This window comes from Streptomyces sp. NPDC093097 (genome assembly GCF_044754325.1).
GTDB lineage: Bacteria > Actinomycetota > Actinomycetes > Streptomycetales > Streptomycetaceae > Streptomyces.
This window is the reverse complement of the sequence record NZ_JBIVOW010000023.1, coordinates 113,759-165,693: the sequence shown is the minus strand read 5'-3', so window position 1 is coordinate 165,693 and position 51,935 is coordinate 113,759. Positions and strand designations below refer to the sequence as shown.

43 protein-coding genes and 1 pseudogene (1 of these 44 cut by a window edge) are annotated in these 51,935 nt (G+C 71.0%); 22 read left to right on the top strand and 22 right to left on the bottom strand.

Annotated elements, in window-relative coordinates:
* Window positions 1-308: 308 nt before the first annotated feature.
* A complete protein-coding gene (locus ACIQE0_RS31560; RefSeq protein WP_366331995.1) occupies window positions 309-905 on the bottom strand; it encodes a hypothetical protein in 597 nt (198 codons plus the stop codon).
* A 410-nt stretch (window positions 906-1,315) separates the two neighbouring features.
* Here ACIQE0_RS31560 and ACIQE0_RS31555 point away from each other — a divergent pair, with 410 nt between their 5' ends.
* Window positions 1,316-1,645, top strand: coding sequence for a DUF6191 domain-containing protein (locus ACIQE0_RS31555; RefSeq protein WP_402338676.1), 330 nt, complete (start codon window positions 1,316-1,318; stop codon window positions 1,643-1,645).
* A gap of 1,671 nt (window positions 1,646-3,316) precedes the next feature.
* Here the strand turns inward: ACIQE0_RS31555 and ACIQE0_RS31550 are convergent.
* Together ACIQE0_RS31550 and ACIQE0_RS31545 are read right to left on the bottom strand one after the other, a co-directional pair.
* Complete coding sequence (locus tag ACIQE0_RS31550) at window positions 3,317-4,087, bottom strand: DUF4232 domain-containing protein (protein WP_402338675.1); 771 nt, start codon at window positions 4,085-4,087, stop codon at window positions 3,317-3,319.
* Window positions 4,088-5,144: 1,057 nt separating this feature from the next.
* A complete protein-coding gene (locus ACIQE0_RS31545) occupies window positions 5,145-5,351 on the bottom strand; it encodes a hypothetical protein (protein WP_402338674.1) in 207 nt (68 codons plus the stop codon).
* Window positions 5,352-6,561: 1,210 nt separating this feature from the next.
* Here ACIQE0_RS31545 and ACIQE0_RS31540 point away from each other — a divergent pair.
* From ACIQE0_RS31540 to ACIQE0_RS31530, 3 genes are all read left to right on the top strand, one after another.
* Window positions 6,562-7,899 carry a cytochrome P450 gene (locus ACIQE0_RS31540; RefSeq protein WP_402338673.1) on the top strand — a complete coding sequence of 446 codons (1,338 nt, stop codon included), beginning with the start codon at window positions 6,562-6,564 and terminating at the stop codon, window positions 7,897-7,899.
* 287 nt (window positions 7,900-8,186) lie between these two features.
* Window positions 8,187-8,405 carry an EF-hand domain-containing protein gene (locus tag ACIQE0_RS31535; RefSeq protein ID WP_366331999.1) on the top strand — a complete coding sequence of 73 codons (219 nt, stop codon included), beginning with the start codon at window positions 8,187-8,189 and terminating at the stop codon, window positions 8,403-8,405.
* A gap of 268 nt (window positions 8,406-8,673) precedes the next feature.
* Window positions 8,674-9,642 (top strand): alpha/beta fold hydrolase, encoded by a 969-nt coding sequence (locus tag ACIQE0_RS31530; protein WP_402338672.1) that lies wholly within the window; start codon window positions 8,674-8,676, stop codon window positions 9,640-9,642.
* Between the two features lie 291 nt (window positions 9,643-9,933).
* Here the strand turns inward: ACIQE0_RS31530 and ACIQE0_RS31525 are convergent, their stop codons facing one another.
* On the bottom strand, window positions 9,934-10,971 hold the full coding sequence (locus tag ACIQE0_RS31525; RefSeq protein WP_402338671.1) for a chitinase: 1,038 nt from the start codon (window positions 10,969-10,971) through the stop codon (window positions 9,934-9,936).
* A 397-nt stretch (window positions 10,972-11,368) separates the two neighbouring features.
* On the opposite strand from ACIQE0_RS31525, the gene ACIQE0_RS31520 reads away from it, so the two are divergent.
* Both ACIQE0_RS31520 and ACIQE0_RS31515 read left to right on the top strand, forming a co-directional pair.
* Window positions 11,369-12,025 (top strand): TOPRIM nucleotidyl transferase/hydrolase domain-containing protein, encoded by a 657-nt coding sequence (locus tag ACIQE0_RS31520; protein WP_402338670.1) that lies wholly within the window; start codon window positions 11,369-11,371, stop codon window positions 12,023-12,025.
* A gap of 188 nt (window positions 12,026-12,213) precedes the next feature.
* Entirely contained in the window at window positions 12,214-12,411 is a 198-nt protein-coding gene (locus tag ACIQE0_RS31515) for a hypothetical protein (RefSeq protein WP_366332003.1), read from the top strand.
* 146 nt (window positions 12,412-12,557) lie between these two features.
* On the opposite strand, the gene ACIQE0_RS31510 is transcribed toward ACIQE0_RS31515, so the two are convergent.
* Window positions 12,558-13,067, bottom strand: a complete 510-nt coding sequence (locus tag ACIQE0_RS31510) for an acyl-CoA thioesterase (RefSeq protein ID WP_402338669.1) — start codon at window positions 13,065-13,067, stop codon at window positions 12,558-12,560.
* Between the two features lie 492 nt (window positions 13,068-13,559).
* Here ACIQE0_RS31510 and ACIQE0_RS31505 point away from each other — a divergent pair, with 492 nt between their 5' ends.
* The 5 genes from ACIQE0_RS31505 (at window position 13,560) to ACIQE0_RS31485 (ending at window position 20,260) form a co-directional block, all read left to right on the top strand.
* Window positions 13,560-14,888 carry an amino acid permease gene (locus ACIQE0_RS31505; protein ID WP_402338668.1) on the top strand — a complete coding sequence of 443 codons (1,329 nt, stop codon included), beginning with the start codon at window positions 13,560-13,562 and terminating at the stop codon, window positions 14,886-14,888.
* A 323-nt stretch (window positions 14,889-15,211) separates the two neighbouring features.
* Window positions 15,212-15,913, top strand: coding sequence for a TetR/AcrR family transcriptional regulator (locus tag ACIQE0_RS31500; protein WP_402338667.1), 702 nt, complete (start codon window positions 15,212-15,214; stop codon window positions 15,911-15,913).
* A 206-nt stretch (window positions 15,914-16,119) separates the two neighbouring features.
* Window positions 16,120-16,962 carry an enoyl-CoA hydratase/isomerase family protein gene (locus ACIQE0_RS31495; RefSeq protein WP_402338666.1) on the top strand — a complete coding sequence of 281 codons (843 nt, stop codon included), beginning with the start codon at window positions 16,120-16,122 and terminating at the stop codon, window positions 16,960-16,962.
* Window positions 16,959-18,578 (top strand): AMP-binding protein, encoded by a 1,620-nt coding sequence (locus ACIQE0_RS31490; protein WP_402338665.1) that lies wholly within the window; start codon window positions 16,959-16,961, stop codon window positions 18,576-18,578. Before ACIQE0_RS31495 ends, ACIQE0_RS31490 begins: the two co-directional genes overlap by 4 nt.
* 14 nt (window positions 18,579-18,592) lie before the next feature.
* Entirely contained in the window at window positions 18,593-20,260 is a 1,668-nt protein-coding gene (locus tag ACIQE0_RS31485; RefSeq protein ID WP_402338664.1) for an amidohydrolase, read from the top strand.
* A 93-nt stretch (window positions 20,261-20,353) separates the two neighbouring features.
* On the opposite strand, the gene ACIQE0_RS31480 is transcribed toward ACIQE0_RS31485, so the two are convergent.
* Together ACIQE0_RS31480 and ACIQE0_RS31475 are read right to left on the bottom strand one after the other, a co-directional pair.
* Window positions 20,354-21,142: a LuxR C-terminal-related transcriptional regulator gene (locus tag ACIQE0_RS31480; protein ID WP_402338663.1), complete on the bottom strand. Its 789-nt coding sequence runs from the start codon at window positions 21,140-21,142 to the stop codon at window positions 20,354-20,356.
* Window positions 21,143-21,192: 50 nt separating this feature from the next.
* On the bottom strand, window positions 21,193-22,905 hold the full coding sequence (locus tag ACIQE0_RS31475) for an amidohydrolase (protein WP_402338662.1): 1,713 nt from the start codon (window positions 22,903-22,905) through the stop codon (window positions 21,193-21,195).
* A 479-nt stretch (window positions 22,906-23,384) separates the two neighbouring features.
* Here ACIQE0_RS31475 and ACIQE0_RS31470 point away from each other — a divergent pair, with 479 nt between their 5' ends.
* Entirely contained in the window at window positions 23,385-23,984 is a 600-nt protein-coding gene (locus tag ACIQE0_RS31470; RefSeq protein WP_402338661.1) for a hypothetical protein, read from the top strand.
* 201 nt (window positions 23,985-24,185) lie between these two features.
* On the opposite strand, the gene ACIQE0_RS31465 is transcribed toward ACIQE0_RS31470, so the two are convergent.
* The gene (locus tag ACIQE0_RS31465) at window positions 24,186-24,599 is read right to left on the bottom strand and encodes a cupin (RefSeq protein WP_402338660.1); all 414 of its coding nucleotides are present in this window, start codon (window positions 24,597-24,599) and stop codon (window positions 24,186-24,188) included.
* A 231-nt stretch (window positions 24,600-24,830) separates the two neighbouring features.
* Here ACIQE0_RS31465 and ACIQE0_RS31460 point away from each other — a divergent pair, with 231 nt between their 5' ends.
* Window positions 24,831-25,499: a TetR/AcrR family transcriptional regulator gene (locus ACIQE0_RS31460; RefSeq protein ID WP_402338659.1), complete on the top strand. Its 669-nt coding sequence runs from the start codon at window positions 24,831-24,833 to the stop codon at window positions 25,497-25,499.
* A 100-nt stretch (window positions 25,500-25,599) separates the two neighbouring features.
* Here ACIQE0_RS31460 and ACIQE0_RS31455 read toward each other — a convergent pair whose 3' ends face one another.
* The gene (locus tag ACIQE0_RS31455; protein ID WP_402338658.1) at window positions 25,600-26,445 is read right to left on the bottom strand and encodes a hypothetical protein; all 846 of its coding nucleotides are present in this window, start codon (window positions 26,443-26,445) and stop codon (window positions 25,600-25,602) included.
* A 198-nt stretch (window positions 26,446-26,643) separates the two neighbouring features.
* Between ACIQE0_RS31455 and ACIQE0_RS31450 the strand changes: the two genes are divergently transcribed.
* Both ACIQE0_RS31450 and ACIQE0_RS31445 read left to right on the top strand, forming a co-directional pair.
* A complete protein-coding gene (locus tag ACIQE0_RS31450; RefSeq protein WP_402338657.1) occupies window positions 26,644-27,462 on the top strand; it encodes an SAM-dependent methyltransferase in 819 nt (272 codons plus the stop codon).
* 559 nt (window positions 27,463-28,021) lie between these two features.
* A complete protein-coding gene (locus ACIQE0_RS31445) occupies window positions 28,022-28,666 on the top strand; it encodes a dihydrofolate reductase family protein (protein WP_402338656.1) in 645 nt (214 codons plus the stop codon).
* A gap of 200 nt (window positions 28,667-28,866) precedes the next feature.
* Here ACIQE0_RS31445 and ACIQE0_RS31440 read toward each other — a convergent pair whose 3' ends face one another.
* Entirely contained in the window at window positions 28,867-29,499 is a 633-nt protein-coding gene (locus tag ACIQE0_RS31440; protein ID WP_366332020.1) for a helix-turn-helix domain-containing protein, read from the bottom strand.
* A gap of 90 nt (window positions 29,500-29,589) precedes the next feature.
* On the opposite strand from ACIQE0_RS31440, the gene ACIQE0_RS31435 reads away from it, so the two are divergent.
* A complete protein-coding gene (locus ACIQE0_RS31435) occupies window positions 29,590-30,765 on the top strand; it encodes a saccharopine dehydrogenase NADP-binding domain-containing protein (protein ID WP_402338655.1) in 1,176 nt (391 codons plus the stop codon).
* 45 nt (window positions 30,766-30,810) lie between these two features.
* Here ACIQE0_RS31435 and ACIQE0_RS31430 read toward each other — a convergent pair whose 3' ends face one another.
* The 3 genes and pseudogenes from ACIQE0_RS31430 to ACIQE0_RS31420 form a co-directional block, all read right to left on the bottom strand.
* The gene (locus ACIQE0_RS31430) at window positions 30,811-32,400 is read right to left on the bottom strand and encodes an MFS transporter (RefSeq protein ID WP_402338654.1); all 1,590 of its coding nucleotides are present in this window, start codon (window positions 32,398-32,400) and stop codon (window positions 30,811-30,813) included.
* A gap of 40 nt (window positions 32,401-32,440) precedes the next feature.
* On the bottom strand, window positions 32,441-32,851 hold the full coding sequence (locus ACIQE0_RS31425) for a hypothetical protein (protein ID WP_366332120.1): 411 nt from the start codon (window positions 32,849-32,851) through the stop codon (window positions 32,441-32,443).
* A pseudogene (locus tag ACIQE0_RS31420) lies at window positions 32,781-33,182 on the bottom strand (Ada metal-binding domain-containing protein); the annotation flags it as partial. The pseudogene ACIQE0_RS31420 and the gene ACIQE0_RS31425, both read right to left, overlap by 71 nt.
* A 151-nt stretch (window positions 33,183-33,333) precedes the next feature.
* Here ACIQE0_RS31420 and ACIQE0_RS31415 point away from each other — a divergent pair.
* The 3 genes from ACIQE0_RS31415 to ACIQE0_RS31405 all read left to right on the top strand — a co-directional run bounded on the left by ACIQE0_RS31415 (window position 33,334) and on the right by ACIQE0_RS31405 (window position 37,281).
* A complete protein-coding gene (locus ACIQE0_RS31415; protein ID WP_402338653.1) occupies window positions 33,334-33,894 on the top strand; it encodes a GNAT family N-acetyltransferase in 561 nt (186 codons plus the stop codon).
* Window positions 33,895-34,247: 353 nt separating this feature from the next.
* Entirely contained in the window at window positions 34,248-35,885 is a 1,638-nt protein-coding gene (locus ACIQE0_RS31410; RefSeq protein WP_402338652.1) for an IPT/TIG domain-containing protein, read from the top strand.
* A 226-nt stretch (window positions 35,886-36,111) separates the two neighbouring features.
* Window positions 36,112-37,281, top strand: a complete 1,170-nt coding sequence (locus ACIQE0_RS31405; protein WP_402338679.1) for an anhydro-N-acetylmuramic acid kinase — start codon at window positions 36,112-36,114, stop codon at window positions 37,279-37,281.
* A 90-nt stretch (window positions 37,282-37,371) separates the two neighbouring features.
* Here ACIQE0_RS31405 and ACIQE0_RS31400 read toward each other — a convergent pair whose 3' ends face one another.
* From ACIQE0_RS31400 to ACIQE0_RS31365, 8 genes are all read right to left on the bottom strand, one after another.
* Window positions 37,372-38,667 (bottom strand): acyltransferase family protein, encoded by a 1,296-nt coding sequence (locus tag ACIQE0_RS31400; RefSeq protein WP_402338651.1) that lies wholly within the window; start codon window positions 38,665-38,667, stop codon window positions 37,372-37,374.
* Window positions 38,668-38,944: 277 nt separating this feature from the next.
* Window positions 38,945-39,421: a YbaK/EbsC family protein gene (locus tag ACIQE0_RS31395; RefSeq protein WP_366332026.1), complete on the bottom strand. Its 477-nt coding sequence runs from the start codon at window positions 39,419-39,421 to the stop codon at window positions 38,945-38,947.
* A 138-nt stretch (window positions 39,422-39,559) separates the two neighbouring features.
* Complete coding sequence (locus ACIQE0_RS31390; RefSeq protein ID WP_402338650.1) at window positions 39,560-40,783, bottom strand: trans-sulfuration enzyme family protein; 1,224 nt, start codon at window positions 40,781-40,783, stop codon at window positions 39,560-39,562.
* Window positions 40,780-41,352, bottom strand: coding sequence for an isochorismatase family protein (locus ACIQE0_RS31385; protein ID WP_402338649.1), 573 nt, complete (start codon window positions 41,350-41,352; stop codon window positions 40,780-40,782). Before ACIQE0_RS31385 ends, ACIQE0_RS31390 begins: the two co-directional genes overlap by 4 nt.
* A gap of 13 nt (window positions 41,353-41,365) precedes the next feature.
* On the bottom strand, window positions 41,366-42,679 hold the full coding sequence (locus ACIQE0_RS31380) for an acetyl-CoA carboxylase biotin carboxylase subunit family protein (protein WP_402338648.1): 1,314 nt from the start codon (window positions 42,677-42,679) through the stop codon (window positions 41,366-41,368).
* Complete coding sequence (locus tag ACIQE0_RS31375) at window positions 42,676-43,989, bottom strand: MFS transporter (protein ID WP_402338647.1); 1,314 nt, start codon at window positions 43,987-43,989, stop codon at window positions 42,676-42,678. Before ACIQE0_RS31375 ends, ACIQE0_RS31380 begins: the two co-directional genes overlap by 4 nt.
* Entirely contained in the window at window positions 43,962-45,173 is a 1,212-nt protein-coding gene (locus ACIQE0_RS31370) for a GNAT family N-acetyltransferase (RefSeq protein ID WP_366332031.1), read from the bottom strand. The genes ACIQE0_RS31375 and ACIQE0_RS31370 overlap by 28 nt, the downstream gene beginning before the upstream one ends.
* Entirely contained in the window at window positions 45,170-46,162 is a 993-nt protein-coding gene (locus ACIQE0_RS31365) for an aspartyl/asparaginyl beta-hydroxylase domain-containing protein (RefSeq protein ID WP_402338646.1), read from the bottom strand. Before ACIQE0_RS31365 ends, ACIQE0_RS31370 begins: the two co-directional genes overlap by 4 nt.
* Before the next feature lie 519 nt (window positions 46,163-46,681).
* Here ACIQE0_RS31365 and ACIQE0_RS31360 point away from each other — a divergent pair.
* From ACIQE0_RS31360 to ACIQE0_RS31350, 3 genes are read left to right on the top strand one after another with little or no spacing between them, the layout of a single operon-like run.
* On the top strand, window positions 46,682-47,671 hold the full coding sequence (locus ACIQE0_RS31360; protein WP_384100115.1) for a TauD/TfdA family dioxygenase: 990 nt from the start codon (window positions 46,682-46,684) through the stop codon (window positions 47,669-47,671).
* A gap of 50 nt (window positions 47,672-47,721) precedes the next feature.
* Window positions 47,722-48,489, top strand: a complete 768-nt coding sequence (locus tag ACIQE0_RS31355) for a TSUP family transporter (RefSeq protein WP_366332034.1) — start codon at window positions 47,722-47,724, stop codon at window positions 48,487-48,489.
* Between the two features lie 4 nt (window positions 48,490-48,493).
* Entirely contained in the window at window positions 48,494-49,459 is a 966-nt protein-coding gene (locus ACIQE0_RS31350; RefSeq protein ID WP_402338645.1) for an aspartyl/asparaginyl beta-hydroxylase domain-containing protein, read from the top strand.
* Here ACIQE0_RS31350 and ACIQE0_RS31345 read toward each other — a convergent pair.
* Window positions 49,379-51,935, bottom strand: the 3' portion of a protein-coding gene (locus ACIQE0_RS31345; protein WP_402338644.1) for an ATP-binding protein. 206 nt of this gene lie beyond the right edge of the window; the window shows 2,557 of its 2,763 coding nt (coding positions 207-2,763); its start codon lies beyond the right edge, outside the window; its stop codon occupies window positions 49,379-49,381. The two genes, ACIQE0_RS31350 and ACIQE0_RS31345, sit on opposite strands and share 81 nt — an antisense overlap.

Sequence of the window (51,935 nt, the reverse complement as noted above, 5' to 3'; positions counted from 1 at the left end):
GCGCATTCGGCGGAGCCTAACCACAACCAACACCACAACCCCAACACCCATAACACAACCGACATTAGAGAAAACCACAGACATTCAGACCCAAGGGGTCAGGTCCTGGCGTTCGGGGCGCCGCGGGCGCACCGGATGGATGGCGTGTGTCAGTGGGACGTGTGCGGGCGCAATGTGTTTCGGTGGGACGTGTGTTGGCGGCATGGCGACGGTCCCTTGCGGTGCAGGTCCGGGGCGCGGGGGGGCCGGGTGCTGGTGGGAGGCCGGCGCCCGGGTTGACGGGGCGGGCCCCCGACCGGGCAGCGGTGTCAGCGCCTCCTGTAGCGGCGAAGGAGGTTCTCAGCCTCGCCGGCGGTGATGCCCAGGGCCGTACCGAGTTCTTCGAACTCCAGCGTCCTGTAGGCGCTGTTGGCCGCGTGGTATCCGATGGTCTTCGCCAGGATCTCCAGGCGGCGGGCGGCTTTGAGTGCGACTGCGGGGGCGCTGCTGGTGATCGCGTCGAGCGCCTCATCGGTCTTGTGCAGCAGCTCGTTGAGGTCCGCGGGGTAGGGGATGGTCGATGCCTCGACGTCATCGAGGTGCTTGTACCAGTCGTCCAAGCACTGGTCGGCGTCCGTGCAGGCCGTCTCGTCTTCGTACAGTGCCGCCTCGCCGATCCGCTCCCAGTCGACCGGGTACTGCGTGCCGGTCCAGCCGCACGCGCACACCCCCCGCAGCACGTGTGCACGCGGGCCTGAGAAGCGGTGCCCGTTGTACACGGCCCAGTAGGTGCTCGTGTGCCCGTGTCCGCCCGAGGAGGAGTCGAAGTAGACCGGCTTGGGGACGCTCCCGTCCTCCAGCAGCACGCCGACCCAGCCCTCGTGGGACTTCCCGAACTCGTCGGTCTCCCACGTCTCGTTCGACACTACGCGCTCCTTCGTTCGACTGCTCGTAGCCCGCGCATATCCGGATGCGGGCACGCCACGACCCTCCCGCAATCAGCGCCGGTCCGAAGGGCGTTTGGCGAAGAAGTCTTGTTTGCGCGCGCACTGCGAACTCGGCACGTTCCACAAACCGTTCACGAGGGTGGGGCCCGGCCGGGTTGCGTCCCGTTCACGGGGCCGGGCCTGGCGCGCGTGTTCCCTTCCGGCATGGGCTGGGAGAGAGCCCAAAGCGCCCGGGTGGGCGGGATGCTCGCCTTCGGTGAGGCCCGTGGCCCCGGTGAAGCAGCCCAGGACCGGGACCGGGGACCGGGAACGGGGACGGAGACGTAGGTGCCGTCCGCGCCCTGCGCGGTGTCGGGGAACCGGCGGGACGCGGCAGGCGTTGTTCCGGCATGGTCCTGGTGCTGGCTGTCTCCCTGCTGATGACGTCTGTGATCGTCGTGCCGCTGGTTCTGTCCACGACGCGGCGCCTGGTGCTGCGCACCGGCCGTCCCAGGTGGTTGCGGCGGCTTGTGTGCAAACTGACCACGGGCGAGGCTGGCAGCGGTGCCGGGGCGGCCGTCGCCGACGAACTGGCTGCCGCCTTGAATCCCAACAAGCGGGTGGAGATCGAGCAGCGCCGCACCGAGCAGTTGGTGCGTCATGACAGCCAGGCCGGTGCACCGCCGCACCCGATCGGGGTGGACCTGACCGCTGGGCGGGCGGTCATCAAGCGCCGCTAAACCTCCGGCGGCCAGGAGCGAGCGACCATCCCCGCCAACGAGCCTGTCCGGTGACGGGAGTTGGAGTTGCTGGTTGTCTGCTGGTCGAACTGCGTTGGCGTGCATCTGCGTGGGAGGGAAGCCGACGAGGGGCGGGGTGAGCGGAGGGACGCCGGTGCGGCGGGGTGGAGTGAGCAGGGACGCTGGTGTAGTGGGGCGGGAACGGGCCGGATCGGACCGGTCGGTCGTTTCTCGGCGCCTGGCAGCGGTCCAGCAATGGTCCGGCCGGGGGTCCTTGACTGTCTGTGTGCCAGCGATTGCCTGGAGGAGGTCGGCGACGACCGTGTGGGCCGGTGCCGCGTCTCAGGTCCAGTCGTCGAGGCCGGCCGTGAGGTTGCCGCCCCGCAGGGTGGCGACCTTGCTCGGGCGAGGGAGTTGAACTCCAGCGTGGTACTGGTACCCGGACGGAGATTTCCTGGGCCAAGAGGGCGGGAACCGAGGGGCTGACCTTCTCACCGCCGCTACCGTCCTCGCGCGGGATTCAAGTGCCGCTCCCTACAGGCAGGTTGGTGACCGTTGCCCTCCGAGGCTTCGGGCTTCGCCCTCGCCGAGGACTTAGCTCCTCGTACGCGGCACCTCTCCCCACACTCGTGCGGTGAAGGAGACGACGTATGAAACTTCGCGGATCACTCGCCCTGCAGTGGCCCGACGCGGTACCCGGCTGGGCCTGACGCCTTCACTCTGGTCGGCGCCCTGACGTGCGCGGCAGCCATGCCGGCGACGGCAGCGCCCAAGCGCATCCAGGTTGCGGCTGGAACGCAAACAGGAACCATAACGGGCCTACTACGCGCATTACGCCACCAACACCACAGGGTGGATCCAGGTCAAGCGGTGACCCCGCGGCGACTACCACTGCTGCGACGGCCCCAGGCACACAACCTGGACCTCGATGCCACTGGCACCTGGCATGACAGCAACTACTGACGGGCTCCGCTCCCACCCGAGGGGCACCAGCCCTGACCAGTGCGCGGCCATCGCAGTCGATCGCGGTCACTCGCCCCTTGTGGATCACGCGGCGGAGTACGGCGAGGCGGTGCCTGCCAGCGAGGAAACGGAGTGACGGCCGCGTGGACACGTGACCTCGTGACCGCATGACCACGTGACCGCTTGACCACGTGACCACGTGGCTGCCGGGGGCTTCGGGCTTCCCGCGGCGAGTAGGGCGGTAGTTCGCACGGCAGCCGGCGGCCGATGGCACCGGAGTCAGCGTTGAACGGACGGCCCCGGCAGCAACCACGACCCGAAGGCTTGATGGCCCAGCCGCCGGGCCAGTGGCAGAGAACGGCCCACGAGCAGAGTGCCTCGGACACTCAACGGCAACAGCCATGGAACGTGGCCTGACAGCAAAGGCGCCGCGCCCTGACGATCGGCGGGACAGTGTCGTACGTCAACGTCGGCTCCACATCTGGGTGTTGTGCCTTGCCGCACTGTGGCCCGGCCGTCGCTTCGCGGACCGCGTGGCCGTCGCCGCCCACGACCGGCCGGCCGGCCGGCCGGGCACGATGCCTGGTCCGCGTTCGCCCACGTCTCTTCGTCGTCACTCGCGGCGTCGAGCAGCTCCAGGCTGCTCGTGCCGCCGGCGAGCAGGCCCTGCCGGTCCGGCCGACCGGGCCAGTGGGGCCTTGGTGGTGCTCAGTTGGCAATGCCGACCGGGTGGACCTGGATCTTCTCGTCGTAGGGGCCGGCCAGCTTCAGCGCGTCCGCGGGCCACTTCAGGGTCACACTGTGGGTCTCGTTCGGCGGCGTCACGATCAGGTTGGTCGGGTGCGCGAGGCTGTCGCCACCGAAGTCGACCTTGTAGGAGATGCTGAAGGTGGCGGTGTCACCGGGCTTCAGGTCGGTGATGCGGGGCTGCTCACCGCCACGGTGGACCGGGGCGGAGGTGCCATCAAGGTCCTTGATGTCGACGCCCGCGAAGCCCGCCGCCGAGCAGGTCCGCCCACCCTTGTTGGTCATCTGAACGGTGACGTCACCCGTCTTCTGGTCGGGCGAGCTGTTCACAGCCTCCATGACCAGGTCGCTCGTGCGGCAGAACGTGCTCTTCCCACCGCTCTTGGCCGCGCCGTTACCCGAGCCCGCACGGGAAGCAGTCCCGCCGGAGCCGGAGCCGGATCCGGAGCCGGTGTGGGAGGAAGTACCGTTACCGGAACCCGACTTGGCCTTACCCCCCTGGGCATCGGTGCCCTGCGCGCCGGCGGAGGAGTCCGCGCCACCGGTCCCGGAGGAACCCACACCGCCGCCCTCGGCACCCACACCCGTACCCGGCTGGCCCGCGGGCTTGGCAGCGGCGGTGTCCGAGCCGGAACAGGCAGTCAGGGACAACGCGGCGGCCGCGGTCAGCGCCGCGGCGGCAACACGCAGGGTACGGCGACGAGCAATGCGGACAGCGGTGGTGGAGCTCATATCGGATTCCCCCGGGGAAGTCAGTGTCGGTATCGGTCTCTCCTGCGTACGACACCACTGTGGCCCGGGCCACTATCGCCAGGCTGATGCTCCACTAACACCCAGCTAAATAACCATCCAGAGGCGGCTTGGAACGGCCCGGCCCCGCCACGTCGATCCTGGCCCGGCCTGTGGTGCGCTGCGGCACCTACGGATATGCGCTGCGACATCGTTCGACAGGAGCGCGGAAATCGGCACGCTCGTGCGAAGAGGCGATGCTCACAAGGACGGAAGTCAGCCGCCCCGGCCCTCAAGCCTCCTGACAGGCCGTGCACCCGTCGTGCGCTCCGCAATCCAACCGGCCACCGCCTGGGCCGCGGCCCGGACAGCGACGCACCAGGTCAGCCGACCCCTGAGGTCTGAGCATCGGCGACGAGCGCCCCAGGTCCGCCGAGGCCTGCGGCAGCGCCACCGCCCCCAAGCACACCGCCGGTGCCGTCGTGGACGACGCAGACTCAACTTAGGTGGGTGCGGCTCTTCGGAAAGGGCGGCCCCGACGCTGAGTCCGACTCCAGATATCGGCGATGCCCCGGGCGAGGACGACGGGGACGAACGGCTCGCAGGCGCCCAGACCGAGACCACCGACGGTGAACCCACCACCGAAAGCACGTGAATGCAGACCTGTCAGCCCGAGCAGAGGATCTGAGTGAACCCCGGAAGGGACGGTGTCAGCAGCCCCGAGCGAGCCAGGAAAGTTCCGGTTCGCCACGTTTGAGCGCTCCTGTGCCGTGACGAGCCGGGCCGCGAAACGTTGATCAGGTCATGGTCAGGTCTGGGGTAATGCGATGGCTGGTCCTCGTACTCGTGCTGGGTGGAACCTGTGGATGCATGGCAGTGCAAGCACCAGGACCCACAGCAGGACGACACGGTGCCACACCGAGACCCTCACCATCGCGGTCACCCGGAACAGCGACTCCAGGCCCAGCGAGAGGCGCAGAGCGCCGACCCGAACAAGAAGCCGGAAAAGCACCCGCTGCCGGTGGACAGCACCGCGACGGGCATCCCGCGACACAACCCGTCAGCGGAGCCGCGGGACCAGCAAGCGAAGCGAACAGGCCAGGAAGCGCAGCGGAACGGCCCGTGAACGGAGCAGCAGGGCACCCTCGACAGCCCGCACAACCACCATCCTCAACCGCCCGTCGACAAAACCCTGTTCACCACCCACCCACAACCGCCCCAGTACCCGCCCCGGTACGACGACCACCACCAGCAACAGCACCGACACCCACACGCATGACAGCACACCAAATGCGACCACTGTGCGCCGCAGCAAAAGGCCGACTCCAACCAGAAATGGTCACCCTCTGCCGACAACTAGCCCAATAACCAACAACCAGACAGCCATACAACCGAGTAGACGAGACGCGACCCCAGACACCAGGAGACCCCACAGCCTCCGAGGGTGTATCCGTACTGCGCCTGGTGGGTGGGGTGTTCACCAGCGCAAGGGACCACCTCGCGTGAGGGAAGGGACCATGCCGCACGAACCGGACAAACCCTCACTCATAAGCCGCAGCCAGATGCCGGATCAGGCAGACCGCGCCAGAGACACCCAAGACGACACACACACGCAGACCCGAAGCAACGCCGCCCGACACCCGCGACCAATTCCCCCGCCCACCACACCCAGGCCACAACGGAACAGCATGAGCCAACGGGGCCCAGCGGGGGCCAACGGGGCCCAGCGGGGGCCAGCGGGGCCCAGCGAGGGCCGGCCAGGGCCAGCCGGAGTCGGAAAGTGACCGGACGGTACAGGCCAGATCACGGCACAGCGAAACCGGACACAGCAACGACGAGAACAGAACCTACCGCCGCGCATCGTCCGCCAGCAGCAGCCAGCGACACCCCCACCCCAGCCGCACATCTCCATCCGAACGACCGAACTGCACCCATCCGCTGTCCTGCCCGCCCCGACCGCCCCGCCCCGCCCCCGCCGAAAGCACCTGCTGCGCCCATGACGGCGGCCGCTCCGAAGCGCCACACCCCACGCTTCACGCTCGTCCGCAACTCCACGCCGAGCTGGGCAAGAAGACCCCGGCCGTGCGAAGCCCCGGTCGGCCCAGGGAACTGGGCTCGGCCATCGGCTCAGGGGGTTTGAGGGGTTGCGTTCACCGGTTGGAGCGATGTGAGATCGGTCGCGTAGAGGCGGCCTCGTGGCGCGGAGCGGAGAGCCGGCGTCGGGCCTGTGGTGGACAGCTCGGCGTGGTCGTAGTTCTCCTGGGACGGCGAGAAGACCTCGTGGGGGTGAACGGAGCAGGCGCAGGCGGTGGCGCGTTCTGTGCGCCGTGGTCGGTGCAGTGGTGTTCGGCTGGTCCCCTTGGCCGCTTCAGTGGTCCCTGTCCAGAGTCGCCCCGAGGTCGGCACCGTGCGGGGACGGGGAGGAACAGGCACCCACCGGCAGTCGCGCCCCGATCCGGATCGTGAAAGGAAGCATCGTGTCTTCGCTCACTGACCGACCGGCACAAGCACCGGGCAGCTGGCCCCTGTTCGGACATCTCAAGCCCCTGCTCACCGACCCCCTGGGCCTCCTGGCAACGCTCCCGCACCTCGGCGACGTCGTGGAGCTCCGGTTCGGCCGGACGCCGACGTATGTCGTGTGCTCACCGGAGGCAACCGAGGAAGTCCTCAGGAACTCCCACCGCGCCTTCGACAAGGGCGGCACGTTCTACGAGAACATGCGCTCCATCGTCGGGAACGGCATGGCCACCTGCCCCTTGGCCCAGCACAAAAGGCTCCGCCGCCTCGCACAACCCGCCTTCCGATCCGGCCGGATGACCGGCTACGCCCACCTCATCCACTCGCAGGTGCGCACGCTCACCTCAGACTGGCACCACGGGCAGGAACTGGCCGTGCTGGCGGAAATGCGGGATCTGGCCATCCGCTCCAACCTCGCGACGATGTTCTCCCGACGGGAACTCGGCCGCGACATCACGGGCCTGCGGAAAGCCGTGACCGACTTCGTCGACCACCAGACCGTCCTGCGAATGATCGCGCCAGCCCTCAACCGCCTGCCCACCCCGCGCAATTACCGCTATCGCCGAAGCGAAGCGAGACTCCTCCGCTTCCTGGACGAGGAGATCGCCGCCTACCGGAGCGACGGCAGGGACCACGGCGACCTGATGTCCATGTTCACCACCTCCGTCGACAGCGACCGGCTCAGCGACCGGGAAGTGCGCGACACCGCCATGACCGTGCTCCTGGGCGGAGTGACCGCATCGGCCGTCGGTCACGCCTGGGCCCTGTACCAACTGTCCCAGGACGCCGGACTGGACGCCGAGGTGGCCGACGAGGCACGGGCCGTCACCCAGCTCGACGAGGGGCGCTCCGCCGCCGAGGTGATGGCCGAGCTGCCCCTCACCCGCGGCGTCGTCGCCGAGGTCCTGCGGCGGCGGGACCCCAGCTGGATCTTCCCGCGGATGACCGTCGCGGACACCACCATCGGCACCACACGCCTTCCGGCGGGCGCCCAGGTACTGCTGAGCCCCTATGTGCTGCACCACCGCCCCGACCTGTTCCCCTCGCCGGAGAACTTCGACCCCCGCAGGTGGGACGGCCGCGACCCGCACCGGGCCACGGGCTGGCTGCCCTTCGGCGCCGGGGAGTCCAAGTGCATCGGCTATGAACTCGCCTTCATGGACCTGACGTTGACCCTCGCCTGCATCGCCCGGTCCTGGAAGGTGCAGCCCTGCCCCGGCTCCGTACGCCCCCGGCCACGCCTGCACATGGAGCCGCACGGCCTCGCGCTACGCCTGGTCAGCCGGAAGCCCCACTGACCGACGGCTGCACCAGGCCGTCGTGGATGAGCTCGGCGCCCACGGTGAACTGGACTGGACCTCGGACCTCGGTGAGGGGCGACGCGGCCGTATCAGCCTCTCCCGAGCAACGGGGGGATCCTCACCTCCCCCCGCCGCCGCCTTGTGTCAGCCGCTGTCGGTCGGGGGCCAGGCCGACTTGGGGCGGGCGCGTCCCGCAACGGCCAGGCAGGGCGGCCGCGCCCGCGCTGCGTCGGGTGGGCGGATAACCTGGGCCCGTTAGTGAAGATCGCGGAAGGGCGGAGCACATGGCAGACATCGTGGAGGCGGCGGCGCGGAAGGTGTTCCAGCGTTACGACCTCGATGGGGACGGCCAGGTCACGGCGGAGGAATACCGGAAGGTCGTGGCGGAGTTGGAGGGCTCGGAGATCACCGAGTCGGAGGCGCAGGAGCTGATCGACTCGCTCGACACCAACGGCGATCGCCAGATGTCCTTCGAGGAGTTCTGGGCAGCCATGAGTGGCTGAGGCTGCCGGGTCCGGCACGTGGGCGTGCCGGACCCGTCGTGCGCGTGGCGCGGCATGCGGCCGGCAGTTGGGGGCGCTGACCTGATCTCGGCGTGGCCGGTGTGGTCACGCGTCGGAGTCGTCCGGGAGAGGCCCGTTCACCTGGCTGAGCCCTGGTCGCGTCGGCAAGTCGGCAACCGGCCCGACGGACGCCGAGCCGTCGGTGGCGGCGTGGAGCGGGCCGCTGACTGAGCCGGTTCGTGGTGTCGCGCAGGAGTATGTTCGGCGCATGGTTGAGCATCGCATGATCGACGTGAACGGGATCCGGCTGCACATCGCCGAGGAGGGTGCGGGGCCGCTGGTCGTGCTGCTGCACGGCTTCCCCGAGTCCTGGCACTCCTGGCGCCACCAGTTCGGCCCGCTGTCCGCCGCCGGCTTCCGGGTCGTCGCCCCCGACCAGCGCGGATACGGCCGCAGTGACCACCCGCGGGACGTGGGCGCGTACAGCATCCTCCACCTCGTCGGGGACGTGATCGGACTGATCCATGCGCTGGGCGAACGGGAGGCGTTCGTCGTGGGGCATGACTGGGGCGCGCCGGTGGCCTGGCACACCGCGTTGCTGCGGCCCGATGTGGTGCGCGGGGTGGCGGGGCTGAGCGTGCCGCCGCCGTTCCGCGGGGAGCGCCCGCCGCTCGCGGCCATGCAGGAGCGGTTCGGCGGACGCTTCTACTGGAACTACTTCGATCAACCCGGGCTCGCCGACGCCGAGTTCGCCCGGGATCCCCGGACCACCCTGCGCACGATGCTCTACTCCGCCTCCGGTGACGCCCCCGGCACCGGCCGTCCCGACCAGGCACTGGTGTCCGACCCGGCCCGGGGCTGGCTCGCGGACATGACCGACCCGGAGGAGCTGCCGGACTGGCTCACCGAGGAGGATCTGGACGAGCTCACCGCCAACTACGCCGAGGGTTTCACCGGCGCGTTGAACTGGTACCGCAACCTGGACCGCAACTGGGAGCTGACCGCTCCCTGGCACGGCGCCGTGGTCACCACCCCCGCGCTGTATGTGTACGGCGACCGGGATCTGGTCGCGACGTTCCCCGGCGCACCGGAACTCATCGCGCAGTTGCCCGCGTTGCTGCCCGGTCTCCGCCGTGCGCCGGTCATGCTGCCGGGCTGCGGTCACTGGACCCAGCAGGAGCGACCGCGAGAGGTGAACGCCGCGCTGGTCGAGTTCCTGACGGAGTTGCGGGGCTGAGGCCGGTCCACCGGCACCGGTCCGCCGGGCGGCCCCGCTGCGTGGGATCGTTGCAGCGGGGCCTGTTCACCGCGGACTTCGGTACCACGATCGCCCGGCGGCGTGTGACCGGGTCCTTCGCGGTCCGACCGATCCGCTGCGACCTCCGGCCCTCGCCCCTCGTGACCGGCCGGCGGGAACACACCCGGTCGACGTCCCGCGACCACCTTCGAGGTCAGGTCTTGGAGGCAGTCCGCCGAGCGGCGAGCAGCGGGGCGATGACCCGGCCAAGGCTGCCTGACGAGCTACCGGTCAGCCGTTGCCGAGTGCGTCGGTGAAGGCGTACGGCGACTGGGAGACGCCGCTGCACACCGGCGAGGAGGCCAGCGCCGTGGTCTGCGCGGCATCCGTTGCGCCCTTCGCCGGCGCCTTCGTAGCGAAGGCGCAGGCCTGGTCGCGGCTGACGGACCAGAAGGACATCCGGCCGACCCCGTTGCTCGCCGCCCAGTTCGCCAGTGCGGTGGCGTCGGCCAGGCTGAAGGTGGAGCCGTCGTCGTTCACGCCGATCATCGGGGTGATGCCGAGGTTGGCGTAGGTGTAGCCGGAGTCCACGGACTGCATCTGTGCCAGGGTGGCCTTGCCTGCGCTGATGGCGGCCGCGCCCATGTCGGTGCCGGTGCCCTGTCCGTAGTCCATCGTCATGATGTTGACGTTGTCCAGCGTGACGCCGGCCGCCTTGGCGGCCTTGAGGACGTTGACGCCGTCGTCGGTCAGGCCGGTGGGCATCACCGGCAGCGTCACCGAGGCGGTCAGCCCGGGGTTGTCGGCCTTGAGGTCCTTGATCGCGGTCATCTGCCGGGCCACCCCCGCGGTGTCCGCGACCGCCGCGCCCTCGATGTCGAAGTCCAGGGAGTCGGTGCCGTAGGCGGTGATCTCCTTCTGGTAGCCGGCGTCGATCTGGCTCTGGTCGGTACAGGTGAAGGCCAGCGGCAAACCGCCTGCTCCGCCGGAGGAGATGATCACGCTGGCGCCCTCGGATTTGGCCTTGGCGATCTCCGGGTCGGTGTACGGGTCGTTGCCGACGGGGAGGGTGTCGCCCCAGATGTTGTTGCAGCCGGCGCCGATGGTGAAGGCGGCGGTGTAGGTCTTCACGCCATGGCCGGTGATGGCCGCATCGAGCCGCCCTTCGGCGGAGTTGCTCATGTCCACGTACGGGGCGAACTGGCCCGCAGCGTCGAGGTGGGGGGCCGGGTGGGACGCCTGCGGGTCCGCGATGGCGGCGGTGATCCCGAGGGCGGACAGGGCTCCGGCGGCTGCCGCGGCCAGGGCCATGCGGGTCGGTTTCCTCATCGGTGTCCGGTCCTTCCGTGGGGGGAGAGCGAGGGAGGAGTGTGACCGTTCGCCGACAAGGATTGGACTAGACCAAGTGGCCGTCAAGGGTCCCGCAGTCTCCAACTCCCCCTTTTTTGATGCCACTTGGGACATCCGTGGGACTCAGGTTGCCGTTCGGGGTGCGAGCGAGGCGTTTCCCGACGTCGATCGATGGCCGCGGCAACTGCTGTACACCGCAGCCGCGTTCACTGCCGGGAAGGTCATGCGACCCTGCTCTTCACCTCCTCCCTCGCCGGGGCGTCGCGTTCGGTCGTCCGGAGTGGGGCACGGCCACCACGTGAGTCATCGCCCCGCAAAAACGCGTGTGCGGACGGGATCTCGGCCGTGCCAGGATGGCGTCGGGAAGCGAGGTCTCGTGGACGAGTTGGGGCGATTCCGCCGGGCGCTGGTCGCCTGGGCGGCCGGCGGATCAGGGGCGGGTGAGGCCGCCGCGGTGGCGCGGGAGTCGGCCGGTCGCGGTGTGCGGATGGTCGTGCTCGTCGAAGGGAGCAGTGATCAGGTCGCGCTCGAAGCGCTGGCCAGGCGCTGCGGCCGCGACCTCGGTGCCGAAGGCGTCGTGGTGGTACCGCTCGGAGGTGCGACAAACATCGGGCGTTTCCTGGACGTGTGCGGCCCTCCGGGGCTCGGCCTCCCCCTGGCAGGACTGTGCGACATCGGCGAGGAGCGGCACTTCCGGCGTCATCTTGAGCGGGTCGGGCTCGGGGCCGGTCGCACGCACGCCGAACTGGAGCCGCTCGGGTTCCACGTGTGCGTCGCCGACCTGGAGGACGAGCTGATCCGCGCGGTCGGAGCCGAGGGTGTGCAGCACGTCATCGAGGCGCAGGGCGAGATGCGTCCCTTCCGCACCTTCCAAGGCCAGCCGGCACAGCGGGAACGGCCCGTGGAGCACCAGTTGCGGCGCTTCATGGGCACGCACAGCGGCCGCAAGGCTCTCTACGCACAGGCGCTGGTCACCCACCTCCCCCTCAAGCGTGTGCCCCGGCCGTTGGAACGACTCCTCGCCCACGTCTGACACCGCCGACACCGGCGCCGTGCCTCGCCGCCGCGCGTGACCGGCCGCCACCGTGATCCCGCGTGATCCTGCCCACGACCGTGCCGCCGGTGCGCGGAAGCGCCGTTCCTCGGTGCTTCGCGCCTGGGGCGTGGCAACGGGCCGATTCTTGAGTACACAAGAGGGACGTGGTTCAGAGAGGGGGCAGGATGAGCGTGTGGTTCGAGCTGAAGGTGTCCGAACAGGACGCCAACTGCCAGCGGACGGGCGACCTGACCCGCACGGTCACCCAGGCGCAGACCCACGCACAGACAACCGCTGCCGGCCTCCGCACCGCCGATCTCACACACCTGCACGACCTGCGCACCGCCGCGTTGCGCCGGGCAACGCCGAGCGCGCGGCCGTAGCGGTCGGAGGCAGAACTCCGGTGCCGGAGCGGTGGGTTGCTCCGGCACCGGAGGTCCCGGTACCGCCGTGGCGCCAACCGTGGACGGCCGCGCTCCCGGGTGCCGGTCGCAACCGGGGACCGGCTCCGCGCGGCCGGTGGGCGGGGTCATCTGCGCGCTGCGGCCGGCACGTTGTGCAGTGTCGCGTGCCAGGTCTGCATCGTGGGGGACCACGGGGACGGACGGCCGTCCGGGCCGACCTTGACGAGGGTGCGGGTGCCCGTGGCCCGGGGCAGCGGGTCCTCGCCCTGTCGGACGCGGAAGCGCCAGGTCATGCTCGTACGTCCCAGATGAGTCAGCCACAGGTCGACGGCGAGGGGGGCCGCGCCGTCCACCGGGGCCCGGAACTCGATGGCGAACTGGCGCACGACGTAGCGCAGGTCGGGATGGCGTTCCGCGGCGCCTCCGGTGTCGTATCCGGCCTCGGCGAAGGCGGCCGTCGTGGCGCGTTCGACATGCAGGGCGTAACGCGTGTTGTGCAGATGGCCGTTGAGATCGAGTTCGTCGAAATACACCGGCGCGGGGTGGATGGTGTGCGGGACGTCCACGATGTTCCTCCGGCTCGCCGCTCGCGTGCCCGGCGTCGGGGGCACGACCTCGCTCAGTCTCTTACTCAATTTCTCAATTTCCCGATCGATCGGTCGATCGCCCGATAGGGTACGGGCCGTCGTCGGCGTGGCGCAACGCTGTCGCCGCGCCCGGCGCCGCTCGACGCTCCGCCGCACCACCCGGCACCCGGCACCCGGCACCCGTCGGGGCCACCCCAACTCCCCTCCTGCGCCCCCTGGAAGGGGTCGGCCAAGGAGTGACCGGGGAGCCCGCATCGCGCCCTCGGGGATTCCCCCAGTGAGAAGCCTTGCCCCGGCTCGATTCTGGCCCTACCTTGACCCAAATCAATCGATCGATCGATCGGTCGAGATAAGGGAGGCGGCATGACCCGGGACCCGGTAGCACCCCGACAGACACCACCGTCCGAGGCGACGCCTCGCCTCCTCGCCACGGAGGCGCCCCGCCGGGGAAGCGGTGGGCCGTCCGCCGCCGGTTCCGGCGCGGCGGACGGGGGCGCGAGCGGCGGGTCCGGCCTCAAGCGCGGCTTGCAGAACCGCCAGATGAGCATGATCGCCATCGGCGGGGTGGTCGGCGCGGGCCTGTTCGTGGGGTCGGGAACGGTCATCCGCAGTACCGGCCCGGCGGCCCTGGTCTCGTACGCCATCGCGGGACTGCTGGTCATCCTCGTCATGCGGATGCTCGCCGAACTGGCCGTGGCGGACCCGAGCACCGGTTCGTTCGCGCACTACGCCTCGCGGGAGTTCGGCAGTTGGTGCGGGCTCGCGATCGGCTGGCTCTACGCCTACTCGTGGTGGGTGACGGTCGGTCTGGAGGCGGTCATCGGCGGCGAGTTGGCTCATCATCTCGTTCCGGCCGTGCCCGCCTGGGTCGCGTCCCTGGCGCTCCTCGCCGCGCTCACCGCGTCCAACCTGGTCCACGTGGGCGCGTTCGGCGAGGCCGAGTACTGGTTCGCCCTGATCAAGGTGGTGGCCATCGTGGCCTTCATCGGCCTGGGCGCCCTGGCCATCGCGGGGCTGCTGCCGGGCACGGACTCCCCCGGCGCGGCCAACCTCCTCGGGCACGGCGGATTCGCCCCGGAGGGCTGGTATGCGGTCCTGCCGAGCGTCCTGACAGTGATCTTCGCGTTCGGCGGCGCCGAGGTGGTCACGATCGCGGCGGGCGAGGCGCCGCGCCCGGCCGAGGCCGTGCGCAAGGCCATCCGCTCCACCACCGCACGCATCCTCATCTTCTACATCGGCTCCATCGGGGTCATCGTCACGCTGCTGCCCTACGACGAGGCGAGCGTCACGGCCAGTCCGTACTCGGCGGCCCTGGACGCGCTGGGCGTGCCCCAGGCGGGCCGCGTGATGGACGTGATCGTGCTGGTCGCCGTGGCGTCCTGCCTGAACTCCGGCCTCTACACGGCGTCCCGGATGCTGTTCGCGCTGGCGCAGCAGCGCGAGGCGCCCCGCGCCTTCGCGCGGACCAACGCGCGCGGCGTCCCCGTGCCGGCCGTACTCGTCGCCGCCCTGGCCGGACTCCTCACCCTCGCCTCGAAGCACTTCGCCGGAACAGCCTCGATCTTCACCTTCCTGCTGGACTCCACGGGGGCGGTGATCGTCCTGATGTACCTGTGCGTCGCGGCGTGCCAGATCCGCAGCCGCATGCGGGCGGAACGCCGCGGGCGGACGCCGGCGGTGCGGATGTGGGCCTACCCCTACCTCTCGTGGACGGTCGTCGCGGCCCTGACCGCGGTCCTCGTGCTGCTGGCCTTCGACTCCACCACTCAGCGCTCGTTGTTCCTGACGCTGTCGGTCACCGTGGCGGCGGCCGCCGTCGGGGCGGTGCGGCAATGGAGGGCGCGCACGGGAGGCAGGGCCGGGCGGTAGCGCCGGGCGGTGGCCGCGCGGCAACAGGCCCCACCTGCTTGCCAGTTGTGGGGCATACACGGTGGGTACGCCTGCGGACCGGCCGGCCGAACGCGGCGGCGGCCCGTACGTACCGGCGGCGGCGAGGGTCGCCCGGGGCCGGGGCCCGCTCCGGCGCCCCGTGCGTCACCGGAGGGACGGCGGCGCGATGTCCGGCGGGGCGCGGGCCCTCTCCGGCGGCTCTCGCGGTCGCGGCGCGCGCTCGCCAATCGATCGGCCGATAGGGCGCGGTAGACTCGCCCCGTCCCGTCCAGCGTGCCCGCCCCGAGCGAAGGATCGCCCCCGTGCCCAAGGCCCCCCGCACCCGCGCCGGCGAGAACGCACGTCGCCAGGTCTGGGACGCGGCGATCCGGCTGTTCGCCGCGAAGGGCTTCCACGGCGTCGGTATCCGGGAGTTGGCCGAGGGCGCGGGGATGTCGTCCGCGACGCTCTACCACTACATGGGCACCAAGGAGGAGCTGCTCGCCTCGGTCATGCGGGCCAGCCTCGACCGGCTGAACGGTGCGGCCGAGCGGGTCGTCGCGGACGCCCCGGACCCGCAGTCGCAGATCACCCGGCTCGTGCACGTCCACGTGCTCACGCACGCGCTGCGCCCGGAGGAGACCGCCGTGGTCGACAACGAGCTGGAGGCGCTCGGGCCCGAGCGCCGCACGGCGATGGTGGCCCTCAGGGACGCTTACGAAGGCCACTGGCGGCGCGCCATCGCCAACGGCTGCGCCTCCGGCCTGTTCACGGTGCCCGATCAGACCTTCGCGCGGATGGCACTGCTGGAAATGTGCTCCGGGGTGGCCAAGTGGTACTCCCCCGACGGCCCGATCGCGCTCGACGGGGTGGCGACGGCGCATGCGCGCCTGGCGCTCCAGTTGCTCGGCGTCCCGGTGCATGCGATTCCGCTTCCCGCGCCCACCGAGATCCACGCGGCGCACGCACTGGTGGAGGAGATCTGGCAGGTCAGCCTGGGCGCGAGCGCACCCGCCTCGGCCTGACGCCTGTTTCTCCCCTCCCCTCCCCCTCTTTCTGACCGCCCCGCGCATACCGGCGTGCGGTCGTCCCCACTCCTCGTCACACGCCGCCGTTTCAGGCCGCAAGACCGTCGGGTCGCCGGGGCCTGGCGTCGTCGCTCGCCACTCTATCGATCGAGCGATCGATAGAGTATGGTCCGCGGTGTTGGGCGACTCCCGAGGAGCACCTTGTGGCTATTGACACCATCCCCACCGGCGCCGCGGACAGCGGCAGTCCGGCCGACGGCGCCGGGGACCCCCGCGTCACCTACACCGTCCCGCACCGTGGCATCGCGTACATCCGCCTGTCCCGGCCGCACCGCCTGAACGCCGTGACCGAACGGCTCGTCGACGACCTGCTGTCGGCCCTGCGCCGGGCAGCCGACGACAAGGTGCGCGCCGTCGTCCTCTCCGGTGCGGGCCGGGCCTTCTGCTCCGGTCACGACCTGAAGGCCGAGCCCGCGCCGACGGACGCCGCCGGGACCCGCGCCCGCCTGGACCGCATCCAGGACGTGACCCGGCTCATCCGGAATGCCCCCTTTCCCGTCGTGGCGGCCGTGCACGGCTACGCGCTGGGCGCGGGCTGCGAGTTCGCCCTGTCCTGCGATCTGGTCGTCGCGGCGGAGGACACCCGGTTCGGCTTCCCGGAGGTGGGCATCGGGCTCAGCGTCACCGGAGGCGTCTCGCGCCTGCTCACCACCGCCGTCGGCGCGATCAAGGCGAAGGAACTCGTCATGCTGGGCGAGTACTTCGACGCCCGGGAGGCGCAGCGGCTGGGCCTGGTCACCCGGGTCAGCGCACCGGGGCAGCACGAGGCCGTGGCGACCGACCTGGCGTCCACCCTCGCCGAGCGGCCGCCGTTCGCGCTCGCGCTCGCCAAGGAGCTGATGGACGAGGGCCTGGACGGCACCGTCGAACAGGCCCTGGCGCGCGAGGTGTCGGCGGCCCAGCTCACCGGGCACAGCGGCGAACACGACCGCCCCCGGCACGCGTTCACCCGGTCGCCCGCGCCGGCCCGGGAGGGCGGCCGATGATCTCGTACGACACCCCGGACCACGGTCCGGACCACCGTGCGGACCTGCCGCCGGAGTCCGTCCCCGATCTGGCGACGCTGGTGGAGCGGGCGGCCGCGCTGTGGCCCGACCGGGTGGCCTGGACGTTCGACGAGTACGCCCGCGACCTCACCTTCGCCGACGTCGCACGCGGCGTCCGGCGGGCGGCGGCGGAGCTGAGCCGGGACGGTGTCGGGCGGGACGGCCGCGTCGCCGTCCTGCTCCGCAACCGCCCGGAGTTCCCGCTCACCTGGCTGGCCCTGGCGGCGCTCGGCGCCGCGATGGTGCCCGTCAACACGGCCTACCGCAGCCACGACGCGGAGCACGTGCTGCGGGACTCCGGCGCCCAACTCCTCGTGACCTGCGAGGAGTTCCGCCCGATGGCGGAGGAGCTGCTGGCCTCCGTTCCCACCCTGCGCACCGTCCGGTACGTCGACGGACCGTCGGCTCCCGCCGTATCGTCACCTTCCTTTATTCAGGCCCCCGTTCTGAGCGGCGCCCCGCCCGGGCCCGGCGAACTCGCCAACATCCAGTACACCTCCGGCACCACCGGAAGCCCCAAGGGCTGCCTCCTGCCGCACCACTACTGGCTGTCCCTGGCGGGCAGCCTCGTCACCGAGTTCCCCCGCCTGGGGCCGGACGACACCCTGCTCACCTGCCAGCCGTTCCACTACATCGACCCGCAGTGGAACGTCGCCGCGGCCCTCCTCGCGGGCAGCCGCCTCGTCGTCCTGGACCGCTTCCACCCCACCACCTTCTGGCAGAAGGTCAGGGAGCACCGCGTCACGTACTTCTACTGCCTGGGCCTGATGCCCACGCTGCTGCTGCGGATGCCCGAGCACCCCGAGGACCGCGACCACCGCGTGCGGGCCATCCAGTGCTCCGCCATTCCGCCCGCGCTGCACGGCAGGTTGGAGGAGCGCTGGGGCGTCCCGTGGTACGAGGCGTTCGGCATGACGGAGACCGGCGCGGACCTGCGCGTCGGGCCCGCGGACCACGACGCGGCCGTGGGCAGCGGCTGCATCGGACGGCCGCTGCGGCATCGCGCCGTCCGTGTCGCCGGGCCCGACGGCACGCCGCTGCCGGCCCACGAGGTGGGCGAGATCCAGCTGCGCGGCCCCGGCATGATGGCGGGTTATCTCGGCCGTCCGGACGAGACGGCGGCCGCCTTCGCGGACGGCTGGTTCCACACCGGGGACCTCGGTCATCTGGACGAGGAGGGCCGGGTCTACTTCCGCGGCCGGCTCAAGGACATGATCCGCCGCAGCGGTGAGAACGTCTCGGCGGCGGAGCTGGAGGAGGTGCTCACCGCGCACCCGCGCGTCCGCCTGGCCGCCGTCGTCCCGGTCGCCGACGAACTGCGCGGCGAGGAGGTCAAGGCGTACGTCGTACCGGACGGCGCGGGGCCGGCGCCCGATCCGGACGACCTCGCCGCCCACTGCGGCGAGCGGCTGGCCGCCTTCAAGGTGCCCCGTTACTGGGAGCTACGCGACCGGCTCCCCATGACCCCGTCGGAACGCGTCTCCAAGGGCGAGCTCCGCAAGTCCCCCGCGCCCGCGGGGCGGACGTACGACCGTCAGGACAAGGTGTGGCGGTGAGGAGAGGAACACCCATGCTGCTCGACCTCCTGGTGCGCAACGCGCGCATCCACACGCTCGACGAACAGCGGCCCATGGCCCGCGCGTTGGGGGTGTTGCACGGCCGTGTCGTCGGCCTCGACGAGGACGTGGAGCACCTGGCCGCGGCCCGTGTGCTCGACGCGGGCGGCGCGACGGTCGTCCCGGGCTTCAACGACGCGCACTGCCACACCGCCTGGTTCGGCCTGACGTTGAGTCAGCTCGACCTGTCCGGGGCACGCGATCCGGAGGAGGTCCACGCGGCGGTCGCCGCCCACGCGGCACGGCTCCCCGACGGCGCGTGGGTCGTCGGAGCCGGCCTCCGGCCCGGCGACATGGGCGGCCGCCACCCCCACCGGGACGCTCTGGACAGGGCGGCGGGCGGGCGGCCGGTCTGGCTCAAGCACGCCTCGGGCCATGCCTGTGTCGTCAACTCCCCGGTCCTGCGGGCGGCCGGCGCCCTGGAGCCGGGCTTCGCCGACCCGCCCGGCGGCGTCGTGGGCCGGGACGCGGACGGGCGGCCGAACGGACTCCTGGAGGAGACCGCACAGCGCCTCGTGCAGGACCAGGTGCTCCCCTACTCCGTCGAGACCGTCGGCGCGGCGATCGACCGCGCCACCGGCCACTACCTCACCGAGGGGATCACGAGCTTCACGGAGGCCGGGATCGGCGGCGGCTGGATCGGGCACACCCCGGTGGAACTCGCCGCCTACCAGCACGCCCGCGACACCGGACGACTGCGCGCGCGGGCCCAGTTGATGGTGGCCGCCGATGTCCTGCACCCGCTGACCGCGCATCCGCAGGACGGGATCTCGCTCGGTCTGGACCTGGGGATCCGGACGGGTCTGGGGGACGAGACGCTGTCGGTCGGGCCCGTGAAGATCTTCCTCGACGGCTCGTTGTTCGGCCGTACCGCCGCCGTCACCGAGCCGTTCTGCGTGTGCCCGCACTCGAACACCGGCTACTTCCAGGACGACCCGGACGCGATGGCCGACACCGTCGTCGCGGCGCACCGGGCGGGTTGGACGGTGGCGGCGCACGCCATCGGCGACCGCGCCGTCGATCTGGTCCTGTCGGCGTACGCGCGGGCCCAGCGCGAGGCGCCGCGGCCTGAGGTGCGGCACCGCGTCGAGCACGCGGGAGTGGTGCGCCCCGACCAGCTCGCGGCGTTCGCCGCCCTGGGGGTGGTGCCCGTACCGCAGCACAACTTCATCCCGGCCTTCGGCGAGAGCATGTCCTCGGGCCTCGGTGCGCACCGCGCCGACTGGGCGTACCGGATGCGGTCGTTCCTCGACCTCGGGCTCACCGTGCCGGGCAGCTCCGACCGGCCCGTCGCGCCGGGCGCGCCACTCGCCGCGATGCAGGCGATGGTGGAGCGGCTGACGGAGACCGGCACGCCCTTCGGCCCGCACGAGCGCGTGCCCGCCGCCACGGCCCTGCGGGCCTGGACGGTCGGCTCGGCCCATGCCACCGGCTCCGCGGACCGCAAGGGCCGGCTGGCGCCCGGCCTGCTGGCGGACCTCGCGGTGCTCGACGCCGACCCCACCACCTGCGCCCCGGACCGCATCGGCGCCATCAGCGTCCTGGCCACGCTCGTCGGCGGCGACCCGGTCCACGACCCCCATGGCCTCGTCGCCCCTGGCCGCCGGGTCCGGCAGGCGTGACTCCGCTCATGCGAGGGCGGCCGCGTTCCCGGGCCGCCGCCACAACGGATCGTGCTCGCCGGTCAGTTGGGGAACTGCGGGACCGGGTTCGTGTCAGCGGGTGGGTTCGATGCCCCAGGCGGTGGCGCGGGCGGCGGCGGCCGCGCGGTTGGGGAGGTCGAGCTTGGCGAGGATGTGCTCGATGTGGGTCGCGACGGTGCGCGGTGTGATGTACAGGCGACTGGCGATCTCCCGGTTGGTGCGGCCGGCGGTCAGTTCGGCCAGGACCTGGAGTTCGCGCGGTGAGAGGCCGCCGGGCCGGTGCGGGTCCGGGGGCCGCGTGCCCGCGGTGGGGTCGGTTGGGGTGGCCTCGTCGGGCGGGGGGTCCGTGCGGGGGGCGACGGCCGCGGCGAGGGTCTCGGTGAGCAGGGTGACCACGGCGCGCGCCGGGTCGGGCGCGCGCCGTGGTCGGCGGGTGCTGACGTTGAGCATGCCGACGTACCGGCCGTCGGCGGCGAACAGGCACTGGGCCACACCGCCCTCGATGCCGAGGGGGGAGAGCACCTCCTGGAAGCCCGGTGATGCTGCCAGGAGGTGACTGGGGACGTCGGTGAGCCAGAGGCCGCCTCGGGCCGGGCTGTTCAGCACGGGGAACACCGGGTCGTGGTGGAGGCGGTTCTCGATGTAGGCGGTGGCGTCGTCCGGGTAGTTCCCGGCCAGGGTGGTGTGGCCCCCGCGCAGCGGATCCCATCGGGTCAGGGAGGCGTGGTCGTACTCCATCACCTCCGACAGCGCCGTCAGGACCGGGTCGAGGCCGGTGGCGCCGCTCGTGGCGCTTCTGGCGGCCTCGCGGACGTGGACGGCCGCGTCCAGGATGTCCGTCATGCTCCGCTGCGCTGCCATCCCCCAAGGATGATCAGGTGCCTGGAATCCGTCAATCTCGAAGGGTCGGGTCAGTTGCGGAGGGCGTCGTGCACGATCTGCCCGTCGAGGACGGTGAGGACGACGGGCATGGTGGGGATGTCGTGCGGGTCGGCCGCGAGCAAGTCCCCGTCCAGGACGCAGAGGTCGGCGACCTTGCCCGGCTCCAGGGAGCCCTTCCAGTCGTCGGCGAAGTCCTGCCAGGCCGCGTCGATGGTGTACGTGCGGAGCGCCTCGGCCAGGCCGATGCGCTGCTCGGGTCCGCTGACGCGGCCGGCGGCCTTCGATTCGCGCAGCACCATGGTGGCGACGCCCTGGCGCCAGTCCGGGGAGGTGACGGGGGCGTCCGATCCGCTGGCGACCCGCACGCCGGCGTCGAGGGCGTCGCGGTAGGGCCATGCGTACGCGGCCCGTGGCGCGCCGACGAACTCCTCCTCCATGTCGGCGACGGTCCACTTGATGGTGGGGTTCATGTTGACGCCGAAGCCGTGCGCGGCCAGCAGCTTCATGCTGCGCGCGGTGAGGAAGTCGCCGTGGATGACGTAGTGGCGGGCGTCGGCGCGCGGGTGCTCGGCCATGGCCGCGGCGAAGGCGTCCGTGACGGTGTCGATGGCCCGGTCGCCGGTGACGTGGACGCCCATCTGGTGCCCGGCGGCATGGGCGTGGTGGATGATGGCGCCGATCTCGGCGACCTTCTCGGCATCGGTCTCGCCGCCGACGCACAGGGAGCCGCAGCCGCCGCCGATGTACGGCTCGTGCATCCAGGACGTCTTGTTGGGGACGATGCCGTCGGCGAAGATCTTGACGCCGTGGATCGCCAGGCGGCGCGGGTCGGCGTCCTCGGCCTCGCCGGAGGCGGTGAGGGTGGTGAGGGCTTGGGCGAACTCCTCGGCGGTGCTGGTCATTCCGCTGGGCAGGAGGAGGACGCCGAGGCGGGCGGTGAGTTCGCCGTCGGCCAGCAGCTGGCGGTAGACGTCGAGGGTCTCCGCGCCGAGCGCGCCGCGCATGATGCCGTCGCCGCCGGGGCCCAGGCCGGGCTCGGTGTAGCTGGTCACGCCGAGTTGGGCGAGTGTGGTGAGGGTCGACCTGATCGCGTCGGTCCGCTCCTGCCGGCTGAGCGGCGGGAGCACGTTCTGGACGAGGGCCTGGGCCCCTTCGTGGAGGAGCCCGGTCGGCTCACCGGCGTCGTCCACGACGATGGCCCCACCGGGCGGTGCGACGGTGTTCCGGTCGATCCCGATGAGTTCCAGGGCCTTGGAGTTGATCCAGGTGGCGTGCCCGGAGAAGGAGTACAGGACGACGGGGTGGTCGGGGCTCACGGCGTCGAGGTCGTGCCGGGTGGGCAGCCGCGACGGGTCGGAGGCGCACTCGTCGAGGTATCCGGTGTCCCAGCCGTGGCCCGTGATCCACTGCCCGTCCGGGACCCGTCCGACGGCCTCCCGCACCCCCTCGGCCACGTCCGCGAGGGAGGACACGGCGGGATGGCTGAGGTCCACGGAGAGCGGCGGCGTCGACATCCCGAAGGCGCATCCGTGCAGATGGGAGTCGTTGATGCCGGGCAGCAGCGTCGCTCCGTGCAGGTCGACGACGCGGGTGTCGGGTCCGATGAGCGGCGCGACGTCGTCCCGCCCGCCGACGGCGGTGACGGTCCCGCCGGTCACGGCCAGGGCGGAGGCTATGGAGAATTCCGCATCGACCGTGACCACCCGCCCGTTGAGAAACACCAGATCCGCATACGTGTCCACAGAAGGGTCCTTTCGAAAACCGGGTGCACCACGGTCACCCGCGAACGATCTCCCGAGGACTATCGCCGTGCCCCCGCCTGCCGCACATCGGTCATTCAACCGATACGGACTCTGGTGGTCGCGGGCTGACGGTCGGCCGGTTTCCCGGCACAAGCGACCGGTGGCGCTTCAGCAGACCACGCCGGCCTCTCCCGTCAGGCCGCCGTGGAGGAAGCTGCGACATGGCCAGGACGCGTTCCCCGGTGCGCAGTCCGCTGCTGCCGCCGTCGACCACGATGCCGGCCGTTCGCACAGCCCTGGTGCCGCAGCAGCGTAGGAACCGTCCGTTCGCGAGCCGCTCTTCAGACCAACGGCAGGGCGACTTCCCTCCCAAGGGCGGTTTGGCGCAGCCGAACCCCCGATCCAGGCATGGGCCTGCCTCCACCACGCCACAATCACTATGCACAACCAGTCCGACACACAGGGTAATTGGAGGGGATGTGTTCCACACCACGAAGCACCGCCTGACGGCGTGCGCCGCCGCTGCCGTTCTCGTCGGCACCGGCGCGGCCGTGTCCGGAGACATGACCACGGCACCGGCACAGGCCGCGGCCAAGGCACCTGTCTCGCGGGCACAGACCGTCGTCGGGCCGATCAGTGAGCCGGGCCAAGTATCGGTGGCCTATTGTCCAGCCGACATGAGGGTCCTCAACGGCGGCTACAACTCGATCACCTTCAGCGAGTCCAACGGCGGAGAGCCCTACGACGCCGTCCGGATGGACGCCCCGACGATGGACGGCAAGGGCTGGGTCGCGAACCTGATGACCGGCAAGATCCAGGCACGCGCGGTGTGCGTGCCCGAGGCCGAGGCGCCGCGGGTGGCCGTAGGCCCGACCAGCAACGACCACTCCGACTCGGATGCATACTGCCCGAACGGTACGAACGTGATCGGCGGCGGCTTCATCGCGCAAACCTGGAGCAGGAACGGCTACGGCGAATCCCAGGACGATGTGACGGCCAACGCTCCCATCGCGAGCGGCAAGGGCTGGTACGCCAGGCAATTCGCCGCAAAGGTGCAGGCACGGGCCTTGTGCAGCTGAGCCCCAGGCGGCCCGGAGCTTCGGATACGGGCACCGGCAGCCGCCGGAGAAGGAAGGGAACGGCCTGGCACCCGACGGTGTCCGCGCTCCCGTGAACAGTCGCCGTAGGGTTGCCCGGCAGCCGGCCAGCCTCGCAGTCGGCCGGCCGGCAACCGGAATGCCCGCCGGCCGGCCGGACCACCCCGCGCTCGGCACCTCTCCTCAGCAACCTTCCCTGCGCCTTTCGAGGCGAGTGCCATGCCGACGGGCGATCGACATCAGGTCGCTGGGGGCGTCCAGTTCAAGGCGGTGCCAGCGGCCGCGGGGGACGATCACGGCGGCGCCTGCGGGCAACCGCACCATCTCTTCGGCGCCTTCGGGGCCGGTGGGACGGAAGTACACGCGGACACCGCCGGCCAGGCAGCAGACCGTCTCCTCGGCCTCCGGGTGCATCTCCCAGTGGTCGGCGTGGACGTCGGCGTCGGTCTCCACATGGAACGTCGCAATCTGCCAGGCACCGCGGTCGCCGCTCGCCATCCGCCGCTCGGCGGCGTGGACCTGACCGTCGGGGTGGATGTGCAGCGCCGAGGCGAACAGGTCGATCGGGTCGAGGGAGGAGAGCGGGGGCGTGGTCATGAGGGCGTTCCTTCCAGTCGGTTCTCTGGGTGGAGGTGGGGGCAACGCGGGGTGTATCGCGGGCGGTTCGAGGTTGACCACCGACACGTCCAGGGCGGCGACGGCGAACCGCGTGACGGCCACTACCGCCGGCGCCGCTCCATCGCTCCCACTCCCCCACCACTTTCTATACACGTAAAGAAAGTATCCCTTGAGCGCCGCCGCTGTCGAGACCTGAGGGATGATGAGGGCATGCCGCAACGCTCCGCACCCCGCAAAACCCTCGGCCGTCCTCCCCGGATCTCCCGGCAGGAGGTCATCGACACGGCCCGCCGGATCGTGGCCGAGCAGGGCGTGGATCGCCTGACCATGCGGCGACTTGCCACCGACATCGGCAGTACGCCGATGGCGCTCTACCACCACGTCCGCAACAAGGAGGAACTACTCGTCCTGCTGCTGGACGACTACACCGCACAGGCACTGCACCGGCCCGAACTGCCCGCCCAGCCGCGCGAGCGGATCGTCGTCGCCGCCGCCGCGATCCACGACGTGCTGGCCGCCTGCCCGTGGATCGTGGAGGTGCTGACCGCCGACGACCTGATGTCCGCCTCCGCCCTGTGGTTCGTCGAGCAGATCATCGACGGCCTGGTCGACTGCGGCCTGTCCCCCGAGCGGGCCGTACACGGATACCGCGCGATCTGGTACTACACCGCCGGCGAGATCGTGATCCGCACAACAGCCGCCCGCCGCCGCGCAGACGACGACCGTCCCACCTACCGGGACCAGGTCTTCGCCGAGCTCGACCCCATCGAACTCCCCCGCCTGGCACAGGTCGCCGACCACTGGACACCCCTCACCGCCCAGGACACCTACCTCGACGGGCTCCGCGCCCTGGTGGACGGCCTCCTGACACCCCGTTGACCCACCCCTCCCCCCATGCCTCGAAACTCCGGTCCGATACCGACGCCCCTGCCCGCATGCATGCGGGCATCAAAAGGGGTGACTGGGCGAGCGGGAGTGGTCAACGGCGCATGGGCCGGGTGAGGAGTGGAGTGAGTTCCGCGGTGGTTGCCGGTCGGAGCGTCGTGAGGATGTGGCGAGCGGCGGACAGATCGACGGTGCGGCCCTCGAACGTCACGGTGTAGGTCAGGCCGGCCTGGCGCAGGCGGAGTTCCCGGTGTTCGTACGGGCCTCTGTGAGTGATCAGTCGGCGGCCGTCGCCGTCGTCGGTGCACTCGATCACCTCCCCCACCGGAACGGGGCAGCCGCTGGCGTCGGTGCGGCGGGTGTCCTGCCCCGGGTGCTGCACGGCCAGGTGGAGGTCAGGGGCGCCGGGGCGTTCGTACTGGGCGCCGAAACTGTCCTCGGCGGCCCCGTTGACGCGCAGGGTGTAGCCGGCGGGCGGTTCACCGACGCGCAGAAGCGCCCGGTCCACACCGTTGGCGGCCAACCACTCATCGAGCGTGGGAGGTTGCGCACTGGCCCAGGCACCGTAGCCGACCCCCGCGGCGAGGACGACGCCCACGCCAAGGGTTGCCAGCCGCATACGGGCGCTCGGGAGGAAGCACGCGGCGGCGAGCGCGTACCACGCCCCTCCCCAGGGGAAGAGCAGCACACTGTGACTGAGCCCGCCCGGCTCCGGGGCCAAGGCCACGGCGCCGATGGTGGCGACGGTCCCGGAGGCGTAGACGCCCGCCGCCCAAGCCCAACGGCCGCGCCACCGACGGGTGAACGGCACGAACGGCACGGCGGCTCGGGCGAAGCCCGCAAGGAGACCGACCATCAGGGCTGCCGCAATGGCGAATACGGCGATGGCGACCAGCACCCTGCCGCTGAAGAACGCGATCAGGACGGCTTCATACTGCACAGCGGTGAAGGCACAGCCCACGAGCCCTACGACGGCAAGATGGACAGCGATACGCCACGCTTCGGGTTTTTTGACCACGCTTGATGATTACGCGGTGGGAGCGGTTGCGGTTCCGGGGAAGGAGGTGTGCCGCTCGATCCGATGTCCACGGGACGCTTACGATGATCGTCAGGTGACCTTCGCAGAAAGGCAGTTGTCATGACCGAGGACTTTTCCGGTGTGGACCAGTCGAAACCGAGCATCGCGCGGGTCTACGACTACATCCTGGGCGGCAAGGACAACTACGACGTGGACCGCGTCATAGGTGACAAGTTCAAGCACGAAATGCCCGGCTCGGTGGCCATCGCGTACGCCAACCGGCAGAACCTCATCCGTGCCGTGCGCAAGATCGCGGAGGCGGGCGTCACGCAGTTCATCGACATGGGCAGCGGGCTGCCGACAGCGGACAACGTCCACCAGGTCGCGCAGCACTACTCCCCCGACGCCCGCGTGGTCTACATCGACAACGACCCGATCGTCCTGGCCCACGGCCGCGCCCTGCTTGAGGAGAACGAGTACACCCGCGTCATCCAGGCAGACGTCCGCGATCCGCACAGCATCCGGCAGCACCCGGACACCGTCGAACTGATCGACTTCGAACGCCCCGTGGCCGTGATCCACAGCGCCATCCTGCACCACATCAACGACGACGAGGACCCCCGCTCGGTCGTCCGCTACTGGCAGGATCAGGTCCCCTCGGGCAGCTACTTCTTCATCTCCCACTTCCGCAGCGGCGGCAACCCGGAGACCGCGGAGGCCGAGGCGGTGCTCCAAACCACCTTCGGTCGCGGACGGTGGCGGACCGACGAGGAGATCCGTGCCCTCTTCGGCGACCTGGAGATGCTGGAGCCGGGCATCGTGCCGTGCTCGCTGTGGCACCCCCACACGGCGGAGGGACCCACCCGTATCGGGCCGGCGGAGCGCGAGTTGACGCTCTGGGAGCAGCTCATCGTCGGGGGCCTGGCGCGGAAGCCGTGAGACGAAGGGGCCGTCAACCGGCGGCCGTTCGCGGCCATGTGGGGCGGCCGACCAGCGCCCGGTCCCGCCACCGCGCGGAAGCCGCGTGTGCCGGGAGCGTCCGCCCCGCATGGGGGCCCGCGCGTCAGAGGGCGCTTGTGTCGAGATTGAGGTCGAACGGGGCGGGGATCCTGAGGGCGGCGCCGTAAGGGTGGGGCCGCCGACTCGGCTGTAGCCCAGGCGGCCGGGCTCGGCGCACAGCGCCACCGAACGCACATGGCCCCAGCCGGGCGGTACGGTCTCGACTGCCCCTTCGGGGATCTCGGCTCGGTCGACCTTGAAGAGCTGGGTGGCGCGCCTCAACGCCCCTTCCAGGCCGATGCTTTGGGCGTAATCGGCTGGGACGTCACTCACCGGGAACCGTCCTTCAGCTACAGCGCAACTTCCTTGCAACCTAGCGTCCCCACCGGCCGAAGGGCGGCAGGACGAAGATGTCCCCCCGCATGGTCGTGGTTGCAGCGATGAGTTTCTTCGCCGTGGAGAGTCTCCCCACCGTTGACCGATATCACTGGAGGAACACGTGACTCAGCTCTTGAGAGTGCAGAACTTCAACGTCTCAAGTGACGGCATCGGTGCCGGCGAGGACCAGAGCTTTGAGAGTCCGTTCGGCCATGTCGATCCGGAGAGGCTGTTCGCCTGGGCCGGTGCCACGGCGAGTTGGCCCATGCGCACCGATCCCGGTGGCAGCCGGGGCCTTGACGACTACTTCACACGGGACTACGCACGCAACATCGGTGCCGAGATCATGGGCCGCAACAAGTTCGGTCCCCAGCGCGGGCCCTGGCAGGACGAGGAGTGGCGCGGCTGGTGGGGCGACGAGCCCCCGTTCCGCACTCCGGTGTTCGTCATGACCCACCACCAGCGTCCGTCGTTCACGCTCTGCGACACCACGTTCCACTTCGTCGACGGCGACCCGGCCACGGTCCTGCGGCAGGCCCGGGAGGCGGCGCAGGGCAAGGACGTCCGGCTCGGCGGCGGTGTCACCACCGTCCGGCAGTTCCTCGACGCCGACCTCGTCGACACCCTGCATGTGGTGGTCTCGCCGGTGAAGCTCGGGTCCGGACTACAACTCTGGGACTCGCCCGATGAGTTGCTCGACCGGTTCCATCTCGACGTCGTGCCCAGTCCCAGCGGTGTGACGCACCACCTGTTCTGGCGAAAGTGACCGGACTTCAGGCATGACTGAACTTCAGGCATGACCGGACTTAAGGACTGACCGTCCCTCAGGGCGGCCCCAGCGGGAATCTCTTGCCGCCCGGGGCCGCCCTGAGCCGTCACGTCGCGCCTCGGGGGGGGCAGCCGAGCCTGGACAACATCTGCGCCTTCGACCGCTCGGCCGGTTCCGTCGACGGGGTCGGCGTCCGGTCAGCGGTTTTCGCCGGTGTTGCGGTCGGCTGCCAGGCCCGACAGCAGGAGGGCGAGCGCCTTTCCCGTTCCGGCCAGGGCGTCCTCGGGGTCAGCCGCGGCCGCGATGATCTGGTTGCCTTCGCAGAGGCCGGACAGCAGCAGGCGGGCGACGGTGGCGATCGGCACGTGGGGTTTGAGGGCTCCGCGTTCGGCCATGGCGGCGAGCAGGCGTTCCAGTGCCGGCTGGGCGATCCTGTCGTTGATCTCCCGGTAGCGCTTGCCGAGGACCGAGGGTGCCTGGGCCATCAGTTCGCGGTGCAGCGGGTCGTCGATGGTCCGCCGCAGGAAGCCGAGTGTGAGGTCGCGGGCCGGGGCGAGGACCTGCCCGTCGGGTGCGGTGCCGACGGCCTCGGACGTCGCGTCGACCAGGGCGGCGACCTGCTCGATCCGCTCCGTGTAGAGCTCGGCGAACATCGCCGTCTTGTCCGGGAAGTGGTGGTAGAAGGTGCCCTTGCTCACGAGCGCCGACTTGGTGATCGCCTCGACCGAGGTGTCGGCGAATCCCTTGGCCACGAACAGCTTGCGGGCGGCCTCCACCAGTGCTGCTCGGGTCTGCTCTGCGTACATCTGCCGTCGGCTTGGCCTTGTCATGAGGACTATCGTAGAGTCATTGACCGAGGGTCGGTGAATGACCGCAGGTTGGTGAATAATCCTCTCCACCACGTGACCGAAGGCGGAGCCATGGGAGAACGCAGGATCGTATTGCTGGGCGCGACGGGATACACCGGGCAGCGAGTGCTGCGGGAGCTGCTCGCCCGGGGCCAGTCACCGACGCTGGCCGGACGGAACCGCGCCAAGATGCTGGGCGTGGCGCAGCGCCTCCAGGCCGACCTCCCGGTGGCCGAGGTGGACGTCACCTCCGCGGCCGACCTCGCGCGGCTCTTCGGGCCCAAGGACGTGGTCGTCTCCACCGTCGGGCCGTTCGCGCAGCTCGGGATGGCGACGGTCACGGCGGCCGCCAGGGCCGGGGCGCACTATCTCGACTCCACGGGCGAGGCGCCCTTCGTGCGGCGCGTCTTCGGGTTGGACGGCGTCGCGGCCGCAAGCGGGGCGAGCCTCGTGCTGGCGTTCGGCTACGACTACGTGCCGGGCAACCTCGCCGGAGCGCTCGCGCTGACGCGGGCCGGCGAGAGCGCTCGCCACATCGAGGTCGGCTACTTCTTCTCCCGTTCCGGGCGCGGTGACGAACTGCGATACCGCAGCACCCTGCGTGACTTCTTCACCCTGACCAGCGGGGGAACGCGCGCCACGCTGGTGGCCACGATGCCGGATGACGCGCTGTCCTATCGCAGCCCGCGCCCGGGAGCCCCCGCGCGCCTGGGCGCGGAGCCTCTCGGCAAGCGCCTGCTGACCTTCCGCTACGCCGGCGTGCGGCGCACCGCGACGAGCGTGGGCGGCTCGGAGCACCTGGGGCTGCCGGAAGTCTTCCCCCATCTGGAGACCGTCGATCTGGGCCTGGGCTGGTTCGCGGGGTGGACGCGTCCGGCGCGGAGGGCCGTCACGCTGTCCAGGCCGCTGATGCGGTCGGCGCAGGGGCGGGCCGCGGTGACATGGCTGTCGAAGCGGCTGCCCGGATCGCATCGGGAGCCGGACCGCGACGGTCGTTCCCTGGTGATCGCGGTCGCCCGGGATGCATCGGGCCGGCCCCTGGCCACCACGGCGCTGACCGGTCCCGACCCCTACGAGATGACCGCATCCCTGCTGGCCTGGGGCGCCACCCGCGCCGCCGAACCGGACGCCGCCCTCAGGCCCGGCGCACACGGCCCCGTCGCGGCCTTCGGGCTCGACCCCCTCAGCCGCGGCGCCGCCGAGGCCGGTCTGCACGAGGTTGAGAGGGCAACGGCCGCGCGGTCCTGAAGTCCGGCATCGCCGCCGTGATGATCTCGGCGGAGCTGGATGTCGTCACCGCCCAGGGGTCGGGATGCCCGAGAGTGCGGTCTCAGCGGGCTGAGGGGTGTCGCCGGGTTCCCAAGTGGTGTCTGTCTCTGGTGGGCGGATCAGGGTGAAGCTGGTGGCGGCGCCCAGGAGTGCCACGCAGGCGCCGACGGTGAAGGCCGACCGCATGCCGGTGGCGAAGGCGTGGGCGGCCGCGGTCCGGAATCCCTCGCGCAGCGTTGCGGGGACGGTGGCGGCGGTGCCGTTGAGGTTGCCTGTGGCCACGTCGGTGGCCAGGGTGTGCAGGTTGTGGTGCAGGCCGTGGAGTCGGTTGGTCCGGGCGGTCAGGTCGTCGGTGACGGCCATGGCCAGTACCGCGCCGATACCGCCGAAGCCGGCGTTCATGCCGACGATGCGCATGGTGGAGTTGATTCCCGAGGCCATTCCGGAGCGGGCGGCGGGCACGATACTGAGGGCCACATTGCTCATCTCTCCGTTGATCAGTCCGGTTCCCAGGCCGCTGACAAGTCCGCCGATCGCGTAGCTGGTCCAGTCGCCGTGAAGTGGTGCGCAGGCCAGGAGAGTTGCTCCGGCCGCCACCAGGAGTTGACCGGTGCCCAGCAGCGCGCGCGAGGAGATGCGGTGGGCCAGGCGGGCCCCGAGCGGGCCGGCGCCGAACAGCGGGACGGCGAAGGGCAGCATGGCCATGCCTGCCTGGAGGGGGCTGTAGCCGAGTACGCCTTGGAAGTAGAGCGGTGTGTACAGGAACAGGCCCCAGAAGGCGATGGACAGCACGAGGGGCGCCAGGCTGGCGCCGAGGAAGGTGCGGTCGGTGAACAGCCGCAGGTCGATCAGCGGGTAGGGCTGCCGCAGTTCCACGGGGACGAAGACGAGGGTGAGCACGGCCGCGGCGGCCAGGGTGGCGAGGGTGGTGGGGCTGGTCCAGCCGGTCTGCGGTGCCGTGACGAGGGCGTGGACGGTCAGGAGGACCGCTCCGCTGAAGAGCACCAGTCCCTTGAGGTCCAGGCGTGTGGCCTGGGGGTCGTGGGAATCCCGGGTGCGCATCAGCCCCAGGACGAGCATGGCGATGCCGAACGGCACGTTGAGCAGGAATGCCCATCGCCAGCCGCCCAGGTCCACGGCGAGCCCACCGATGAACGGCCCCAGGGACGCCCCCAGCCCGGAGGCGACGCCGAAGACCGCGAAGGCATGGGCGCGGCGCGGGCCCGTGAACTCCTGGACGAGAAGGGCCAGTGAGGAGCTGAACATCCCGGCTGCGCCGATGCCTTGGGCGACGCGTCCGAGGTTGAGCCAGAGCATGGCGGGGGCCAGGCCGGCGAGCAGGGAGGCGGCGGTGAAGAGGGCGAGGCCGGACAGGAACACCTTCCGGCGGCCGAGCAGATCGGCCAGACCGCCGCCGGCCATCAGCAAGGCGGCGAACGCCATGGTGTAGCCGTTGATCACCCACTGCTGGTCGCTGAACCCGACGGGGAAGTCGCGGTGTATGTCGCGCAGGGCAACCGAGGCGACCGTGTAGTCCAGGGGCAGCAGAAACGTGGTCACGCTGCTGACGATCAGGGTGCCGGCCGCATGGCTCAGGCGGAGTTTCGAGGTCATGGGATTCCCAGCTCGGTTTCGGGGTGCGTTGCGGGGGCGCTCATGCGGCCAACGTGGCGGGTTGTGGCGGGGTTTGGTGCGCCGGCGTGAAGATCTCGGTGTCGCCCGGGCGGAGGTTCCACAGCTGCATGAGGGCGTAGGAACGCCAGGGGCGCCAGTGCTCGGCGCGGCGCGTTGCCGGGGCGAGGCCGTTCGGCTGTCCCAGGCCGTGCAGGGCCCGGCGGGTCGCGGGTGCCTGGGTGAGGAACACGTCAGGGTCCTTGAGGGCCCGCATGACGAGATAGGCGGCTCCGTTTCCGTTCAGGCCGGCCTGCGTCAGTCGGCGCTCGGTCTCCGTGCGGTCGCCGCCGTCGCTCAGGGTCAGGTCTCCGGCGGCCAGGTCGGTGCAGGTGCCGGGTGGTGTAGCCCAGTCGCGCGGCCAGTCCGGCGACGCCCTCGCGGTCGCAGACACCGTCGGCGATCAGGCGCATGGCCCGGCCCACGGCATCGGCGCGCAGGTTCCCTTCCGGCGAGCCGGGGCTGGCGTCGGGGTTGCAGCGTTTGCAGGCGCGGTAGCCGGCTTCCTGGGCGGCGGCCGCACTCCGGTAGAACCGGACGTTCTGGCGCTTGGGGCAGCCGGGACAACTCGGGCGGCAGTAGATACCGGTGGTGACCACGGCGGAGTAGAACAGCCCGTCGAAACGGGTGTCCCGACTCAGCGTGGCGCGCCAGCAGCGTTCAAAGTCAAGCACGCCAAAAACCCTGCCAGGAGCGGGGGCTGGGTGCTGGCAGCTATCGGACATGCAGGGTCTGGTGGGCTGCGGCCGCTGTGCCGCGGAGGGTCATGGGAACTGACGGCCCTGCTGCCTGATGCGTCCTGGCCGTGCCGGGGCGGGAGGTGTGCGGGTGATATTGCGTGGTAGGGATCGGCTGGGCTGCGAGAGCATCCGGGGCATGGACGAGCCTGCCGAAAGCCTCAGTTCCGATCGGGTCGAACTGCGCCGATGGCGCGTGACCGATCTTGACGCCCTGCACCGGGCGACCCATGAATCCCTGGACCGTCTCGTGCCGTGGATGCCCTGGGCAGCCCACCACAGCAGACAGCAGTCCGCCGACTTCCTGGTCCGCAGCCACGACGAGTGGGAGACCGGGCAGGCCTTCAACTATGCGATCACCTCGGACGGTGTGGTGATCGGCAGCTGCGGTCTGCACCGCCGTATCGGTGCGGGCGCACTCGACATCGGCTACTGGATTCATCCTCGTCGGACGGGACGAGGTCTCGCGACGATGGCTGCGGCGGCCCTGGTCGGCCAGGCTTTCCACCTGGCCGGCATCGACCGTGTGGAGATCCGTCACGACGCCGCCAACCCGGCCAGTGGCGCCGTCGCCCGCCGCCTGGGTTTCACCGAGGTCGAACGCGTTCCGGTGCCTGAAGGGCCCTCCGCATCCGGTGAAGTGGGGATCCATGTCGTCTGGCGGATGACGGCAGACCAGTGGCGCGGGACGGGGACCTGAGCGCGCCCTTGACGCCCTCGAAGCGGTGCCCGGCGCCGGTGGTGACGGCGCCCTGGGTGTCGATGCGGTAGCGGGCAGAGGTCGGCGCGGCGGGCGCGCGGCGGTTCGCGGGGAGCGGGACACCTGGGCGGCCCGGCCCGCCCGCCCGGGACTGGGCCAGGCGCCTGAAATCCGCGACGTCGTGGCGGGCGAGGCCCCCGGCGGCCAAGCGGCATGAAACGGGATGCATAGGCTCAACGCGACAGTTGGTGAGGTGCGCACCCGCCGGCGCACGAGCCCGGGGCCGGACCTCACAGGCCCGTACGCGGCGGCCGCCGCGGCCCCCTCCGTCCGGCCGCCCACAAGGAGCACGTATGACGACGACGGCCCAGGCGGACCCGACGCCCGCGCAAGTCACCATGACACTCGCCGCGATGGCCGCCACGGCGGCAACCCCGCGCCCGTCGGGCGAGACCGTGCAGACGCAGGCCCGGCGCGCCATGCGCGGGATCACCGCGCAGCTTGCGGACTCCACGCTCGCCACGCGCGGGACCTGGCAGCTGAAGTGGTTGGCGATCAGTCCGGACAACGCGAACCTCGTCTACATCGCCTGGAATGCCGATGGTTCGAACCGGTTCGCCGTGGTCGTCCGCGGCACGGTCGGCAACGCCACCGACACCATGGAGGACCTCGATGTCGGCACGGTGGTCCCCTTCACCGTCGGCGGATCGGCGAACGCCGCCGTCTCGGCCGGCGCCATGGCGGCGTTCACGCAGGTCGTCAACGCCCGTGGCACCACAGGCACGTCCGCCGAGCCGGCACCGGACGCCGACCCCGGCCCACCGGACAGCGCCGTTCCCTGGGGCACGACCCTCGTGCGCGCCCTCGCCGACCTCCTGGCCTCCGTGCCGTCCACGCCCCGGCCGACGGTCTACGTCACCGGCCACAGCCTCGGCGGCTGTATCGCCACCATGGTGGCCCCGTACCTCCTGACCCAGAGCTGGCCCGCGAACACGCCGCAGTTCGCGCTGCTCACCTTCGCCGCTCCCACCGCCGGTCTGAAGAGCTTCGCCGACTACGTCGACTCCCTGAACTGGCGCCTGAACGAGCGCCACATCAACGCGTACGACATCGTCCCGCTGGCCTGGTCCGAACTGCTCAAGGCCGAGAAGTGGTACCCCACACCCCCGGGTCCGAAGGCGACCGACGAGGTGCGGGCCCTGCTGGTGGAGATCGACAAGCTGAAGAAGCACAACCACTACGTCCAGCCCAACGCCAAGGACCCCTCCGCCCGCAACAAGCACTATCTGGTGCACGACAAGGAACTCGTCAACCAGACGACCGACGACTTCCTGGGGCAGGTCGCCTTCCAGCATGCCAACGCCACGTATCTGCGTCTGCTGGACGCCCCCGTCCTCCCCGCCGGCCCGGTGGTGACCTCGCTGTCCGCCACCGCCGCGGAAGGCGGCACACAACTCACCGTCTTCGGCGTCGGCTTCACTCCGGACAGCGTCGTCGACTTCGGCCCCATCCCGTGCCCGGACTTTCTCGTGGACCTGGCCGGCCGGTGGATCAGGGCGGTCGTGCCGGAGGGGGCCGGCATCGTCGATGTCCGTGTCACCACCATGCTCGGTACGTCGCCCGCCGTCCCGCTCGGGCGGTTCGCCTACGGCGGGCCGCCGCCCGTGGTGGTCAGCGCGGTCTCCCCGAACAGCGGGCCGGCCGGCACCCATGTCGGCATCGAGGGCTCGGGGTTCGCCCAGGGGGCCACCGTGCGGTTCAAGAACCGCGACGCGGACTCGGTCAGCGTCGAGTCCGCGACCCTCATCAGGGCGACGGTGCCGAGTCGCCTTCCCGGCGAGCCGCAGACGGACGAGCCGAACGCGAACGGGGCGCGGGCGAACGGCGCGAAGGAGGACAAGGAGAAGACGGTGGACGTCACCGTGCAGGTCGGCGTGGCCACGTCGCCCACCGGCCCGGCCGACGAGTTCACGTACACGGACAACACCTGACCGGGCCGCGGCACCTTTCCGTTGCCTTGGTGTTGATCCCGCTCCCCGTCGTCGCGTAGGACAGGTGCGAGGCGGCACGAGGAACGCACCGATCACTCTCTGCTCGGCCGGCGCGGCAAGGGCGTCGCGCCGGTCGGCGGGCCGCAGCCGCACCGCGATCAGTTCGGAGGAAGGAACCATGTCGCTCCCCCAACCCGGCCGTGCGGCGACGATGCCCGGTGGTGCCCTGCGCGTGATCGGTCTGATGTCGGGCACCTCCTATGACGCCATCGACGCCGCCGCCGCGGACCTCGTCCTCGACGGCGACACCCTGTGTCTGCGGCCGCTCGGGCACCTCTCGGTCCCCTACCCGGACGAGCTGCGGGACCTCCTCGCCGCCGCACTGCCGCCGGCCACCCTCACCGCGCAGACCGTCTGCGCCCTGGACACCGGCATCGGTCATGCCTTCGCCGGCGCCGCCGCACGCGCCCTGCACGAGCTGTGCGCCGACGCCGCCGACCTCGTGGTCTCGCACGGCCAGACCCTCTACCACTGGGTCGGCGGCGGCACCGTCCACGGCACGCTCCAACTCGGCCAGCCCGCCTGGATCGCCCAGCGGACCGGGCTGCCCGTCGTCTCCGACCTGCGCAGCAAGGACGTGGCCGCCGGCGGGCAGGGGGCCCCGCTGGTGAGCATGACGGACACCCTGCTGCTGCGGGCGCGGCCCGGCATACCGGCGGCGCTCAATCTCGGAGGTATCGCCAACCTCACCGTCGTCGCGCCCGACGCCGCACCGTCGGCCTTCGACACGGGCCCCGCCAACGCCCTTCTGGACGCCGCCGTGCGCCACTTCACCGGCGGCGCGGCGCACTACGACGAGGACGGGCGCCGGGCCGCCGCCGGCCGGTCCGACCCCGGCCTGCTCCGCTTCCTCCTGGCCGACCCGTACTACCGCAGGCCCGCCCCCAAGACCACCGGCAAGGAGCACTTCCATCTGCCCTATCTGCAACAGGCGTTGCAGGCGACGCCGGGTCTCGACGCCGACGACGTGCTGGCCACGCTGACCCGGCTGACCGCCGTCACCGTCGCCGACGCCTGCCGCGCCCACCATGTCACCGAACTCGTCGTCTCCGGCGGCGGCACCCGCAACCCCACGCTGCTGCGGATGCTTACCGAGGAACTCCCGGGCGTGCCCCTGCGGTTGAGCGATGCTCTCGGCCTTCCCTCGGCGGCGAAGGAGGCCCTGGCCTTCGCGATCCTGGGGTTTCTCACGTTCCACGGGCTGCCTGGCACCATCGCCGCCACCACCGGCGCCCGCCAGGCCGCGCTTCTGGGGAGCATCACGCCGGGCCGCTCGCCGCTGCGGCTGCCGGAGCCGGCGCCCTCTCCCCCAGGCATGTTGCGGATCACGAGGTGACCGGGACCGCCGCGATGCGCCGAACCCGCAACGGAGTTCGGCGCAGGCGGCGGGCCGCCCTTCAGGGAAGGGGTGGTGTGCCGCTTCGGTTCACGCGTCGGTGGGGATGCGGCGCGCGTCCGCCGGCAGGGGCAGGTTCGGGTTGGGATGCTCTCCCGTCGACGGGTCCAACTGCCCTCGGGGGCCGGCCTGTTCGTCCCGGTGTGGCGTGATGGTGTCCGTCGGGCGTTGCCCGGGGCTCATGCCGCGGGTGAGCTGGCGGCGCAGCACGCGCATGAGGGGGCTTTCGACCGTGCGGTAGATGACGGCCGACAACAGGAGGGAGAAGGCGGCTGCCACAGTCATCGAGGGGAGGACGCCGAGTGCGGGGACGGTCTGCAGCAGCCCCTTGGCCACGGGTATGCCGATGCTCTGGTGCACCAGGTAGAAGGGGTAGGTGAGCGCGCCGGCGGTCACCAGCCACCGCCATCGGAGCCGGGCGAGCGGGCCGATTCCGGCGAGTGCGAGGACGGCGAGGAAGCAGGTCAGTATCGCGGCGCAGACGGCCCAGGAGATCCCGCCGCCGTCGGCGGGCTTCACGGCGTGGGCGACCACCCGGTCGTTGAGTACGGTGAGTTCGTAGCACCAGGCGAATCCGGCCAGCAGCCACAGGACGAGGTTCTGTCCGAAGCGGTGCATCAGGTAGAGCGCGATTCCCGTGACGAAGAGGCCCGCGTACCTGCCGATGAAGAGCTCGTCGAGGACGGTCGAGTCGAGTTCGCGGGCGATGACGGCGAGGGTGAGCCATGCCCCGCAGAAGGCGAGCATGCGGCGGTAGGTGAGGCCGAAGCACAACATGATCGCCATCAGCAGGTAGAAGCGGGCCTCCACCCACAGCGTCCAGGCAACTCCTGCGATCAGTTGGAGTCCCAGTGGTCCGGGGACCATCGTCAGGTTTCCCAGGATGGTTCGGGGGTCGATCGGTGTGGCTGCCTGGAGATGGCCGAGCCGGGCGACCAGGACCAGTGCGACGACCAGCACCACGGCGCACCAGTACGACGGGAAGAGCCGGGAGATGCGGGAGACGACGAACTGCACGGGCGTGCGTCCCCAGCAGCTCAGGCAGATGACGAATCCGCTGATCATGAAGAAGAACTCCACGCCCAGCCAGCCGTATCGGCTGATCTCGTGCAGTACCGGAGCGAACTGCCTGGGGTCGTTGTCGCCCCAGAAGTGCGGGGTCGTCGTGCCCACGTAGTGGAAGGCGGCCACAGCGAGGGCGGCCACCAGGCGCAGTCCGTCGATGGCGGCCAGCCGCGTCGCCCCGGCCGGGCCGCTCGCCTTCCGCTCGCCTCCACGGTCTGCGGGCACCTCGTCGAGGCGGGTTCTGCGGAGGACGGAAAGCATCGAACTGCCTTTGAGCACAGGGGTTCTCCAGACCGGTGGCGAGGTCGCCGAACAACGGACCCGCTGACTATAACCCCCATGTATACATGCGACGTATAGAAGGGTGGCGATCTGGCCCTCCCGGACCGGTGGCGACGCCCGCCGGCCGTGGTCCCGAGCCCCGTGGCGGGCGGGCCGGCGGGGCGAACACACCGGCGCGAAAAGGCGCCTGACCGGGCCGTGCCCCTCAGGCGCCTTTCCCTCGGCCCCGCTCGCGCGCCGGCCGCTTCAGGTGTTCCTACTGCTCGGCGAACTCCCCGGGCTCGCCCTCGACCGCCTCCAGCAGGGACGTGCCCGGCATTTCGATGGAGCAGACCAGGGAGCCGGCGTTGAAGCGCACCAGCGGCTCGTCCAGCAGCGCGTGGTCGACGTAGACGGGAAGACCGACGAGGTTGCCGAACGGCGGGACGCTGCCCTTGGTCAGTCCGGTGCGTTCCAGGAGTTCGTCCGCACTGGCCAGGCGCGCCGACTTCGAGCCGAGAAGTCGCTTGACGGGCTTCCAGTTCAGTCGGCGGTCGGCCGGGATCACGAACAGCGAGTAGGTGTCCGCGGCCTTGACGACCATCGCCTTGGCTCCGCTGGAGAGCGAGACGCCGCGGACCCGGGCGGACTCCGCGCTGGTGGTGGTCGCCTCATGGTGCATCAGGCGGTACTCGATGCCGAGCGCCGTCAGCCGCTCCTCGATCTGGCCGGGCAGCTGGGTCGCGTCAGTCATGCCGTTCCTTCTCCTGTCTTTCGGATGGGCGTGGGCGGGGAGTTCAGGTGCTGGTGTGCGGGGAGGGCCGAGGGCGGGGTGGGTGGAGTGGAGAATAGGGCAGTCGGCCGGGCGTGGTGGGGATATCCCCGTTATGGCTCAGGGCAGTTCGTCCAGCGCCCGGTGCAGGTCGGCGATGAGGTCGCGGGGGTCTTCCAGGCCGATGGAGAGCCGTACCGTCCCGGGTGTGATGCCGGCGGCGGCGAGTTCGTCGGGGGTGAACTGGCGGTGGGTCGTGGAGGCGACGTGCTGTGCGACGGTGTGCGAACCCCCCAACGAGGAGGCGCGGGTGATGAGTTGGAGGTTCTGGACGAGGGCCCTGCCGGCGGGTTCGCCGCCTCGGACGTGCAGGGTGGCGACGCCGCCGAAGCACGGTTCGCCGGCGGGGTCGACGAGGTAGCGTCGGGCCAGTTTGTGGCCGCGGTGGGAGGGAAGGCCGGGGTAGTCGAGGTGTTCCACTCCCCCGTGCTGCTGGAGGGCCGTCGCCACCTTCCGTGCGGACGCGCAGTGTTGGGCCATGCGCAGCGGGAGGGTCGCCAGTCCCCGCCGCAGGAGATAGGCCTCGTCGGGGGCGAGTACGGCGCCGGTGGTGTGGCGGATCGACCGCAGTGGCGCGATGAGGTCGGGGCGTCCCACGACGATGCCGCCGGTCGCGTCGGAGTGCCCGCCGATGTACTTGGTGGCGGAGTGCAGCACGAGGTCGGCGCCGTGTTCCAGCGGGCGGCAGACGAAGGGGGTGGCGAAGGTCGAGTCCACCACCAGCAGGGCGCCTGCCCCGTGTGCCGCGTCGGCGAGCATCTCCAGGTCGGCGACGGTCATGGTGGGGTTGGAGAGGGTCTCCGCGAAGAGCACGCGGGTCTGCGGGCGCAGGGCCGCGTGGACTGCACAGGCGTCGCTGATGTCGACGAAGTCGCTGGTGACGCCGAAGCGGCTGAGCACCCCGTGCAGGAGGGAGCGGGTTCCGCCGTAGATTTCGCGCGGTGCGACCACGTGCGCGCCGGCCTGGGTGTGAGCCATGAACGTCGCGGTGATCGCCGCCATGCCGGAGCCGAAGCTCTGGCCGTGGACGTCCTCGTCCACACCGGCGCCTTCCAGCGCGGCAACCGCCTCGGACAGGGCGTCCGCGGTCGGGTTGTCGACCCGGCTGTAGACGTAGCCGGGGCGCGCGCCGGTGCGGATGGCCACGCTCTCCTCGGTGGAGGCGAAGGTGTATCCGGTGCTGCGGTACAGGGCGGGTGCGAGGGGGCGTTGGGCCACCGCCGGCGGGTCGGGCAGATGCACCGCCGAGGTCAGGGGTCCTGGTCCGGGTTCGGTGGTCGTCATGCGGTGACCTCCCTGGCGAGGAGCTGACTGGGGTCTTCGACCAGTACGGCTCCGGCCTGGCGCATCTCGGTCAGCGCGCGGGCGGTCCGCTCCGGTGATATCCCCGCGACCAGGCTCAGCAGGACGTTGGTGCGCAGGCCCGCCGCCCTGGCGTCCAGCACGGTGGCCCGCACGCACAGGTCCGTCGCCAGGCCCACGACGTCGACGTCGGTGATCTGCTGCGCGCGCAGCCAGTCGATGAGCAGTACGCCGTTGCAACGGCCTTCGAAGGCGCTGAAGGCCGCGTGGCCGCCGCCCTTTTCGAAGACCGGGATGGCGGGCCCGAGTCGGAGGTCCGGGTGGAACTCGATGCCGGGGGTGCCCAGTACGCAGTGCGGTTCCTGCCCGGAGCCGTCGTCGGTGCCGGGATGGTGGAAGTCCCGGATCGCGATGAGGTCGCTGTAGAGGAGGTGGTTTTCCGTGAGGTGCCGGGTGACTTCGGCCGCGACGCGGGAGCCGCCGGGCACGGCGTGGGTTCCCCCTTCGCAGAAGTCGTTCTGGATGTCCACGATGAGCAGCGCTCGGGTCACGGGTCTCTCCGTCTCAGGCAGGGAGGGGGGATGGGGGTGCCACGATGATGTGGGTGGCGTCGACGGCGCGATTCTCCGTGCCGTCCAGGGGTTCGCCCAGCGGTCCGTCGCAGATGACGGAGGCCGAGCGGGCGGTGGAGTCGCGCTGGTCGCCGAGGTGGTCACCGGGCAGGCGGCCGGCCAGGACGGCCGCGCAGCGTGGCGGGGTGTCCGGCGTGGCGGGGGTGGGGGTGGGCCACCGGCGGTCCCTGACCACCCAGGAGACGGGGGCGGCGGTGGACGTCACGTCGACCAGGCGGCCGTGGGGGTGGTCGAGGTACCGGTGGCGTGCCCTGCGCCGTGGTGGGGGGTAGTGCGTCTCGGTCGAGAGGGCGATGTCGAGCAGGACCGGTTCCATGGCGGTGCCGGTCGCCAACTCCCACAGCAGGGTGATGCCGTCGCCGGGGACGCGTGCGGCCACTTCCATGAGGACGGGGCCGTGTGGGGAGAGGCGGAACTCGGCGTGGGTGATGCCGTCGCGGAGGTGGAGTCGTCGTACGACGTCGGCGGCGGCCTCGTCGAGTGTCCGGTGGGTGGCTTCGGGCACGTCGGCAGGTGAGGTGTGGGCGGTCTCGGTGAAGAAGTCGCCCGCGTGCTCGTTGGTGTCCTTTGCGGTGATCCCGGACCAGAGCACGCGGCCGTGTTGGACGAGCGTTTCGACGGAGAACTCGGGTCCTGGGACGACCTCTTCGACGATCAGCGACTCGTCTTCCGGATAGCCGCGCAGGACGTCGGCGAGCAGGTCGGGCCGCCGCACGCGGACCACGCCGGAACTCTGCATCCTGGTGGTGGGTTTCACGACCACCGGGTAAGTGAGGGACTCGGGCACCAGGTGTGCGCGCTGGTCGGGGGGAATCAGGCGCCAGGGGGGTGAGAGGTCGGGGAAGAGCATGCGTTGCAGGGCCTTGTCGCGGCAGACCCGGGCGGCCTGCCAGCCGGGTCCGGGCAACCCGAGGCCGGCGGCCAGGACGCCGGCGGGCTCCAGGAAGGGTTCGCCGGTGGAGAGCACGGCCCGGATGTCGTAGCGGTCGAACCAGGGCTGTGCGCAGGCGAGCACCTGGTCGACGGTGGGTTTCTCGACGCCGTGTGCTTCCGCCACCACGGCCAGTGGTCCGCCGGATCGGCCGATCAGGCCCAGGAGTTCCTGGTGGTCGGCGGTCGGTCCGGTGATCGCCAGCACCTCAAGGCCTCGCTGCCTGGCTTCCTCGGCAAGTCGGGCGTGGCGGGTCAGGGTGGCCAGTCTCCCCAGCAGCACGAGGGCTGGGGGCCGGGTCGGACGAGGGGTCACTGCGGGTCTCCTGCGAGGGATGCGGTGAGGTGGGGAGCGCTGGTGTCGCAGCGTCGGAGGAGCAGGCTGCACACGAGCCATCCGGCGACGAGCGCGGCGACGGCGGCGAACAGGCCGGCGCGCAGGCCGAGGTACTGGCCGGCGGCTCCTCCGAGGACGGCGCCCATCCAGATGGTTCCGAACGCCACCGCGCGGAATGCGGCCGTGACCTGGCCCAGCAGTGCCTGGGGCGCGGCGTGCTGCCGGATGGAGACGCTGAAGACGTTGAAGACGGTCAGGCCGAAGCCGTACACGACGAAGGAGAGCGCGCACAGCAGCACCGTGACCGGGACCGGCCCGGCGGCCAGTGGGAGGACGATCGGTGCGAGGGACGCGGCGCCGATGCTGACGATGAGCGAGCGCATGACGCCAAGTCGCCGTTGCAGTCTGCGTACCGCGAACGAGCCGAGGAAGGTGCCGAGTGCGCCCAGCGTCATGGCCAGGCCCACCAGGCCGGAGGAGAGGTGCAGGGTGCGGATGCCGTAGACGAGGTAGAGCGTGAGGACGGCTTGTTCGAAGAGGTTGAACCAGGCAGCCTGCACCACCAGGAGCCGCAGGAGCCGGTTGCCGGCCACGAAGCGGATGCCGTGGGTGACGGTGCGGAACGCGGCCCGGGGTGTCCGATCGGGCTCCGCGGCCGTCCGCGTGGGGTGCGGTTCGCGTGCCTGGATCAGTCGGAGTGAGGCCCCGGCGGCGAGCAGGCCCAGGGCCAGCGGCCATACGGCGCCGACTCCGGCGATCGCGTTGACCAGCAGCCCGCTGATTCCCGGGGCGACGACCTGCGCCAGGGCGGTGGTCGTCTCGATCCTGGTGTTGCTGCGCAGGAGTCGGTCGGTGGGGACCAGTGAGGGGAGGAGTGCCTGGCCGGCGACGTCGGCCAACGCGCCGAGCGCCCCGAGGAGGAAGCCCACCGCGCACAGCAGCGACAGGGGCGACCAGCCCATCAGGGATGCCGTGGCCAGGGCGAGAAGACAGGCCGCCCGGAGCGTGTGTGCCACGGTGAGGTTGCGTCTGCGGGAGGTGCGGTCCACCCAGACTCCGGCCGCCAGTGTGGCCACGAACACCGGTATCGACTGGGCCGCGTTGACCAGCCCCACTTCGCCCGGCGTGGCGTCGAAGGCCACCACCGCCAGCAGGGGCAGGGCGACGGTGGCGCTGCGCCCGGCGAGCTGTGCCAGTGCCTGCCCGAACCAGAAGACCCGGAAGTCGGTCGGCTCGGGCTGCCTGCCGGCGGTGCTCGGGGTCAGGATGCGGCCGCTGATGTCCGGCACCCCCAGCCCCAGGTCGGTGTCTCGTCTTCGGGCTGCCGCAGCGCCTTGGCGATCGCCGAGGACCGTCCCGCCAACTCCGCGTAGGAGTGGGCGTTGCACTGGCGGATCTCGCTGTCGCGGCCGCGCAGCACGCTGTTCTCGGACAGGTCCAGAAGCCAGAGCGGGCGCAGTTCGGCTCCGCGCAGGGCCTTTGCCTCGGTGGCCTCGATCCCGGCGTGCACCCAGGTCGCCCCTGCCTGGCCGGCGATCCGCAGGGGCAGGTAGTAGACCAGGTTGAAGTATTCCGCGGCGCCCTGTGCCCGTGCGTGGTCGAAGCCCGCGGACCGCAGGTACAGCACGTCGCCGCAGAGGTAGTAGCAGCAGTAGCCGACCGGCTCGTCGCCGCGCAGGCAGAGCAGGACGCGGGCGGACTCTCCCATGGCGGCGGCCTGCCGGCCCAGGGAGACCGCGTGCTGTTGGGGAGTCGTGGTGTGTCCGTAGCGTGCCTCGGTCAGGGACAGCAGCCGTGCGGCGGTCTCGGAGCAGGCGGCGAGGGTGGTGTCCACGATCCGGTACCCCGCGCGGTCGAACTGGCGGACCTCCCGCCGGACGAGTTCGCGCCGCCGGGCCGGCAGTGACTCCAGCCAGGCGGGCCAACCGCCCTGCGGTACGCGGATCCAGGCGTCCGCCTTCAGCAGCAGCGGCGTCGTCCGCACACCTGCCTGGTGGAGCCGTAGGACGTCGGCGGTGGTGAGGAACATGGCCATGCACGGCGGGTCGGCGGGCGGTTCGGCGCCCAGGAGGCCGGCGTCGGCCGCCTGGCGCGGCAGCGCCGTCAACCGCGCGACCATGGCGGCGACGGCGCTGTCCGGGAGAGCTGTGCCGGTCGGGAGCAGATGCGTCTGGTAGCCGCGATGCGGGCCGATCAGGACGCCGGTGGCGGGCGGTGCGGGAAGCCCGCGCACCGCCAGCTCCTCCTGCCACCGGTAGAACGGGTTGGGCTCGGCCGTGACGGCGGCGACCGGGACGCCGATCCGCCGGCCGTCCGCGGTGCGGAGGTGGACCGCGCCCGCCGGGTTCCTGGGGTCGGCCCCGCACAGTTCCAACCATCGGCTGGAGGAGTACAGACGGTCGCCGGCCAGGGCGTCCCAGGCGTCACGGTCCAGTCCGCCCAGGGGCCCCAGGAACGGCCAGTCGTCGGTCATTTGGCCGCTGCCGGGAGCCTGAGCTCGCGCACCACCGCGCCGCGCCGCGAGCGGAGGACGACGTCCGTCCGGCCGGCCTCGGCCGGCACGAACTGGAGGGTGCGCTCCTCGGTCCATCCGGCGAAGCGGAACTCCCCGTCGCCCAGGTGCACCAGCCCGAGTGCCGGCTGCCCGTCCAGGAAGAGCGTCGGCCGCTCCTCCCCCGCCTCCACCGATGCCGTGACCTGCTTCTGCGGCGTGAGGAACTCGCCGTCCGGCTCTTCCCAGTTGGCGAAGGACTCCGGCAGGTCGAAGGTGCAGCGCCAGGCCGCCAACTCCTGGTCGGTGACCGGGACCTCGGGTCGGGCGTAGATCACCTCCGCGTCGATCGCCGGGACGACGTCCTCGGGGAAGAGGCGGACGAGTTCCGGCGTCACCAGGCAGTCGAGCACCATGTGCACGCGCATGCCGGTACCGGTGTTGTGGACCTTGTGGGGGCGGCCGAAGTGCCCGAACCAGAAGGTCCCCGGCTGCCACTGGTAGACGTCGTCACCGAAGAGCAGCTCGGCGCCCGGCGAGGTGGTGAGCGGGATGTGCAGCCGCACCGTGCCCCACGGGAAGCCGTACTTGGTCTCGGCGTGGACCCGGGTCGCGGCTCCCGGACCCAGGGCCATCAGGCGGACGCTGCGCAGGGGTGCGGGGATTCCCCGCAGGATCTCGGCGAGGTACGGGGCGTGCGCCAGGTGGCGGGTGTCGGCGAACTCCGCAAGCCCCGCGCCGCCGGGGTCGGTACGGTCCGGGGCGCCGGCGACGCTGCGCAGCGGGAGCACCTTCCAGTCGAACGGGGCGATGCTGCCCAGTCCGGAGTCGGTGTAGAGCTGCTGCGGGCGCCAGTTGGACTGCTGCAGACTGCGCAGGTCCTCGGCCAGTCGCTCGGGGTCGAAGTCGCCTGGCAGCCTGACCGCGTCGGGCAGGCGGAGGCTCGTGGTGGAAGCGGTCGGGTCCGGCATGGCGGAGGACGTCCTTTCACGAGAGCGGGGAGGGACGGGCGGCGGGGTCGCGGCGGCCCGCGGCGGGGAGGTCACCGGGTCATGGGGCAATGCGGAACCTCTCCCGTTGGCGACATGGACTGCGGACGGCCGGCAACTCTGTTTCGTCGGCGCCCCGTTGCGGATGTGGCTTCGGCGGAATTTCGGAGTGTTCTCGGTTGCCTCTGCGACTGCCGCCCCGCCGGCCTCGCGAATTCCGTTTCCATGCCGGTGAATTGAATGTTCCCCGGCCTTTCAGGAATTCCCCGCATGTCTGGCGTGCATGCGGTGGCGCAGGTTTTCCGAGGGCCGGAAGTGGGGCGGGGCGTCGCCTTCGGGAAGGGCTTCGGCGGTGAGGGAGAAATTAGGCGAGAGCCCGCGCGGCAGTCAAGAACATGTTGCTGGCAGAGGTTTGACACCGGGATGACATCGGGCCTGTCTACTTTTGACGCAACGAGCAGGCGATATGGGATCGCCTACCCTGCACGAGGGGGAATACCGATGGAACTTGCCGCACTGGACAGAGTCGAACTACGGGTGTCGGCTGCGGACAGCCGGACGATCTGGGAGCTGTCGCAGCGCGCCGCCGCACTGGCCGGCGCTCCGACCACGGGCCTGGCCGAGCTCCTCCTGGACGTTCCGCCGGCCGTCCGCGGCCCGTTGCTGACCTTTGCCTCCGGCGCGTCCCGCAGCGGCTATCTGCTGATCCGGGGCCTTCAGGTGGGCGAGGTGCCGGCGACGCCCGTCCAGCATGGTTCCCGGGCCCTTGCGGGGCACGGGACTTCCGGGACGCTCACGCTCGTGGCCGATCTGCTCGGCTCGCTCATCGGTTACGAGGACGAGAAGAACGGTGCGTTGATCCACGAGGTCCACCCCGTGCAGGGCGAAGAGGCACGCATTGAGAACAGCGGTGCGGTGGACTTCGATTTTCACACCGAGAATGTCCACCATCCCCTGCGCCCCGATTTCCTGGGCCTGCTCTGCCTTCGCCAGGATCACGAGGGGGTGGCGGCCACCCGGGTGGCCTCCGTCCGGGAGGCGGAGCCTCTGCTGACCGACCGGGAGCGCGAGGTTCTCCAGTCGGTCCGTTTTCAGAGCGCCTATCCGACCTCGTTCAGCCGGCACATCGACGGTCCGCGTCCCACGACGGGTCTGCACCCCGTGCTGTTCGGCCGTTCGCCGCAGTCGTTCATGCGCTTCAACGCGCACAACACGGTCGCCACGGACGCCGAGGGCGAGGCGGCGCTGCGTGCGTTGTCCCGTGCCCTGGAGTCGGTGCGCCACGACGTGATCCTCGCTCCGGGTGACCTGGTGCTGGTCGACAACCACATCGCCGCCCACGGCCGGTCCTCCTTCACGCCCTGCTACGACGGCAAGGACCGCTGGCTGCGCCGCTGCTACTCCCTGCGGGCCGTTCCCCGTTGGGCGGAGCAGATGATGGGCGAGCGCCGCGTGGTGCCGGCGCTGACTCGCATCACCGGCCTCTTCTGATCTGACGGGGATGGTGCGAGCAGCCGACACGACACGAGAAACGACACATTGTGGATCTCACCAGTATCGCGGAGTTGACCGGTGTTTCGATTGCGGCCGGCTGGGTGGACGCGGTGGTGGGGGGCGGTGGCCTGATATTGATCCCCGCCCTTCTGCTGGCCTTCCCCCAGCTGCCGCCGGCGGTAGCGCTGGGCACGAACAAACTCACTGCCATCACGGGCACATCGGCGGCCGCGCTCACGTTCGTCCGCAGGACCAAGGTGCCCCGCTCGGTGGCGCTGCCTGCCGCGTTACTGGCCGTACCGGCCGCCGGCCTGGGCGCGTTGTCGGCATCGAGCGTGCCGGGCGACTGGTTCCGGCCGATCGTGATGGCCCTGCTCATCGGGGTGGCGGCGTTCGTCGCGAGCAAACCGGGTTTCGGCGCGGTCCAGGGCGCCGAGGTCGTCACCAGGCGGCGCCGCCTGTTCGTCATCTGCCTGGCGGGCTGCGGGGTCGGCTTCTACGACGGGGTCTTCGGGCCCGGTACCGGAACGTTTCTCATCCTGGCGTTCACCGGCCTGCTGTCGCTGGAGTTCCTCCAGAGTGCGGCCATGGCCAAGGTCGTGAACGTCGGGACGAACCTGGGGGCGCTGTGCGTCTTCGCGGCGCAGGGAAACGTCCTGTGGTCCCTCGGCGCGACGATGGCCGTCGGCAACGTCGTCGGTGCCGCCCTCGGGGCGAGGACGGCGCTGCGCCGGGGCTCCGGCTTCGTGCGCATCGTCCTGCTCGTCGCAGTGAGCGGTATGGTCCTCAAGCTCGCCGTCGACCAGTTCGGGTGAGCCGATGGCCTTCTCCTCACGCTCCTACGACCCGCACGGGAACTCCTTCCCCAATGCCGCGCAACTCGCCCTCGCCTACGACGCCGAGCGGCTGCGCAAAGAGCTGGCCGCCTTCCGCTCGCAGCGCGGAAACGTCTTCTCCGCAGCGAGCGGCCAGCGGGTACTGCCGCTGCGCAGCATCGGCGGTGACCCCTACCGGGTCGACTCCGGCGGGCCCAGTCTGTCCGGCTTCCAGGACACCCGGTGGCTGGAGCACCTCCCCGCCTTCCGGGAGATCCTCGCGGGGCTGCCGGCACCGGTACGCGGCGCCCGGTTGTGGGCGGTCGGCCCGGGAGTGCGGGACACCGGGCTCCAATCGCTGAAGGTGGGCCCGCCCTGGGGGCTGTGCCGACTGCACCTCCCCGTCGCCGTCCCCTCGGCCTCCCTGGTGGTCTTCGTCGAGGAGAGCCACCACTGGGCCGCGGGCACCCTCCAGTTCGCGGCGTCGTGGCGCAGTCACGCGATCGTCAACCACGACGCCGAAGAGCTCATCCACCTGGTCGTCGACCTGTGCCACACCGAGGCCACCACCGCGCTCTTCCCTCCCCAGCTACAGGAGTGGCTGGCGGGCCCCCAGGCACTGCGGCTGCGGCCTGCGGTGCCGCTGCCCGCCACCGCAGGGGAGCGGTTCCGGTGCCGTTTCCGGGTACCGGAGTCGTTCGCCAACTGGGAGGGGCTCGGGCACCAGATGCTGGTGGAGCGAGGCGGGGGCTTCACCGAGGCGGAGATCGAGGTGCGGTCCGCAGGCACCGTCCTGGTCCTCGCCGGACGCCCCTTCTGTGCCTTGGAGCACATCGGCCAGGGCGAGTTCCGGCTCTGCGGCTGGAGCGACGAGCGCACGCTCCAGGTGTCAGGCCCAGCGGAAGCCGCTGTCGTCCTGCGGATCCGGGAAGGGGGGAACACCTACAAGATGAAGGTGCCCAGGTCCTGAGGCCGGGCTGTCGAGCGCGGCGAGCGCGTGTGTGAACCGCCGGAGTCGGGTGGGGGCCTCCATGGCGCGGCAGAGCTCCGCCCCGGCTTCCAACAGCCGGACCGCGCTCGGCGTGTCGCCGGTCGTCTTCCTGGAGGCGGCCAGCCAGTACAGGATGGCCGCCTCCAGTAAGCGGTCATGGATGTCCCGGGACAGTGCCAGGGCCTCCTGCAAGTGCGCTTCCGCCTGGGGTGCCCGCCCCTGGAGCACATCGATCCACCCCAGGCCCCACAGGGCGTAGCACCGCGCACTGAGATCGCCGTTGCCCAGGGCCCCCTTGAGCGCCTCGCCGAAGTGCGCGGAAGCCCCGGTCACGTCACCCTGTGCCACGCGGAGTTCGGCGAGGCCCAGCAGGACCTGCGGTCCGCTGCGTCCCCCGAAGCCCTCCACCATCTCTTCGGCCTTGCACAGATAAGGGACGGCATCGTCCGGCCGTCCCATCTCCACCAGAGTCTGGCCGGTCCACCTCAGGACCTGCACCTGCGCCTCTATGTCACCGACCCTCTCCAGCGTCGTCGCGGCCTCCTGCCAGCGGTCCAACGCCACCTCGTAACGGCCCCGGACGCGGTCCGTGCAGGCCACCTTGCGCAGCGCGAGCGCATAGCCGTACGCGTCGCCCACCTCGTGGAAGAGTTCCAACGCCCTCGTCAGCAGCGGGACCGCCTCGTCGTAGTTCCGCTTGGTGAGGTGCAGGTCCCCGAGCCCCAGGAGCATGGCGGCTCTGCCGCGTTCGTTCCCGTGGCGTTCGGTGGCCGCCAGCGCCGCCTCGTGCATCGCCTTCCAGTCGTCGAAGAAGAACCACAGGCTGGCCAGGCAGCGGCAGGTGGCGGCCATGTCCCAGGCCAGCTCGTCGTCGCCCTGGTGGGCCAGTTGCTGGCACAGGGCGGTGAGCACCAGCCGGTCCGCCTCGTACCAGCGGCGCCAGTCGTCGCCGACCTGGTCCAGGATCTCGTCCGGTACGACGGGCCGGGCGCTGAGCCGGTGGACGAGGGTGAAGTCGCCCCCGCACACGGTGCGATGGGCGCGGTCCGCCATGGCCAGCGCGGACACCCCCAGCCGGCGCAGCGCCGACTCCCGCTCCTCCCGGGGCTCCCGGTCGACGAGCAGTTCGGCCGCGTAGAGCCGGACCAGGTCGTGCATGCGGTACCGCGGCTCGGCCGCCCCGGCAGGGCTGGTCATGTCCAGCAGCCGCGCATCGAGGAGTTCCTCCAGGAGGTCCTCCGCGGCGTCCAGCGGCAGGTCCATCAAGGGCGCGCACAGCCAACTGGGGAAGTCCGTCGAGGTGACGAGGGTCAGCCGGCGGAACAGCCGGCGGGCGTCCGGGCTGATTCCCTGGTGGGAGAGTTCCAGACAGCTGCGCACCTCCAGGCTCTCGTGGGCCAGTTCGTCCAGCCGTCGGCGTTCGTCGGCCAGCCGGCCGGCGACCTTCCGCAGCGACCAGTGCGGCTTGGAGCTGAGCTTGGCGCCGACGATCCGCACGGCGAGAGGGAGCCGGCCGCAGTACTCCACCACCTGCGCGGCCAGGTCCGGCTCGGCGGCGAGTCGTTCCTGGCCCACCAGGCGGCTCAACAGCGTGAGCGCCTGCGGGCGTTCCAGCACGTCGAGTGCGAGCACGCGGGTGCTGGGAAGGGTGGCCAGTCGGGCCCGGCTGGTGACGACGACCGCGCTGCTGCCCGTACCGGGCAGCAGCGGCAGGACCTGCCGGGCGTCGCCGGCGTCGTCGAGCACGATGAGGATGCGCCGGTCGGCAACCAGGCTGCGGAAGGACTCGGCACGTTCGTCCAGGGTCTCGGGGAGCGGCCCGGTGACGCCCAGCCCCCGCAGGAAACGCGCCAGGGCCTCCTCGGGCGCCACCGCCTCGGCGCTCATCCCGCGCAGGTTCACATAGAGCTGCCCCTGGCTGAAGACCGAGCGCATCTCGTGTGCGGCGTGGACGGCCAGTGCCGTCTTGCCCGTGCCCCCCGGCCCGACGAGGGCCACCACCGGAACGGGCCCCGGGCCCGGCACGAGGACCTGCCTCATGACGGCGAGCTCCTCCTCCCGTCCGGTGAACTCCGCGAGGTTTCCGGGGAGTTGGCACAGGACCTGGTGGCTCGCCGGGGCCTCGACCACCACGGGGGCCTCCGGCCTGCCGTGCGTGGGAGCGGCCCTGCCGTGTGCGGGGGCGGCCCTGCCGTGCGTGGGAGCGACCAGTGCGCCGGAGAGCACCTGCTGATGAAGCGCGCTGAGCTCCTCGCTGGGGGCGATGCCGAGTTCGTCGCGCAGGAACTCCGCGGTGCTCCGGTAGAGCTGAAGGGCGTCCGCCTGACGGCCCGAGTAGGCCAGGCCGCGCATGAGCATGGCCCGGGGCTGTTCCAGCGTCGGGTGCTGGGGGACGAACACCGAGAGCTCGGCGACGAGTTCGTCGTACCGGCCGAGCTCAAGCTGGATCTCGGAG

Excerpts from the sequence above, each read along its gene's own strand:
- ACIQE0_RS31555 (WP_402338676.1), top strand. The coding sequence starts at position 1,316 with ATGGTCCTGGTGCTGGCTGTCTCCCTGCTGATGACGTCTGTGATCGTC.
- ACIQE0_RS31550 (WP_402338675.1), bottom strand. The coding sequence starts at position 4,087 with ATGAGCTCCACCACCGCTGTCCGCATTGCTCGTCGCCGTACCCTGCGT.
- ACIQE0_RS31535 (WP_366331999.1), top strand. The coding sequence starts at position 8,187 with ATGGCAGACATCGTGGAGGCGGCGGCGCGGAAGGTGTTCCAGCGTTAC.
- ACIQE0_RS31530 (WP_402338672.1), top strand. The coding sequence starts at position 8,674 with ATGGTTGAGCATCGCATGATCGACGTGAACGGGATCCGGCTGCACATC.
- ACIQE0_RS31525 (WP_402338671.1), bottom strand. The coding sequence starts at position 10,971 with ATGAGGAAACCGACCCGCATGGCCCTGGCCGCGGCAGCCGCCGGAGCC.
- ACIQE0_RS31515 (WP_366332003.1), top strand. The coding sequence starts at position 12,214 with ATGAGCGTGTGGTTCGAGCTGAAGGTGTCCGAACAGGACGCCAACTGC.
- ACIQE0_RS31505 (WP_402338668.1), top strand. The coding sequence starts at position 13,560 with ATGAGCATGATCGCCATCGGCGGGGTGGTCGGCGCGGGCCTGTTCGTG.
- ACIQE0_RS31490 (WP_402338665.1), top strand. The coding sequence starts at position 16,959 with ATGATCTCGTACGACACCCCGGACCACGGTCCGGACCACCGTGCGGAC.
- ACIQE0_RS31485 (WP_402338664.1), top strand. The coding sequence starts at position 18,593 with ATGCTGCTCGACCTCCTGGTGCGCAACGCGCGCATCCACACGCTCGAC.
- ACIQE0_RS31480 (WP_402338663.1), bottom strand. The coding sequence starts at position 21,142 with ATGGCAGCGCAGCGGAGCATGACGGACATCCTGGACGCGGCCGTCCAC.
- ACIQE0_RS31465 (WP_402338660.1), bottom strand. The coding sequence starts at position 24,599 with ATGACCACGCCCCCGCTCTCCTCCCTCGACCCGATCGACCTGTTCGCC.
- ACIQE0_RS31460 (WP_402338659.1), top strand. The coding sequence starts at position 24,831 with ATGCCGCAACGCTCCGCACCCCGCAAAACCCTCGGCCGTCCTCCCCGG.
- ACIQE0_RS31450 (WP_402338657.1), top strand. The coding sequence starts at position 26,644 with ATGACCGAGGACTTTTCCGGTGTGGACCAGTCGAAACCGAGCATCGCG.
- ACIQE0_RS31440 (WP_366332020.1), bottom strand. The coding sequence starts at position 29,499 with ATGACAAGGCCAAGCCGACGGCAGATGTACGCAGAGCAGACCCGAGCA.
- ACIQE0_RS31435 (WP_402338655.1), top strand. The coding sequence starts at position 29,590 with ATGGGAGAACGCAGGATCGTATTGCTGGGCGCGACGGGATACACCGGG.
- ACIQE0_RS31430 (WP_402338654.1), bottom strand. The coding sequence starts at position 32,400 with ATGACCTCGAAACTCCGCCTGAGCCATGCGGCCGGCACCCTGATCGTC.
- ACIQE0_RS31415 (WP_402338653.1), top strand. The coding sequence starts at position 33,334 with ATGGACGAGCCTGCCGAAAGCCTCAGTTCCGATCGGGTCGAACTGCGC.
- ACIQE0_RS31410 (WP_402338652.1), top strand. The coding sequence starts at position 34,248 with ATGACGACGACGGCCCAGGCGGACCCGACGCCCGCGCAAGTCACCATG.
- ACIQE0_RS31400 (WP_402338651.1), bottom strand. The coding sequence starts at position 38,667 with ATGCTTTCCGTCCTCCGCAGAACCCGCCTCGACGAGGTGCCCGCAGAC.
- ACIQE0_RS31395 (WP_366332026.1), bottom strand. The coding sequence starts at position 39,421 with ATGACTGACGCGACCCAGCTGCCCGGCCAGATCGAGGAGCGGCTGACG.
- ACIQE0_RS31390 (WP_402338650.1), bottom strand. The coding sequence starts at position 40,783 with ATGACGACCACCGAACCCGGACCAGGACCCCTGACCTCGGCGGTGCAT.
- ACIQE0_RS31370 (WP_366332031.1), bottom strand. The coding sequence starts at position 45,173 with ATGACCGACGACTGGCCGTTCCTGGGGCCCCTGGGCGGACTGGACCGT.
- ACIQE0_RS31365 (WP_402338646.1), bottom strand. The coding sequence starts at position 46,162 with ATGCCGGACCCGACCGCTTCCACCACGAGCCTCCGCCTGCCCGACGCG.
- ACIQE0_RS31360 (WP_384100115.1), top strand. The coding sequence starts at position 46,682 with ATGGAACTTGCCGCACTGGACAGAGTCGAACTACGGGTGTCGGCTGCG.
- ACIQE0_RS31350 (WP_402338645.1), top strand. The coding sequence starts at position 48,494 with ATGGCCTTCTCCTCACGCTCCTACGACCCGCACGGGAACTCCTTCCCC.